47 protein-coding genes, 5 tRNA genes and 1 other RNA gene (1 of these 53 only partly in view) are annotated in these 54,328 nt (G+C 40.0%); 39 read left to right on the forward strand and 14 right to left on the reverse strand.

The features are described from left to right. From metH to B5G52_RS22075, 4 genes are all read left to right on the forward strand, one after another. Window positions 1-269, forward strand: partial view of a methionine synthase gene (gene metH, locus B5G52_RS12035; protein WP_087532897.1) — the end only. 2,362 nt of this gene lie to the left of the window's left edge; 269 of the gene's 2,631 nt are visible here — the last part of the coding sequence; the start codon falls outside the window, past its left edge; it ends in the stop codon at window positions 267-269. 215 nt (window positions 270-484) lie between these two features. Next, complete coding sequence (locus B5G52_RS12040) at window positions 485-1,234, forward strand: hypothetical protein (RefSeq protein WP_254911194.1); 750 nt, start codon at window positions 485-487, stop codon at window positions 1,232-1,234. Further along, window positions 1,227-3,062 (forward strand): GGDEF domain-containing protein, encoded by a 1,836-nt coding sequence (locus tag B5G52_RS12045; protein ID WP_087532899.1) that lies wholly within the window; start codon window positions 1,227-1,229, stop codon window positions 3,060-3,062. Before B5G52_RS12040 ends, B5G52_RS12045 begins: the two co-directional genes overlap by 8 nt. A gap of 40 nt (window positions 3,063-3,102) precedes the next feature. Then, window positions 3,103-3,273 (forward strand): hypothetical protein, encoded by a 171-nt coding sequence (locus tag B5G52_RS22075; RefSeq protein ID WP_176372542.1) that lies wholly within the window; start codon window positions 3,103-3,105, stop codon window positions 3,271-3,273. Between the two features lie 59 nt (window positions 3,274-3,332). Here the strand turns inward: B5G52_RS22075 and B5G52_RS12055 are convergent, their stop codons facing one another. Beyond that, window positions 3,333-3,530 carry a CsbD family protein gene (locus B5G52_RS12055; RefSeq protein ID WP_087532900.1) on the reverse strand — a complete coding sequence of 66 codons (198 nt, stop codon included), beginning with the start codon at window positions 3,528-3,530 and terminating at the stop codon, window positions 3,333-3,335. A 259-nt stretch (window positions 3,531-3,789) separates the two neighbouring features. Between B5G52_RS12055 and hrpB the strand changes: the two genes are divergently transcribed. From hrpB to B5G52_RS12085, 6 genes are all read left to right on the forward strand, one after another. Next, complete coding sequence (gene hrpB, locus B5G52_RS12060; RefSeq protein WP_087532901.1) at window positions 3,790-6,216, forward strand: ATP-dependent helicase HrpB; 2,427 nt, start codon at window positions 3,790-3,792, stop codon at window positions 6,214-6,216. 121 nt (window positions 6,217-6,337) lie between these two features. After that, window positions 6,338-6,736, forward strand: a complete 399-nt coding sequence (locus tag B5G52_RS12065) for a DUF4019 domain-containing protein (RefSeq protein WP_087532902.1) — start codon at window positions 6,338-6,340, stop codon at window positions 6,734-6,736. A 33-nt stretch (window positions 6,737-6,769) separates the two neighbouring features. Continuing rightward, window positions 6,770-7,207 (forward strand): acyltransferase, encoded by a 438-nt coding sequence (locus B5G52_RS12070; protein ID WP_087532903.1) that lies wholly within the window; start codon window positions 6,770-6,772, stop codon window positions 7,205-7,207. 118 nt (window positions 7,208-7,325) lie between these two features. Beyond that, entirely contained in the window at window positions 7,326-7,757 is a 432-nt protein-coding gene (locus B5G52_RS12075) for a nuclear transport factor 2 family protein (protein WP_087532942.1), read from the forward strand. A 32-nt stretch (window positions 7,758-7,789) separates the two neighbouring features. Then, complete coding sequence (locus B5G52_RS12080; protein ID WP_087532904.1) at window positions 7,790-8,134, forward strand: 5-carboxymethyl-2-hydroxymuconate Delta-isomerase; 345 nt, start codon at window positions 7,790-7,792, stop codon at window positions 8,132-8,134. A gap of 24 nt (window positions 8,135-8,158) precedes the next feature. Beyond that, complete coding sequence (locus tag B5G52_RS12085; protein WP_087532905.1) at window positions 8,159-8,653, forward strand: GNAT family N-acetyltransferase; 495 nt, start codon at window positions 8,159-8,161, stop codon at window positions 8,651-8,653. A gap of 51 nt (window positions 8,654-8,704) precedes the next feature. Here the strand turns inward: B5G52_RS12085 and B5G52_RS12090 are convergent, their stop codons facing one another. Further along, window positions 8,705-9,610, reverse strand: a complete 906-nt coding sequence (locus tag B5G52_RS12090) for a LysR substrate-binding domain-containing protein (RefSeq protein WP_087532906.1) — start codon at window positions 9,608-9,610, stop codon at window positions 8,705-8,707. Between the two features lie 147 nt (window positions 9,611-9,757). Here B5G52_RS12090 and B5G52_RS12095 point away from each other — a divergent pair, with 147 nt between their 5' ends. Beyond that, window positions 9,758-10,336 (forward strand): EamA family transporter, encoded by a 579-nt coding sequence (locus tag B5G52_RS12095; RefSeq protein ID WP_087532907.1) that lies wholly within the window; start codon window positions 9,758-9,760, stop codon window positions 10,334-10,336. 23 nt (window positions 10,337-10,359) lie between these two features. On the opposite strand, the gene ssrS is transcribed toward B5G52_RS12095, so the two are convergent. After that, window positions 10,360-10,543, reverse strand: a non-coding RNA gene (gene ssrS, locus B5G52_RS12100) — 6S RNA. Window positions 10,544-10,737: 194 nt separating this feature from the next. On the opposite strand from ssrS, the gene B5G52_RS12105 reads away from it, so the two are divergent. The 4 genes from B5G52_RS12105 to B5G52_RS12120 are packed head-to-tail and all read left to right on the forward strand — an operon-like array spanning window position 10,738 to window position 15,004. Then, the gene (locus B5G52_RS12105; protein WP_087532908.1) at window positions 10,738-11,298 is read left to right on the forward strand and encodes a UPF0149 family protein; all 561 of its coding nucleotides are present in this window, start codon (window positions 10,738-10,740) and stop codon (window positions 11,296-11,298) included. A gap of 22 nt (window positions 11,299-11,320) precedes the next feature. Next, entirely contained in the window at window positions 11,321-12,640 is a 1,320-nt protein-coding gene (gene pepP, locus B5G52_RS12110; protein ID WP_087532909.1) for a Xaa-Pro aminopeptidase, read from the forward strand. A gap of 16 nt (window positions 12,641-12,656) precedes the next feature. Next, window positions 12,657-13,841: a 2-octaprenyl-6-methoxyphenyl hydroxylase gene (ubiH, locus tag B5G52_RS12115; protein WP_087532910.1), complete on the forward strand. Its 1,185-nt coding sequence runs from the start codon at window positions 12,657-12,659 to the stop codon at window positions 13,839-13,841. Continuing rightward, window positions 13,838-15,004: an FAD-dependent monooxygenase gene (locus tag B5G52_RS12120; RefSeq protein ID WP_087532911.1), complete on the forward strand. Its 1,167-nt coding sequence runs from the start codon at window positions 13,838-13,840 to the stop codon at window positions 15,002-15,004. The genes ubiH and B5G52_RS12120 overlap by 4 nt, the downstream gene beginning before the upstream one ends. A 74-nt stretch (window positions 15,005-15,078) precedes the next feature. Here B5G52_RS12120 and B5G52_RS12125 read toward each other — a convergent pair whose 3' ends face one another. Then, a complete protein-coding gene (locus tag B5G52_RS12125; protein ID WP_087532912.1) occupies window positions 15,079-15,408 on the reverse strand; it encodes a BON domain-containing protein in 330 nt (109 codons plus the stop codon). A gap of 422 nt (window positions 15,409-15,830) precedes the next feature. Here B5G52_RS12125 and B5G52_RS12130 point away from each other — a divergent pair, with 422 nt between their 5' ends. Beyond that, a complete protein-coding gene (locus tag B5G52_RS12130; protein WP_087532913.1) occupies window positions 15,831-17,909 on the forward strand; it encodes a S8 family serine peptidase in 2,079 nt (692 codons plus the stop codon). A 54-nt stretch (window positions 17,910-17,963) separates the two neighbouring features. Here B5G52_RS12130 and srmB read toward each other — a convergent pair whose 3' ends face one another. Continuing rightward, window positions 17,964-19,196, reverse strand: coding sequence for an ATP-dependent RNA helicase SrmB (gene srmB / locus B5G52_RS12135; protein WP_087532914.1), 1,233 nt, complete (start codon window positions 19,194-19,196; stop codon window positions 17,964-17,966). A gap of 76 nt (window positions 19,197-19,272) precedes the next feature. Here srmB and B5G52_RS12140 point away from each other — a divergent pair, with 76 nt between their 5' ends. Together B5G52_RS12140 and B5G52_RS12145 are read left to right on the forward strand one after the other, a co-directional pair. Further along, window positions 19,273-19,971, forward strand: a complete 699-nt coding sequence (locus B5G52_RS12140; protein WP_087532915.1) for a tRNA1(Val) (adenine(37)-N6)-methyltransferase — start codon at window positions 19,273-19,275, stop codon at window positions 19,969-19,971. A 62-nt stretch (window positions 19,972-20,033) separates the two neighbouring features. Next, the gene (locus B5G52_RS12145) at window positions 20,034-21,761 is read left to right on the forward strand and encodes a DUF4153 domain-containing protein (protein ID WP_087532916.1); all 1,728 of its coding nucleotides are present in this window, start codon (window positions 20,034-20,036) and stop codon (window positions 21,759-21,761) included. A gap of 10 nt (window positions 21,762-21,771) precedes the next feature. Here B5G52_RS12145 and B5G52_RS12150 read toward each other — a convergent pair whose 3' ends face one another. Both B5G52_RS12150 and fldB read right to left on the reverse strand, forming a co-directional pair. Then, the gene (locus B5G52_RS12150) at window positions 21,772-22,425 is read right to left on the reverse strand and encodes a hypothetical protein (RefSeq protein ID WP_087532917.1); all 654 of its coding nucleotides are present in this window, start codon (window positions 22,423-22,425) and stop codon (window positions 21,772-21,774) included. A gap of 359 nt (window positions 22,426-22,784) precedes the next feature. Continuing rightward, the gene (gene fldB / locus B5G52_RS12155) at window positions 22,785-23,306 is read right to left on the reverse strand and encodes a flavodoxin FldB (RefSeq protein WP_087532918.1); all 522 of its coding nucleotides are present in this window, start codon (window positions 23,304-23,306) and stop codon (window positions 22,785-22,787) included. 151 nt (window positions 23,307-23,457) lie between these two features. Between fldB and xerD the strand changes: the two genes are divergently transcribed. The 19 genes from xerD to B5G52_RS12250 all read left to right on the forward strand — a co-directional run bounded on the left by xerD (window position 23,458) and on the right by B5G52_RS12250 (window position 41,447). Beyond that, window positions 23,458-24,339: a site-specific tyrosine recombinase XerD gene (gene xerD, locus B5G52_RS12160; RefSeq protein WP_087532943.1), complete on the forward strand. Its 882-nt coding sequence runs from the start codon at window positions 23,458-23,460 to the stop codon at window positions 24,337-24,339. Between the two features lie 64 nt (window positions 24,340-24,403). Continuing rightward, window positions 24,404-25,132, forward strand: coding sequence for a bifunctional protein-disulfide isomerase/oxidoreductase DsbC (gene dsbC / locus B5G52_RS12165; RefSeq protein ID WP_087532919.1), 729 nt, complete (start codon window positions 24,404-24,406; stop codon window positions 25,130-25,132). Window positions 25,133-25,209: 77 nt separating this feature from the next. After that, window positions 25,210-26,931, forward strand: a complete 1,722-nt coding sequence (gene recJ / locus B5G52_RS12170; protein ID WP_087532920.1) for a single-stranded-DNA-specific exonuclease RecJ — start codon at window positions 25,210-25,212, stop codon at window positions 26,929-26,931. 131 nt (window positions 26,932-27,062) lie between these two features. Beyond that, window positions 27,063-28,161, forward strand: a protein-coding gene (gene prfB / locus B5G52_RS12175; RefSeq protein WP_135473160.1) for a peptide chain release factor 2 whose coding sequence is annotated in 2 segments (ribosomal slippage) — window positions 27,063-27,137 and window positions 27,139-28,161 — 1,098 coding nt in all. Because the reading frame shifts where the segments join, the coding sequence is not laid out codon by codon here. A 26-nt stretch (window positions 28,162-28,187) separates the two neighbouring features. Further along, a complete protein-coding gene (gene lysS, locus B5G52_RS12180) occupies window positions 28,188-29,723 on the forward strand; it encodes a lysine--tRNA ligase (RefSeq protein WP_087532921.1) in 1,536 nt (511 codons plus the stop codon). Window positions 29,724-30,020: 297 nt separating this feature from the next. Continuing rightward, window positions 30,021-30,209, forward strand: a complete 189-nt coding sequence (locus B5G52_RS12185) for a hypothetical protein (RefSeq protein WP_087532944.1) — start codon at window positions 30,021-30,023, stop codon at window positions 30,207-30,209. Between the two features lie 129 nt (window positions 30,210-30,338). Then, a tRNA-Ser gene (locus tag B5G52_RS12190) sits at window positions 30,339-30,431 on the forward strand. A 37-nt stretch (window positions 30,432-30,468) separates the two neighbouring features. Then, a tRNA-Arg gene (locus tag B5G52_RS12195) sits at window positions 30,469-30,545 on the forward strand. Window positions 30,546-30,605: 60 nt separating this feature from the next. After that, a tRNA-Arg gene (locus B5G52_RS12200) sits at window positions 30,606-30,682 on the forward strand. A 70-nt stretch (window positions 30,683-30,752) separates the two neighbouring features. Next, window positions 30,753-30,829 (forward strand) — tRNA-Arg (locus B5G52_RS12205). Window positions 30,830-31,038: 209 nt separating this feature from the next. Continuing rightward, window positions 31,039-31,115, forward strand: a tRNA-Arg gene (locus tag B5G52_RS12210). Between the two features lie 1,805 nt (window positions 31,116-32,920). After that, window positions 32,921-34,297, forward strand: a complete 1,377-nt coding sequence (locus B5G52_RS12215) for an NlpC/P60 family protein (protein WP_087532922.1) — start codon at window positions 32,921-32,923, stop codon at window positions 34,295-34,297. A gap of 8 nt (window positions 34,298-34,305) precedes the next feature. Beyond that, window positions 34,306-35,418, forward strand: coding sequence for a mandelate racemase/muconate lactonizing enzyme family protein (locus B5G52_RS12220; RefSeq protein ID WP_087532923.1), 1,113 nt, complete (start codon window positions 34,306-34,308; stop codon window positions 35,416-35,418). Beyond that, the gene (locus tag B5G52_RS12225; RefSeq protein WP_217896186.1) at window positions 35,415-36,179 is read left to right on the forward strand and encodes a L,D-transpeptidase; all 765 of its coding nucleotides are present in this window, start codon (window positions 35,415-35,417) and stop codon (window positions 36,177-36,179) included. Before B5G52_RS12220 ends, B5G52_RS12225 begins: the two co-directional genes overlap by 4 nt. Window positions 36,180-36,284: 105 nt before the next feature. After that, entirely contained in the window at window positions 36,285-37,856 is a 1,572-nt protein-coding gene (locus B5G52_RS12230; RefSeq protein WP_087532924.1) for a sodium:solute symporter, read from the forward strand. Then, window positions 37,849-38,745 (forward strand): BadF/BadG/BcrA/BcrD ATPase family protein, encoded by an 897-nt coding sequence (locus B5G52_RS12235; protein ID WP_087532925.1) that lies wholly within the window; start codon window positions 37,849-37,851, stop codon window positions 38,743-38,745. Before B5G52_RS12230 ends, B5G52_RS12235 begins: the two co-directional genes overlap by 8 nt. A gap of 4 nt (window positions 38,746-38,749) precedes the next feature. Next, window positions 38,750-39,685, forward strand: a complete 936-nt coding sequence (gene murQ, locus B5G52_RS12240) for an N-acetylmuramic acid 6-phosphate etherase (protein ID WP_087532926.1) — start codon at window positions 38,750-38,752, stop codon at window positions 39,683-39,685. Next, complete coding sequence (locus B5G52_RS12245) at window positions 39,686-40,870, forward strand: exo-beta-N-acetylmuramidase NamZ domain-containing protein (protein ID WP_087532927.1); 1,185 nt, start codon at window positions 39,686-39,688, stop codon at window positions 40,868-40,870. Window positions 40,871-41,222: 352 nt separating this feature from the next. Further along, window positions 41,223-41,447: a hypothetical protein gene (locus B5G52_RS12250; RefSeq protein ID WP_087532928.1), complete on the forward strand. Its 225-nt coding sequence runs from the start codon at window positions 41,223-41,225 to the stop codon at window positions 41,445-41,447. Window positions 41,448-41,529: 82 nt separating this feature from the next. On the opposite strand, the gene B5G52_RS12255 is transcribed toward B5G52_RS12250, so the two are convergent. Together B5G52_RS12255 and B5G52_RS12260 are read right to left on the reverse strand one after the other, a co-directional pair. After that, window positions 41,530-44,559 (reverse strand): carboxypeptidase regulatory-like domain-containing protein, encoded by a 3,030-nt coding sequence (locus tag B5G52_RS12255; RefSeq protein ID WP_087532929.1) that lies wholly within the window; start codon window positions 44,557-44,559, stop codon window positions 41,530-41,532. A gap of 443 nt (window positions 44,560-45,002) precedes the next feature. Next, on the reverse strand, window positions 45,003-45,848 hold the full coding sequence (locus B5G52_RS12260) for a MurR/RpiR family transcriptional regulator (RefSeq protein ID WP_087532930.1): 846 nt from the start codon (window positions 45,846-45,848) through the stop codon (window positions 45,003-45,005). Between the two features lie 390 nt (window positions 45,849-46,238). On the opposite strand from B5G52_RS12260, the gene pbp4b reads away from it, so the two are divergent. Both pbp4b and B5G52_RS12270 read left to right on the forward strand, forming a co-directional pair. Next, a complete protein-coding gene (pbp4b, locus tag B5G52_RS12265) occupies window positions 46,239-48,683 on the forward strand; it encodes a penicillin binding protein PBP4B (protein ID WP_087532931.1) in 2,445 nt (814 codons plus the stop codon). A gap of 110 nt (window positions 48,684-48,793) precedes the next feature. Continuing rightward, window positions 48,794-50,170, forward strand: coding sequence for a Na+/H+ antiporter NhaC family protein (locus B5G52_RS12270; protein WP_087532932.1), 1,377 nt, complete (start codon window positions 48,794-48,796; stop codon window positions 50,168-50,170). Window positions 50,171-50,382: 212 nt separating this feature from the next. Here B5G52_RS12270 and B5G52_RS12275 read toward each other — a convergent pair whose 3' ends face one another. From B5G52_RS12275 to B5G52_RS12295, 5 genes are all read right to left on the reverse strand, one after another. Continuing rightward, entirely contained in the window at window positions 50,383-51,522 is a 1,140-nt protein-coding gene (locus B5G52_RS12275) for a PQQ-dependent sugar dehydrogenase (RefSeq protein ID WP_087532933.1), read from the reverse strand. A 924-nt stretch (window positions 51,523-52,446) separates the two neighbouring features. Next, window positions 52,447-52,659, reverse strand: a complete 213-nt coding sequence (locus B5G52_RS12280) for a hypothetical protein (RefSeq protein ID WP_087532934.1) — start codon at window positions 52,657-52,659, stop codon at window positions 52,447-52,449. Further along, window positions 52,656-53,300, reverse strand: coding sequence for a hypothetical protein (locus tag B5G52_RS12285; RefSeq protein ID WP_087532935.1), 645 nt, complete (start codon window positions 53,298-53,300; stop codon window positions 52,656-52,658). The genes B5G52_RS12280 and B5G52_RS12285 overlap by 4 nt, the downstream gene beginning before the upstream one ends. Then, complete coding sequence (locus tag B5G52_RS22540; RefSeq protein ID WP_369679927.1) at window positions 53,293-53,637, reverse strand: hypothetical protein; 345 nt, start codon at window positions 53,635-53,637, stop codon at window positions 53,293-53,295. Before B5G52_RS22540 ends, B5G52_RS12285 begins: the two co-directional genes overlap by 8 nt. Next, entirely contained in the window at window positions 53,628-54,272 is a 645-nt protein-coding gene (locus tag B5G52_RS12295; protein WP_087532937.1) for an MvdC/MvdD family ATP grasp protein, read from the reverse strand. The genes B5G52_RS22540 and B5G52_RS12295 overlap by 10 nt, the downstream gene beginning before the upstream one ends. Window positions 54,273-54,328: the final 56 nt, after the last annotated feature.

Genomic DNA, 54,328 nt, shown 5'->3' on the forward strand with positions numbered 1-54,328 from the left:
ACCCTGCGTGCCCTGAGCATACTGAGAAAAAGAAAATCTGGGAGCTACTTGATACCGAAAAGCGCATTGGCATGCAACTCACCAGCTCATACGCGATGTGGCCAGGTGCCGCGGTATCAGGTTGGTACTTCTCACACCCAGAGGCTAAGTACTACGCCGTAGCGGCAGTACAAAGAGATCAGGTGGAAGATTACGCCAAGCGAACCAACATGACGCTAGCAGAAGCCGAGCGTTGGTTATCGCCCAACTTGGGGTATGAGCCACAATAGAGCTATTTAACAGTTTTTAATCTATAATAAAAGCTACTAGTACGATTCGTTTTGGTGGCTTTTTTGTTTTTAAGGTATCGTTTATGAGGTGTTTTCTATGTTTGTTACTCTTGTGTTTTAATGGGGTAAAAGCTGAATCAGCATTCGCGATTGATGTTGTACATAGTGAAAATTTTGATAAGCGTTATCTCTCTTTTTTAAATGGGCGTGAGGTAATGGAAGTTGATAGCTTTTATCCTACAACTAACGGAACTCACCTAGAAATTATTGAAAGAATATTATTACAACAAGCACTCTACTTAGGGGGAGAAACTCGACCTGTAACATTTCGTTCTAAGCCCCAAGCGAGTGCGTCTGAGTTTGATGCAATAATTGATGGTAAAAGTTTAATGTTAGCGAGAACTGTTTGGCATGATGAATTACTTGATTTTAAAGGCTCACTTTATATTAGCGAACCAATAATCAATCTTGGAGAATATCAAGCGGGTTTATTTGTTTCAGTTAATAATAAAAAAGAAACTGATAATTTAAAATTGAGTGACTTAACGGTTGTTGTGAATCCGCGGTGGCGAGTGGACTGGTTAGCATTAAGTAATTCACCGATCACAATGATAAGCCATATTGGTAAGTGGGAAGATATGCTTGCTATGGTTGATGCGCATATAGTAGACGCAATGATGATTAATTTTAGCGTGGGTGAAGAGCTTGAATTGAATTATGAAGGTAAACATTTTACTCCTATTAAAAATGTTAAAGTTGTCCTGCCAGATACACGCCATTTTATTGTCAGTAAAACTCACCCAGAAGGTAAAAAAGTAATTGCTGCATTGGAGAAAGGATTGAAAATATTAAGACACCGAGGAGTAATTACTAAAGCTTTGAAGCAATCAGGTTTTATTAATGAAGCGACAAGTGGTTGGCAAATAATTAACCAGCAAATGATAGCTCCTAAAATTAATGATTAAAGTTTATTTATTTCTCATCATCGCAATGTCTTTCTTTAGTGGCTCTGTTTATTCACAAACTGAGCAAGAGTTAGGGTATGGCTCACAAGAAAAGCTGGAGTTTTATTATAAGAAACTCAAAAAGGATATTGCTGCTGATGATAACTTCTCTATCATGCAATATTTACCGCAGTTAAGAACTTTAGCTGTATCACAAAAATCCAATGATATAGAAATTGAAACCTACTTATTAGAAGCCAAAATAAAACGTCGCTATGGATCTTACGAACAAGGTCTTAAGTTAAACTACCAAGCTTTATCTTTAGCGAAATCATATAATAATGAAATTTATATAGCTTGGGCATATCTCCATTTGGCGAATTTACAGCTAGAGTTAGATAAATTTAGTTCAGCTTTAGAATATCTTCAAAACGCTATCGATTTCTATGAGAAAGAACAAAGTGACTACACTGCGCTTATGTATCTTTGGCAAAGTAAAATATATTTAGCTATGGGGAGTTATTATCAAGCATTAGAGTCGAGTAAGAAAGCATTAAACCTAGTTAACAGTAATGCCAAAATACACTTTGATGTTTCAGTTAATCATGCAACTATTTTATTAAAGTTAGGAAAAGACGTTGCAGCAGATACAGCATTGAAAAACGTAGATTCGTCTTTTATTGATAGCGCACCAGGGCAGATGAAACTTCAATATTACCTAGCGCTCGCAAATTTAAATCTGCAAAAAGGTAATTTTTTGCAGGCTACCAAAATAGCAGTAAAACAATTAAATCAAAACCCTAATACCCGTTTTCTAGAAGAGCGAGCACAACTACAGTACTTGGTTGCAATGGCGTATAGGCAACTCAAACAGTATAAACTTGCGTATGAATATCTAGCTCTTCATACATTCAGCAAAAAAACATTTAACCTTCAGCGCCGCAATAATAAGTTACTACAACTTGAAGCCCATTATAATTTTGATATTCAAAGCCAAAAATTACAAGTGTTGAGTAAAGATAATGCGTTAAAAGAGCAACGTTTGTTACAGCAAGAGCAGTTGTTTGAGAATCATAAACTAGAGCAACAAAAGTGGATTTTAGCTGTTGTTTTATTTTTTGGGGCAATGGGCTTTATCTATTGGCGTTGGCAGAATCAACGATACTTGGTGAAATTACAGAAGCGAGTTGATGAGCGAACGGCTGAACTTGCTAAAAGTAATGAACGTTTAAAAGCATTCAGTTTCACAGATAGCCTTACCAGATTAAATAACAGGCATTACCTATACAATGCTATAAATAGCGTACTAGAAAAGCAATCCAATCTAGTTTTTGCTCTTATTGATATCGATCACTTTAAAAAAATTAATGATACCTATGGGCATAATGTGGGTGATCAGGTATTAGAACAGTTTTCGTCGATCTTAAAAAAGTACCGTACTAGCGAAGACTTGTTAATACGTTGGGGTGGTGAAGAGTTTTTATTTATTAGCTCAAATAAATACCATGATTCGGCGAAAATGTTTGAACAAATTAGACAGGAAGTGTCTGCACATCCATTTGTTTCATTATCCGGAGAGAAACTTACCATAACTTGCTCGATAGGGTTTGCAAACTATCCGTTTGTAAAAGATTCACCGCAAGACTTTTCGTGGGAGCAAGTTGTTGAACTAGCGGATGGTGGGTTGTATTTAGCTAAAGAAAACCAACGCAACGCTTGGGTTGGATTATCGGCAAATGAAAACGTTTTAACTTGGGACAAAGACGCAATTAATAACTATCGAGAGTATATACAAAGGGGACATTTGATAGTGAAAACAAATATTAAAACTAATATTTCGATATTGTAATTATTTAATCCTATAGGGTGGTTTTTCGTTCAAATTTGATGTGAGTTTTCAGAGCTGTGGTGATAACCATAACTATACGTTTAAAAATGGCCGATACAGCTATGTACTGCAAGTAACAGTAATTGGCTGTGATACCTCACCTTCAGGTTGGCTTGAAGTATATAAAGACGATAAGCAGTTATTATTTGAAAACGTGGTGAGCAATAAATAAAAGTTATATGTAAAAATAAAAAACCGCCAAACGGCGGTTTTTTGCTAAGCGGTTATATATTAGTGACTTTTTTCAAAGTCGTTAACTTCGCGCTCGGCTTCTTCTTTAGATCTACCATATTTCTGCTGGATTTTACCAACCAGTTCAGTACGGCTACCTTCGATTTTGTCTAAGTCGTCATTAGTTAAGTCGCCCCATTTTTGTTGCGCTTTACCTTTAAGTTCTTTCCAATTACCTTCGATACGATCACTGTTCATAATTAGCTCCTTATAGTGGTTAATGAATTTACTTTCACTTCTAAAGGAGCAAGGCTTATACCAATCCTAAATAAAAATATTTAATCACGAATTATCAGTTGATTATGAATTCTTGTTACGGCTGAGTAGGTTTGGGAGTTATAAAGACTTTAAAAAATATACCTCATTTTTGTAATTTTTTCTGACTTGTAATTCACAGTAGAAACCGTTTGCTGTAGTTTTTGCTACAATGGCGCAAAGTCATTGAGAGAAAATTGTCGTGCTGCCGGTTCAAGATATATATCAACAACTCACTGCAATATTAAAAGCTAATCCTATTACTTTGCTGCAAGCTCCACCTGGTGCGGGTAAGTCAACTTGGTTGCCACTAAACTTAATGCGTGATGGGCACTATAAACGTATTGTAATGCTTGAACCACGACGTTTAGCTGCGCGTAATATTGCAAGTTATTTAGCTCGTTGCCAAGATGAACCTGTTGGGCAGAGTGTAGGGCTTCGGGTGCGAGGCGAAAGTAAAGTAAGCGCTAATACCCGCCTTGAGATTGTGACCGAGGGCATGCTCACGCGCATGCTACAAAATGATCCAGAGCTAAGTGATGTTGATTTACTGATATTTGATGAATTCCATGAACGCTCTATCGCAGCCGATACTTCCTTAGCTTTTGCACTTGAAACACAAGCTGCACTGCGTGAAGACTTAACTATTTTACTTATGTCGGCAACACTTGATACGCAGCGTTATGTGGCTTTTTTTGACTGCCCAGTAGTGCAATCACAAGGGCGCAGTTTTCCAATTGACGAAGTATATATTCCGATAAAAGATGAAAGCCGCTGGCTTGATGACATCTCGCAAATTATAAAACAGGCACTCAATGAGCAAATAGGTAGCGCGCTGGTGTTTTTACCAGGGCAACGTGAAATAGTGCGTGTGCAACAAGCGCTTAATGATTTACCGGCAGATTGTGAGGTGTTTACACTGTTTGGTGAGCAAGATAAAAACCAGCAACAAGCAGCCATAGCACCTGCAGATAAAGGGAAGCGTAAAGTAGTGCTCACCACCAATGTTGCTGAAACCAGCTTGACCATTGAAGGCATTCGCATTGTTGTGGATAGTGGTAAACGTCGTGCTGCGAGCTTTAATTTAAAAACAGGGGTAACAGAGCTCACTACTCAAAGTATTTCTCGCTCATCAGCAGTACAACGGGCAGGACGTGCAGGGCGTATTGAGCCCGGCGTGGTTTACAGGTTGGGCTCCAAGCAAACCTTTGAGCGGCGTAATAGCCACGATAACCCTGAAATTCTCACCTCAGATATAAGTCAGCTCATACTCGAGGCAAAGCTCTGGGGCGCTGATATCAGCGAGTTAACCTTGCTTGATAAACCAACTGAGCAGCAATGCAGCCAAGCGCTAAGTTTACTGCAAATGTTAGAAGCGGTTGATGATAAGGGAAAGCTGAGTGTTTTAGGCAGTAAAATGCTGACGTTTGGTGCTGATATTCGCTTGGCACACATGTTATTAAAAGCGCAGCAGCTTGAAACACAAAATGCGGGGATTTATCGTTTAGCCATTTATTTGGTCGCATTATTAGAAAGCCGCGTTAATTGCGCTGCCGAGCTTAATGTTGCTTTGCATAGTATGCAACAACGACCCCATCCAGTTTTTAAACAGCAGCTTAAATATTGGCAAAACCGTTTAAAGGTGAGCGATGATAAAAGCGAACTAAAGAGTGAATACCTTAGCGTGCTGGTGGCGCTGGCTTATCCTGATCGCATTGCAAAAAAACGAGGAAATGGTTACTTACTTGCTAATGGCGCTGGCGCTGAACTAAATAGTGATTATTGGCACAACGACGAATACCTAGCGATTGCAACGATGGGCGGCCATAAAGGTGGGCGGATATTTGCAGCAACAGCTTTGAGCCCATTTGAGCTTGAGGAGTATTTACCGCATTTATTTAGTGAGCAAACGCGTTGTGAATTTGACGAAAAAGCAGCACGTTTTATTCACCAAGATGAAGTTAAACTCGGTGCTATAACTCTTAGCAGTCAACCAAGTAAGCAAAAACTTGATAAAAATGAGCGTGCCAAAGCATGGCTTAACTTATTTAATAAACAGGGCTTTGCACTATTTAACGAGCAACCCGATGCCCAGCAATTACTTATTCGTATGTGCTTAGCTTATAAACTTTTACCCGAGCAATTTCCGTTCATAACAGAGCAGTCACTTATTGACCAAGCCGATACTTGGCTTGGCGTATACCTACAATATATCAAAACGCTTGAGCAGCTTAAAAAGTTAAACTACTTTGAAGCACTGCAAAATTGCTTTGATTGGCAACAGCAAACGGCTTTAAAGTCACTATTACCACTTAGATTAATCGTACCAAGCGGTTCAAATATTCGTATTGAATATCAATTCGATGGCCCTGCAAAACTCAGTGTGCGGATGCAAGAAGTATACGGCATGACAACCTCCCCGGTACTTGCTCAAGGTAAGCTCCCGTTACTAATGGAGTTATTATCGCCAGGTAAACGTTCGTTGCAGTTGACCCAAGATTTAGCTCACTTTTGGGCAACCAGTTACCGCGAAGTGCAAAAAGAAATGAAAGGTAGATACCCCAAGCACTTCTGGCCAGATGATCCAGCTAATAGTGTTGCCACCAATAAAGTAAAAAGTAGGATGTGAGTAGAATTAGCAAGAGCAAAGTTAGCAAGGATGAAGTTAGTAAGAGCAAAGTTCATAAATTATGCTTTTATAATTAACAGCTCTTTAGTAGGCTGGGACTGCTAATCTTTAACAAGGAGTTATGATGAAAAAGCACTGTATTTTATTCTGTTTTATGGTTTTTGCTATATTTAATCTACAAGCAAGTGAAGAGCAACCTGTCGCTAAGCAGTGGTTAGCTGTGGTAGATAGTGGCGATTACGCGTTGAGTTGGCAGCAAAGTGATGCGTTCTTTAAAGAAAATGTTAGCCAAGACCTATGGGTATCAAAACTAGGTGAAGTTCGTACCCCGCTGGGTGATGTAAAATCCCGTGAGCAAGTAAACCGTAAAACGTTTGACTCGTTGCCTCAGTTACCAAAAGGTGAGTATGTGTTACTGCAATTTAATACTGATTTTGCAAACAGGCCTGAGTCGACTGAAACAATTACTTTAAAAAAGTCAGCCGAGCAATGGCAAGTGATTGGCTATTTTATTCAATAGCCAATGTGCTACCTAATCAACCCAGGAGTCTATGTGTCTAATCATATTACGCTTGCTCAATATGTAAAAAAACGTACTGGCGTACCTTTAGGCGCTAGCGGTTCTATGAGTAACATGCTTAAACGCTCTTTTGGTGCGCCATCTTTTTATTTATTTTGGCGTTATTGGAACCCAATCTGGAGCTACTATTTGTCACGCTATGTGATGAAGCCTACATCATCATTTTTGCCTCATTGGTGTGCCGTGATCATCACGTTTGCAATCAGTGGGGCATTACATGATTTAGCCGTTATGCTAATAAAATTCAAGCTATTGTTCTTCTTCACACCTTGGTTTAGTTTAATGGCAGTGTGTGCGGTGTTAAGTCTCAAGCTGAGATTATCGTTTTTGCACTTTCCAATGTCTGTTAGAGCTTTCATTAATTTTCTTTATATTAGCGGTAGTTTTTACCTCACTGAACTATTTTTATAAATACAGCATTAAAATATAAAGCTATACATTTCATTTATTTGTTGTTTATATGGCGTATGTAATTTAAACAATGGAATACCTGATGAAAAAAATAACGGCTATATTTTCAGTGGTTTTAATGTGTATGTCACTCAGTGTTACGGCTGCCAATAAAGAACTCGAAACGCTCGCTCAACAATACTTTTCTACTATGATTGCTACTCAAGCGCCGAGTGCGACGCATAAAGAGTTAGAAGCGTTTTTGGCGTTATTAAGTGATGATGTAGGTAACCAACATATTCCATTCCAACCTGATGATACCCGCGCACCTGACGGTAAAGAAAATATGCGCAAAGGCATGACGTTTTATTTAGCTGCTCACACCGAGTATGAAGCCAAACTGCTTAACACATTTATTTTTAATAACTCAGGTTTTGCAATTCGTTATAGTCATCATGCTAAAGGCATTCATCCGCAAAACCAGCAGCCTATAGAATATAGCCAGACTATTATGGATGTTATTGAAGTAGAAGACGGAAAAATAGTGATGATACGTAAATACCACCAGTAGCTTTATTTTAAACAACCAAAAAGGAGCTTTTAATGCCACATTTTGTGATTGATTGTGCCAGTTCAATTCTAGAGCTATGCGATGAAGCAACTCTAAACGAAGCGATACACAAGGTTGCTCATAGCACCGACTTATTTGTTGAAAGTGATATAAAAGTAAGAGTTAACTCCTTTGATAGCTACTTAGTCGGAAATAAGCAAGAGCCATTTATTCATGTATTTACACACATAATGCAAGGGCGAACTACAGAACAAAAAGCGGCACTATCTAAAGCGGTCGTCACTAAATTAAATGAAATGTTTCCTGATATTAAAAATATAGCTATGAATATAAATGACTTTGAAAAAGCGACTTACTTCAATAAAACCCAACTTTAAGCTTTCACCTAAAAAAAGAATACCATGCTACGTTTAAGAGAGCTCAAATCAGACGATCAAACTTTACTCGTCAACTACTTAAATAACCCGGATGTAAAACGGTTTTTATCCCCTAAAATACCGTCACCATACACAATGGATGATGCATGCTGGTGGATTGAAATTGGCAGTAAGGCAGGCGGAATTTTTGCCATTGAAAAAGATGGCTTATTTATAGGTTGCGTAAGCGCTATAGCCGGTGAGCTCGAGTATTCTAAGTCGGCAGAGGTTGGCTATTGGCTTGCCAAGGATTATTGGGGGCAGGGGATTGTGACTAAAGCCTTAGCATTACTAATAGCGCAGGTTCAAGCAACAACGGATATTGTGCGCTTACACGCTGTTGTGTTTGAAGGGAATACAGGCTCAAGTAAAGTTTTACTAAAGTCTGGCTTTAAGCACGAAGCCTTGCTAGAAAAAGCCATTTATAAAGAGAATTGTTTTTACAATGCGAATTTATATGGTCAACTAATAAGCAAATAAATCAACTTAATAATTAATGTACAAAACAAATGCCCATAGTTAGAGTGTTGCTTAGTATTCATTGCCTTTCGTAAACTCTAGTTTTAACCACTCTTTTAACTGCAAAATATCATCTTGCTCGGCTTTTGCTTTCGTTGTGGCGAAATAAAACTGCTGATATGGGTTTAATACTGGCTCATCAATTTGTATCAACATACCATGTTTTATATCATCTCTTACGAACTGCTTGTGGGTGACTAAAATACCTAGCTGCCTCATTGCCGCTTGAGTAGCTTGTACTGAAATACTAAACGTTAAGTTCTTATGTTGCCTTGGCTTTTTAAGGTTCTTAGCATCACACCAGACTTGCCAATCATTGAGGCGACGTGGGTTTTCTACAAAAATAGCGGGATAAGTATTGAATATAGTCTGTATATCTTGGATTGTATCCTTAAGTAGTTGTGGGCTACATACTAATATTAGCTCATCATCACCAAGCTTCTCGCACTGGTATTTAGTCCAATCTTTAGCATGTCCATGGATTAATGCAGCATCAACACCTTGGCGCTCTAAATCAAATTCACCGACTAAATTCGATAAGCGAACGTCAATTTGTGGAGCCGCGGATTGAAATTGTGCCACTCGTGGGATCCACCAATGCAGTGCCATTGAATTTACCATATTCAACGTAATATACGGCTGAGGGAGCTGACTATGACTCGCTTCTTGACTGGCAGCAATGATCTCTTCAATCGCAGGTAATACTCGTTGATAATAACGTTTTCCTACTGAATTTAATGACACCGTGCGGCCATGGCGGGTAAACAATTGAGTATTCAGCTTTGCTTCTAATGATTTTATCGCTTGGCTAACAGCGGAGTGGCTAACGCTCAATTGCTCAGCGGCATGCACCATACTGCTAGACTCAGCAACAGCAATAAAGCTATAGAGTGATTTTAATGGTACGTTCTTAATCATATGTCATTACCAATGGTTAAGTTTTTCTTACATGTTAGTGCGGTATTATTCGCTTTTTTATTAATTAGATTCAAGTTAAATTACCGTCACCCTCATTATCTTGCTGAAAATACTGTTAAAAAGTATTTTCTATTCGGAATTTAATTTATGCCTCTTCACTTTAAGCCTAGCTTATTTATGTTGTTGTCCACATTTACTTTAATGGCTTTAGGTGTTGTTATTCAAAATATGACGACACAAGGTATCATTTGGCGCTGGGACTTATTACTCGGGTTGGCGGCCGGTTTCTTTAATGGCTGCTCGCAAGTTGCGTTGTTTCGAGCCAGTAAAGTGGACTTACCTGTTATGGTAATTAATGGTTGGAGTTTTGCATTTGCAGCTATGATTGTTATGCCAATGCTTACGATTACACAACCCAATTATACGGCAAGTTTAATACACATGAACGAGTTGAGTTGGGGAGTTGTAACTTTGCTGATTATGCTTGGTTTTAGCACTGCATCAACACAGTTTTACCGCTCTAAAGCGTATTGCTTAGTGGCATCAAATTCAGAGTTAGCACCGCTGATCTACACGAATCTCATTTTTGCTTTTTTGTTTCAAATATTATTTTACGATACCAATATGACTTGGCTTCAAGTTGTCGGCACAGGGTTGATAATTTTAGCCAGTTTATTGAACACCTTTGGACCGAGGTATTTGGATTATTGGAAATTAGGCGTTTAAATAGCTGAACAGTGAAGTAGGAAGTGTTCCCCAAGTATGTGGTACTCGGTATTAGTCCTGAAACCATAAGGTCTCAGGGCGGGGATCTGCGGTTTACCGTAGGCTTCTCGGTACATGCCGAGCTTGCACAATAGTAGACGAACAGAAACCCTAACATAAAATTTATCGGCTCAGGGACTTAACCAAGCTCCAACAACCTAGGGAACGCCTTTAGTATATAAGACATAAACCAAACCTTACACCCCAAATTGAAAAAACTTCTATCACTTGCTTGGTTTTTCAACGCTGGTAACTGGCTATTTACTTTTCGGATTGCTTTTTGACCTCAATCATACAATTAATTGGAGTTGCTATTTATCGAGTGGTAGCATTGAGTTAAATCCCACAGTGAAGATATTATCATGAGCGAATTACCAGATTACCAACAAGCCCAACTCCTATTGGAAAAAAACCAAATTTTTGTTTCCCCAGCAGAAGCCCACGGCGTGATCAGTGGTTTACTCGCATGTGGTTTGAACATTGAAGCCAAAGATTACTTAGCGTTATTAAGCGATGTGTTTAATGATGGCCAAGCATTCAGTAATGATCTAAAAACCTTTTTTGCCACTATTTATAAGCAGGTTGTTGAAAGCTTTAGTGGTGAAGAGTTTCAGTTTGACTTATTTTTACCAAGCGATGATGAAACTTTAATAGATCAAGCGAATGGTTTGGTGTCTTGGGTTGCCGGTTTTATGCTTGGTTTTGGTTTAAAACAAAAAGATTACGGTAAACTGTCGGCTGACGTGAAAGAAGTGATCAGTGATTTTAGTGAAATTACGCGTCTAGACACCATGTTTGATGAAACTGAAGAGGACGCTCAAGCGCTTCATGAAGTAATTGAGTACGTACGAGTTTCTGCATTGTTATGTTTTGCTGAGCTTGGCAAAGAGCAAACCACTGACACGAAAAAAACACTTCACTAAAAACAGCAAAGCAGGGTTAACTATGCCAACAGTGTGTATTGATAAAGCCGAATTTAAAGCGCGTCGAGAACACTTGCTTTCGCTTATGGGGCCAAATAGTGTTGCAATTATCCCTGCTGCTAGCGAAGTTACTCGCAGTCGAGATACTGACTATGCCTTTCGCCAAGATAGCGACTTTTATTACTTAACAGGGTTCAATGAACCAGACGCGGTATTAGTGTTATCTACCCTTAGTGATAAGCAAAGCACACTGTTTTGTTTAAACAAGGATAAACTTGCGGAGATATGGCATGGTCGCCGAATTGGTTTTGAAAAAGCGAAAAAAGATTACTTATTCGACCAAACATGTGCACTCAGTGAACTAACTGAACAATTATTGAATTTGGTGAACGGCCAGCAGATATTATTTTATGCACAAGGTAGTTATCCAAAGTTTGATGACAAAGTGTGGTCATTATTAGGCACACTGCGAAGTAACCGTACATTAAAAGCACCTACAACGATTAAAGATATTAGCGCTTTGATCCATGAAATGCGTTTATTTAAATCACCTGCAGAGGTGAATATTATGCGCAGTGCATGTGAAATTAGTGCCCAAGGGCATATTCGAGCGATGCAATTTGCTAAACCGGGCGCGACTGAGTATCAATTAGAGGCTGAGCTACATCATCACTATGCGATGAACGGTGCGCGTTATCCTGCTTATGGCACCATTGTTGGTGGAGGCGATAATGCTAATATTTTACACTATACCGATAATTGTGATGTGTTAAACGATGGTGATTTAGTGCTTATTGATTCGGGTTGTGAGCTACAAGGTTATGCTGCGGATATAACGCGTACCTTTCCTGTAAATGGTCAATTCAGTGAGCCTCAGGCTCAGCTCTATAATATCGTATTAGCTGCTCAAGAAGCTGCATTCATTGAAGTTAAACCTGGTGGTTGCCTTTCAAAAGCAAATAAACGCGCAATGATCGTACTTACTCAAGGCTTAATTGATTTAGGTATTCTGCAAGGTGAATTACACGAGCTTTTGGCTAGCCAAGCGTGTAAGGCGTTTTATATGCACGGCCTTGGTCATTGGCTTGGTTTAGATGTGCACGATGTTGGTGACTACAAGCAAGATGAAAAAGAACGCTCATTTGAAGCTGGCATGGTGCTTACCATTGAGCCTGGGCTTTATATTAGTCTTGATGCTAAAGCACCAGAGCAATTTAAAGGTATTGGCATTCGTATTGAAGATAACCTACTAGTTACAGAGCAAGGTTATGAAAACTTGACTCAAAGTGTGCCTAAAAGTATCCGTGAAATTGAAGCGCTTATGAGCCTAAAGGCTAACTAAACCCTAGGAGTAAAGCGTGGCAGAACAGTTTGATGTTGTAATAATCGGTGGCGGCTTAGCGGGGGCGAGTTGTGCGTTAAGCCTTGCCAGTGGCGCATCTGATTTATCTATCGCGGTTGTTGAAGCTAATCAACCCAGTGATGATTATCACCCGAGTTTTGATGATCGCAGTATTGCACTAGCCCAACAGTCGGTGCAATTTTTACAAACTGCCAATATATTTGACCCACAAGCTTCGTTTGCAGCTGTTATTAAACAAGTTAGCGTGTCAGATCGCGGTCATTTTGGTAAAACACATATTGATTGCAATGAATTTGCGCAAAGCGCTTTGGGTTATGTAGTTGAGGTTAATCCATTTGGCCGGTCTTTACATAATCAATTAATGAATACCGCGGTTAAAGTATTTTGTCCTGACACCATTGCAAGTTTGAATTACCAAGTAGATTCAGCACAGCTAACACTTGAGTCGGGGGCTGAGTTAAACGCAAAACTTGTGATCATTGCTGATGGCGCACAGTCCCCAACGCGACAATTAGTCAATATTAACTTTACAACCGAGCCTTATTCACAAGGCGCGATTATTGCGAACATTGAAGTGGCGGGTGGTCATCATGACCATGCATTTGAACGTTTCACAGAGCACGGGCCTATAGCACTACTACCTATGAGCAAGAACCGTTACTCATTAGTATGGTGTATGGAGCCTGAGCAAATCAAGCAGCATATGGCGCTTGATGATATGGCATTCATCATGGCACTACAAAATGCATTTGGTTATCGCGCCGGACAATTTGTTAAAGCAGGTGTACGCACCAGCTATCCACTCGTTTATGGCCGTGCGGACTCACTCTATAGCCATCGCACCTTATTAATAGGCAACTCAGGGCATGCTATTCACCCTATCGCAGGGCAGGGTTTTAATTTAGGTTTGCGTGATATACAAGTACTATGTGACTTAACAAAAGGGGAGCATGAGATTGGGAGTTATGCATTTTTGCGTCATTACGCTCAGCTGCGAAGCCAAGATATAAATACTGTTATGACGCTAACCGATGGCTTGGTTCGATTATTTTCAAACACCTCTCGTGTTTTAGCATTCGGCCGCAGCTGCGGTTTATTCACAATGGATTTATGTTCTTCATTTAAAGCTCCGTTAGCAAAACAATTGATGGGGCAAGTAAAGCAAGGTAAACGACTATGAAACAAGCACAAGTATGTGTAGTTGGTGGCGGGTGTGTGGGGCTCACACTTGCACTGGGTTTAGCAAAAGCTAACGTTAGTGTCATTGTCATTGATGCCGCTGCGAAACAGCAATTACCAGGTGATGATTATGGTTTGCGTGTCAGTGCATTAAGCCTTGCTAGCCAAGCGTTATTTGAATCAATTGGTGTGTGGCCACAAATTGTTGCTCAGCGCGCTCGCGCATACACCCATATGGATGTTCGAGATCAAGATAGCTTTGGTAAAATAGCATTTAATAGCGATGAGCTTGATTTACCTCAGTTAGGTCACATTGTAGAAAATGACATTATTCGCTATGCATTAATAAATGAGCTTGAAAAGCACAGTCAAGCGACCCTGATGTTTGAAACGCGGTATCAACAAATTCATCAAAGTGAAAATGATGTATTTGTTACTCTTGAATCAGGTGAACCAATTATTGCTAAGCTTTTGGTGGCAGCGGACGGTGCTAACTCTTCAATTCGAAAACAGTTTAACTTACCTATCACGTTTAAAGATTATGATCATAATGCGATTGTTGCGACGGTAAAAACCGCCGAGCCACATAATAATACTGCACGCCAGGTATTCTTACCTACTGGGCCATTAGCATTTTTACCTCTGACAGATAAACACACGCATTCAATTGTTTGGTCAACGAGCCCTGAGCATTGTCAGTCCCTATTAGCGATGGATGATGCTGATTTTAATAAAGCGGTTATGGCTGCACTGGATGGTCAGTGTGGTTTATGCGAGATACAAAGTCAGCGTGCTGCATTTCCACTTAAAATGCGTTACGCCCAGCAATGGGTTGCAGGTAAAGTGGTGCTCATCGGCGATGCTGCACATACAATTCACCCCCTCGCAGGGCTTGGGATGAATTTAGGCCTGAAAGATGCCAGTTATTTGATTGAATTACTCAGTGAGCAAAATACAGAGTTTGCCAGTGATCGCACCTTGCGTGATTACGAACGCACCCGCAAGCTCGATGCGCAAAAGCATATTGCTATGATGCAAGGTTTAAAAGAGTTATTTGCAGGTACTCACCCAGTTAAAAAGTTGATACGCGGTGTTGGTTTGAGCATGGTTGATAACCTAGGGCCGATAAAACATCTTTTTGCCAAACAAGCGATTGGTAAATAAAAGCAGCGGCGTGTATAAAAAAAAGAGCGCCAATGGCGCTCAACAAGGGGAGTGTAATTCTTTAAAATCGGTATTTATTGTTCTAGCTCAACGAGCATTTTATTTTCTATGATCTCTATACCTTGAGTGTTCTCGATAAATTTTTGCGCAAGGGCACGTTCAAAACCGTTGCTCGCGATGCCATTTAATTCAATTTTGTTACCTATCACGGTTAAGTTTAGCTGTGAGAGGTTTAAGTTTGGGTTGTTAAGTAACTTGTTAACTGTAAGCTGTTGTAAAGTGGGTTGAGTTGAAGCGCTACTGACCATAATACTGCTTGGCGCTGCACTCACTTGCGTTGCACAGGCAAGTAAAAAAACACAACTAAGCGATATAAGTGATACGGTTAATTTGAAGCGGTTCATGATTTCCCTCAAGCTTGCTTAATTAAAGATATATTCTTAATTACAAATACCATTCCAATAATTAACCTTATGAAAATACTAGGTATTTAATTTTATCATGTGAAAATTAAATCTAACTTGGGTATTTTTTACATTCGAATAAGTAAAAAACTCTTTGCCCAATAGAACGATGAGTTTGGCGGCTAAAAGTTAAAATATTTTATTTACACTTTGACTGAGCAACACCGCGAATTTGTTCCATAACATAAATAAGCGTATTTCCTGAGTCTTAAACTTGTACCAGCCAATAACTAAGTTTAATAGGGGAGGGAGTATTTTTGTATGAACTAAGTTGACAGCGTTGTCTTTGCATGTTTCTATAAGAGGGTTGTGAATTAAATGTTAATTTACAGCGCAAAATTTTTACATCCAAGGAATATAAAATGAGCGTGTCAAAGACCCCTAGATTCAAAATAACCGCATTAACAAGTGCTATTTTATTATCAGCTGCAGGCTCTGTGATGGCCGAGCAGGTTGAAGCAGAACGTTTTATTGTGCATTTATCTGAGCAAACAACTGCGATGCATACTACCTTCGCCCGTAGCCAAGCACAGGTTAATGATATGAAACGTAGTTTAATGAATAACATTGCCACACAGGTGAATATTGATGTTATTCAACCTTTGCCTGGGGTAAATGCTATGGCCGTTATGCTAACAGCAGAACAAAAACAACGGTTATTACAAAACTCTGAAGTGGCGACTATTGAAGTGGATCCTAAACGTTACTTAATGGCTGAAAGTACACCTTATGGCATTACTATGGTTCAGGCTCAACAGCTCTCTGATGATCTCACTGGTAACCAAAAAGTATGTATTATGGATACAGGCTATACCCTTAGCCACCCAGATTTGCCTAATACAGGCATAACAGGAAGTGATGGTTATGGAGCTAATAATACAGGGAATTGGTACAATGATGGTAATGGGCACGGCACCCATGTAGCTGGAACAATTGCAGCACTTGGTGGTAATGGCTTAGGTGTTGTTGGTGTTAATTCTTCAGGTCAATTAGGGCTACATATTGTAAAAGTATTTAATGACCAAGGTAATTGGGCATATGGCTCAGATCTCGTTGCTGCAATTGGCCAATGTCAATCGGCTGGTGCAAGCGTTACCAGTATGAGTTTAGGTGGTTCGCAATCATCAAATGCTGAACGTCAAGCTTTTGCTAATAGCTATGCGCAAGGTATGTTGCATATTGCAGCGGCGGGTAATGATGCCAATAGCGCGTTAAGCTACCCGGCATCTTATGATTCGGTAGTATCGGTGGCGGCGGTTGATCAATCTGGTAATAAAGCATCGTTCTCTCAATATAATGCTCAAGTTGAACTAGCGGCTCCAGGCGTAGGTACAAATTCGACTTGGAATAATGGTGGCTATAAAAGCATTAGTGGTACTTCAATGGCGACACCGCATGTATCGGGTGTGGCTGCGCTAGTATGGAGTCATTACCCTAATTGTAGTAACCAGCAAATTCGAGATGCGTTAAATGTGAGCGCAGAAGATAGAGGTACGCCAGGACGAGATACGTCATATGGCTTTGGAATTGTTAAAGCAAAAGCAGCTTACGATTATTTAGCACAATCAGAATGTGGTGGTGGCAGTGATGTTGATAATGCGCCTGTTGCAAGTTTCAGTGCAACCGTAAATGATAAACAGGTTACTTTTAATAATACCTCTACGGATGATAAAGGGATCAGCAGTTATAACTGGAGCTTTGGTGATGGTAATTCATCAACCGTTGAAAATCCAACGCACATATTTGCTGTTGATGGTAACTACAGCGTTACTTTAGAAGTAACAGATACAATTGGACAAACAAGCCGACGAAGTCAAACTGTGACAATTACATCATCAGAAGATGGTTGTGATGGTCTTGCAAGTTGGGATGCGACAAAAGCATACCGGATTGCAGATCAAGTTGAATTTGAACAAGCGAAATATAAAGCCACATGGTGGTCTACTGGAGCAAATCCGGCAATTTTCTCGAATGTATGGTCATATCAAGGTGATTGTCATAATTCTGGAGACGACAATCAAGCACCTAAGGCTAATTTTGATTATAGTGTAAATGGGTTGATTGTTAGCTTTAGTAATTTATCAACGGATGATGTGGCGGTAACTGCTTCTAATTGGAACTTTGGTGATGGTGTGACTGCTAATACAAAAACACCGAGCCATACTTATCAAGTTTCAGGTTTATATGATGTAACCTTAACGGTGAGTGATGCGCAGGGGTTTAGCCATAGTTTGGTTAAAACGGTTACAGTAACGGATGATAGTACACCTCCAGCTTGTAGTGGGTTGCCTATGTGGAGTGCAACCACAGCTTATACCGCAGGTAATGAGGTCGCATATAACGGTATTCGTTACCAAGCTAAATGGTGGACGCAAGGTGCTAATCCAGCAGATAATTCATCAGCATGGGCGGTATGGAAAGATTTAGGTGCGTGCCAATAACAGCCATAAAAGTAAAAAGCCGAGCTTGTAAGTGCTCGGCTTTTTTAATTGTGGTTATTTTTTCTTTTTAACTTTTGCCTTCGCCTTTTTACGGGCTTTAATTTTAGCTGGATCTTTTAGTTTCTTGACTGGCATTTTAGCTTCTTTATGCTGTGGCTCAATGCCTTTTATTACGCGGCGTTTAAGTTTTTGCTCAGTGTAACGCTCAACCTTAGCTAAAACGGCCACATCGTGCGCTTCCACTAATGAAATCGCGATGCCTTTTTTACCTGCGCGACCAGTACGACCAATACGATGTACATATACGTCGGCGGTACGTGGCATATCAAAGTTAATGACATGGCTAATGTCAGCTACATCAATACCGCGTGCGGCAACATCTGTTGCAACCAATATTTTGGTACGGCCACTGTGGAAGTTTTCCATTGCTTTCATGCGTTTGTCTTGTGGCATTTCGCCACGTAACCAGGCTGCTTTTACCCCGTTGTTGGTGAGTTCACCAATGAGGGTTTCAAGGCGCTCTCGAGTTTTAACAAACACAATTGCTTTGCTGACATCTGGGCCATTTAAGGTATTAACTAATAGCTCAAGCTTATGATGGTAGTCATCGGCTAAATGTACCCATTGATGGATCTTAGCTTTTTCTTTACGTGACGACTCTGCTTCAAGCAGTGCCGGATCATTTAAAATACGCTCTGCGAATTGCTCTACGCTGTCGCCTTCAAGTGTTGCTGAAAATAGAAAGCACTGACGACGGTTTTTAGCTTCATCACAAATGCGCAGCATTTCTTTACGAAAGCCCATATCTAACATACGGTCTGCTTCATCTAAAATAAGCATCTCAACATTTTCAGCATGAAAGTTTTCTGTTTCTAAGTATTCCATTAATCGCCCAGGGGTAGCGATTAAGATATCGTTATTTTTTTCAAAAATTTCTTTATGCGTGCCGTAATTAATACCGCCTGTAACCACACCTATTTTTAAATGTGTTTGTTTGGCAAGTAACTCACATTGTTCATGAATTTGATACGCAAGTTCACGGGTCGGGGTCATAATTAACACTCGCGCAAAGCCAGGCTCGCGGCGTGGGAAATCCAGTAAGTATTGAATTGCTGGAATTAAAAATGCAGCGGTTTTACCTGTGCCTGTAGGCGCTGATGCTAAAATATCACGCCCTTGCAGTGCTTCAGGAATAGCTTGTTGCTGAATGCTGGTTGGGGTCTCATAACCCATTTTAGCGACGGCGTTTAGTAACTTGTTATCGATATCAAAATCAGAAAATTGCATAGAGTGTCAAAAATAGAGGACAATTGACGTTAATTATACGCGCTATACTGCGGTTGGTGAACGAAAAGGTGAAAAAATGTCAGGTTTTGTGTTTAAACAATTTAAAGTCGAGCATGACCAATGCGCTATGAAGGTATCGACCGATGGCATTTTACTGGGAGCGTGGGCAAAATTAGTCAGCGGTCAAAGAGCGCTTGATATTGGCACTGGCACTGGTTTACTTGCATTAATGTGCAAACAGCGCGCTGCTAACTTGGTTATAACCGCTGTTGAAATAGACGAGCCTGCTTACATTCAAGCAAAACAAAATATCGCAAATAGCCCTTGGCCTGATATTGCACTTTTCCATCAAAGTATTCAAAATTTTGCAGCTGATGAACTATTTGACGTGGTGATCAGCAATCCTCCTTACTTTAATAATAGTTTAAAAGGGGATGATACCGCACGAAACGCGGCACGCCATACTGACGGCTTGAGTTTTAGCCAGTTGATTGCTGCATTTAAACGATTAACGCATCATGCTGCACTGTTTAACTTAATTTTACCAAGCAGCGAAGCTCAATTATTTATAGCACAAGCGTCTGCGCAAGGGCTTTATTTACAACATCTTTGTTTAGTGCAAACTAAAAAAACTAAGCCTGCAACGCGCAGCTTAATGTGTTTTGGCTATCAAGAGGTTGATTGCAATCCTCAGCATTTAATTATTCATAATGAAGACGGCCAATACAGTGATGATTTTGTTAAGCTGTGTAAGGACTTTTACTTAAAAATGTAAGCTTTATTGAATAGTAGGTACAAATAACGCACACTGACCAAAATGACTCGGAGTAAATAGATATGGATAATCAATTACCTAAATCACTCATGATACTGCTAGCAGTGTTACAAGGGATTGCTTTAACATTGTTATATCGCAGCCTTGAAGCCGCAACATGGCCCGCCGCCGACCCTATTTGGTTTACCTCTTTAGCTACATTTGTAATCAGTTTTCCTTTACTGACCTTACTCGCTGTGGAGCAAGGTAATATAAAAAAACTGCTTATTTATTTGCTTCCTTTTTGCTTATTGTTGTCACTATTGGGCGCATACATTGGATCTGAGCATTACCCGTTAGCGTTTATTGATAATGATTGGCTAACTGCTACGTTTGTAATGACCTCTTTGGTAGCAAGCTTTAAAGCTTTAATGTATATCCAGCAGTTTATAGATAAAGAGGCGATTCATTATGCTCAGTTGTTTAAACTTTCATGGCGTAATTTTCTTTTATTTATAGAGTGTTGGTTATTTGTATTAATTTTCTGGGGCATTTTAAATTTAGGCGCAGCCTTATTTGACGCGTTGGACATTGAATTTTTCACAACGCTATTAAGAAAAGAATGGTTTTGGATCCCTACAATTACCTTAGCGTTTGCTTTTGCGAGCATTGTATTTAGAAGCTTGTTAAATGCAGAGCAAAGCATAGCAACATTACTGCAAGTTCTAATCAAGTTTTTACTGCCTGTTTTAACTATTGTTTCTTTTGGCTTTTTAGCGACTTTACCCTTTGCTGGGCTTGAAAAATTATGGCAAACAGGCAGGGGGACTTCGTTAGTGTTGTGGCTGCAACTATTAACACTCTTTTTTATAAATACGGTTTATCAACAGGCGTCATTACAGCGCCCTTACAATGTTGTATTACATAGATTGATTATTATAGGTGTTGGTTTATTACCTATTTATAGCTTAATTGCGGCTTATGGGTTGTGGTTACGTGTTGATCAATATGGCTTAAGTGTTGCTAGATGCTGGGCCATTTTAATGTGCTTTCTACTGGCGTGTTTTTCGTTTGGCTATTTAGTTGGGATTATCAAAAAGCGTGATGCGTGGCTTGAGGTTCAAAACAAGGTCAATATTGGCATGGGGCTCATTGTGCTGGTAAGTATGCTGCTGGTAAATTCACCTTTGTTAAATTTTCAACGTATCGCGAGTGATAGCCAGATTGCGCGCTTAAATGATGGTAAAGTCACGCTTGAAGAGTTTGATTATAATTACTTTGCATCAAATCTGGGACGGCAAGGTTATCTTGCAATGCAAGATTTGAAAGCGCAAATAAAAAACTCGCACCCAGAGCAAGTGACAATTATTGAGCGAATGTATGTAAACACTGATTTTAAAACCGCAGAAAAGTCTACAACCCTCTCTGAATTTATTGCCCACAGTGTATTTTGGCCAGAACAAGAGGTGTTTTCTGATGAATTGATTGAGGCTGTATTCAATAGCATGCATTTTAGCAACTGGGCGCCTTTGCATAGTTATTCATTTTATTTTGTCGCTATTGATTTAAATAACGATGAGCAGTTAGATTATGTTTTCATTGATGAAACAAATGATTTCACCAATGCTAAATTATGGTCTCATAATGGTAGTAAATGGCAGCAATACTACATGACTACGGATAACCCAGACCAAATCAAGTGGTTAAAAAGTCTAATAAACGCCAATGATATAAGCGTAGAGCAGCCTCAATATAACCACTTAAGAGTCGGTGATGCAGTATTTAAAGTCACAAATGAAATAGAAAATTAAAATTACTCGTTCACTCTGTGATCGTTGCTTTGATCCCTGATTTGTCTAGAACAAGAGTATATGAATTATCGTATGATGTATGACAAATAGACAAAGGTTCATTATTAAATTTAATATCTGAATTACAGTCATCAACATAATACCAATTACTTATTTCACCTTGCTCGAGATTAAAGGTTTTACTATTAATTGTAATTGGCATATCTGTTGACGCTAAAAATCGGATAGCGAAAAAGCTACTTTTATTTTTACTTTGATTTTGAATGATGCTTAAGTTGAGTCGTTCATTATTTTGCCAAGCAATAAAGTGATAATCTTGTTCGTTTTTCACTTTGTATGTTTTTTTTACTCGTTTAGTCTTGTGAGTATGATCTTGAATATAAAAGGTGATTTCTCGATTAGTGTTGTGTTCATGAGTGACTGATTTGGGCTCTGAGTCAGTTGAAAGTGTATCTATATAATACTTGTTTTTCTCTACATCACGGGGATCTCCATCTAGCTGTGTATTAGCTATATGATAATCAATCTCTAGATCTGTAGCATTTACTAATGTGTAGTCATTTTTGTAAAAGCTAGAACCAAAATTTGCGGTTTCTAAGTCTTCAGAATTACAGCCAGTAAAAGCTATAGGAAATAATAACAAGCTAATTGTTTTTTTGAACATAGGTAAATCCTTTTAATTTATTTGAACGCATAAATCATAATTCATCACTTAGTATTAATGTGTATAAAAATGTAATTTTTTGTATTAAACAAGGTAAAAGGAGTGATGGGAATATGTCTACACAAACCACCTCAAGATGCAGAATTCAGCGCTTCACAGAGGCTTAATATCAAGGCGTTAGAAGCGATTTATACTTAGCCCTCGAGGTTACAAACCTCGCGCCGTGATTAAACCGCCCCTAGTTTGAATAAGCTTTAATCCGCAAAGGTCAATAGACCCTAAACAAAAGAGAGTTGTTTGATAACCAACTTAAATCGCTTTTAATTTTGAGGACACAGCAAGGAACAACCTTTTGTTAATTAAAGGCTTTCACTGTACTCGGTCATTACTTGCTCAACCCAACTAGCTATGCGCTCATCGCTCTGCTCATATTGGCTGTCTTCGTCAAGAGCAAGGCCGACAAAATGTTTACCATCGGTGGTGAGTGCTTTTGATGCTTCAAATTCGTAGCTAGCATCGTTAGGCCATAAGCCTAATTGAGTAAACTCTTGACTGCTAATTTCATCATGTAGCATACCTAGCGCATCTTGAAACCATTGGCCGTAACCCTGCTGGTCGCCCATGCCAAATAAGGCGATGGTTTTTCCGGTTAGGTTAACGTCTTTAATGTCATCCCAGATTGATTCCCAATCCTCTTGTAACTCACCAAAGTCCCACGTTGAAATACCAAAGATGATAAAGTCGTAATTCTCTGCATTTTTTAGAGGCTCATCTTTGATGTTATGTAAACTGACAATGTCTTGCCCAATAATATCGCGGATTTTTTCTGCTGCTATTTCGGTATAGCATGTTGTAGAGCCGTAAAATAAACCAATTTGCATCGTATTTATCACTGTGTGTTTGCCTGATATGATAGGCTCAAGTTTACCGTAAGGTATTACTAATTGATACCTTGATTAAAATGGAACAACTGTGACTAAGTTTGCAAAAAATGAATCATTAAGCCCACTTACAGAGCACCAAGATGAGCTTATTAACAATAGCGACTATCTTGAGTCGTTTTTAGATAATCTTTATCTTGAGCAGCATGTTAGTGATAACACGTTATCTGCATATCGAAGTGACCTAGATAAGTTCTGTTTATTTTTAGAGGGGCAAGATTTACTCACGGTATCGGCCTTAGACATTGAAAGTTATTTAGCGCATCGGGTTGATTTAGGTTTAAAGCCACGCAGCACAGCGCGTAGCATTAGTGCGTTAAAACGCTTTTATCAATATTTAGTACGCGAGAAGTACATGAGTGAATCGCCGATGGTGAATATCGCTCAGCCAAAAGCGGGCCAGACACTACCTAAAACGCTTTCTGAAAATGAAGTTGAAGCATTACTTGCAGCCCCCAATGTTGATGAACCCATGGGGCTGCGCGATAAAGCCATGTTAGAGCTCTTATATGCTACGGGCTTGCGGGTCAGTGAGCTTGTTGGTTTACGCATGGAGCAAATAAACATGCGCCAGTCTGTTGTGTTTGTTAAAGGCAAAGGCAATAAAGAGCGTTTGGTGCCACTTGGCGAAGAAGCCATGTATTGGCTTGAGCAGTTTTTAAAATTAGGGCGCGGGCAAATGATCAAGCATGCCACCGATTTTGTGTTTCCCTCTAAACGCGGAGTAGGCATGACGAGACAAACTTTTTGGCATCGGATCAAACACTATGCTATTTTGGCATCGGTTGAGTCGCCTTTATCGCCCCATACGCTGCGTCATGCTTTTGCAACGCATTTACTTAATCATGGTGCAGACCTTAGAGTTGTGCAAATGATGTTAGGGCATAGCGATTTATCGACGACACAAATTTATACCCATGTTGCGAATGAACGATTAAAATCGGTACATCAGCAACATCACCCGCGTGCTTAGTGAAATTTTTTTAGTACACTAGCGGTCATAGTAAAGATGAATTATCAGGATATAAGAGAACAATATGAAAAAGTTAGTATTAGCCGGTGCAATGTTAGGCACCAGTTTAAGTGCGTTTGCAAATGGTGTATTAGCCGTACCTGATGCCAATGACCCAATTGTGACTAAGTTTGCTGAGCTAGGCGTTACTGTAAAGCATATTAATCCAAGCCCTGTGGCTGGATTGAAAGAGTTAATTACCGATAAAGGTGTATTGTACGCAAGTGCAGATGGCCAATATTTAATGCAGGGCACCTTAATTGACTTAAACAATCGTAGTAATTTAACCGAACAGGCTCTTAACGGTGTTCGTAAAGAGGGGTTATCTGAATACGAAAACTCAATGATTGTTTACAAAGCGCCAAATGAAAAACACAGTATTACTGTTTTTACAGATATCAGCTGTGGTTATTGCCGTAAATTACACCGTGAGCTTGACGATTTACTCGAGGCGGGTATTACTGTTAAATATTTAGCGTTCCCACGTGGCGGTTTACAAGGTTCTGGTTATGCTGATTTAATGAATGTTTGGTGTGCCAAAGATCAACAAGAAGCACTCACTGAGGCAAAAGCAGGCGCTGACACTAAAGTGATACAAGGTTGTGCTGCACCAGTTGCTGAACACTATCAGTTAGGTCAGAGTTTTGGTATTAGTGGCACACCAGCTATTATTTTAGAAGATGGTACCATGATCCCAGGTTACCAACCTGCGGCAGCGCTTAGTGCTGCACTTGAAGCGAACAAGTCTTCATAATTAAATAAAACGTTTAAAAAAGGCCGTTTTAGGCCTTTTTTTGTTAGCTCTCCTAGCTTAAAAGTATCGCCTGCTGCATGAAAAAAATAATTCAAGCTCGACAATGTGTTGATGACTCACACCTACCCAATAATTTACACCCAGTTATTAAGCAAATTTACGCCAATCGCCAAGTAAGCCATGCCGATGAACTAAATAATAGCGCAGCCACATTGCATGATTTTAGGTTGTTTAAAGATATTGATAAAGCTACTGAGCTATTAATCTGGGCGTTGCAAACACAAAGTAAAATTCTTATTGTGGGTGATTTTGATGCTGATGGTGCTACCAGTACCGCAACATTAATGCACGGCCTGAGCATGTTTGGTTTTGCCCATTTAGATTACCTTATTCCTGACCGATTTAGCCTCGGGTATGGACTAAGCCCAGCGCTTGCTGAGCAAATAGTCACAATAGCGCCAGATTTAGTGATCACTGTTGATAATGGTATTTCATGTATTGCAGGTATTGAGATTGTTAAAGCCGCAGGAATTAAAGTCCTAGTAACTGACCACCACTTGCAAGGTGAGCAATTACCAAATGCCGATGCTATAGTTAACCCAAACCGTCACGACTGCGATTTTCCATCTAAATCAATTGCAGGTGTTGGGGTCGCGTTTTATCTACTGATAGCACTGAGGAGTGCATTACGTGATTTAGGCCACTTTGAACAGCAACAACCACCCAATTTAGCTGAATTACTTGATATCGTTGCGCTTGGTACAGTGGCGGATGTGGTCGCGCTGGATGCGAATAATCGCACTTTAGTGCATCAGGGGTTAGCACGAATTCGCAGTGGCAATACCCGCCCAGGGATTATCGCATTAATTGAAGTTGCAAATCGCAATGCTGCACGCTTAAGTGCCAGTGACTTTGGTTTTTCATTAGCACCACGCTTAAACGCAGCAGGGCGCTTAGATGATATGAGCTTAGGGATAGCGTGTTTGTTATCAGCGGATTTAAATCAAGCAAGGCGTATTGCTGGCGAGCTCGACAGCTTAAATCATGAGCGCCGCGAAATAGAGCAAGGCATGCAAGCTGAGGCACAAGCGGTACTCGACCGCCTAGCATTTAGTAGTGATACCGTACCAGATGCCATTTGTTTATATCAGCAAGATTGGCATCAAGGTGTAATTGGTATTTTAGCGGGACGCTTAAAAGAAAAGTATCACAGGCCCACCGTTATATTCGCTGGTGGTGATAATGGCGAAATCAAAGGCTCTTGCCGTTCGATTGAAGGGCTGCACATGCGTGACCTACTCGAGCGTTTGAATACCTTACACCCACATTTAATTAGTAAGTTTGGTGGTCATGCCATGGCTGCGGGACTGAGTATTAATGAACAACACTTTAGTGAGTTTAAACAGGCTTTTGAGCAAGCAGTTACCGCGCAATTAAGCGAAGAGTATAAGCAGTGCGTTATTCTTACTGACGGTGAGTTACCCGCTGATTGCTTTAACATGGATTTTGCGCAGCTAATTAAACAAGCAGGGCCATGGGGGCAGCAATTTCCTGAGCCAGTGTTTGAGCACACCTTTGAAGTTGTACAGCAGCGTATTGTTGGTGAAAAACATTTAAAACTAGTGCTTAAACATCAATCTGGTCATTTGGTAGATGCGATTGCATTTGGCGTTGACGTTAAAGCGTGGCCTGACACTGAAGTGCGTTTTGTTGATGTTGCTTATCAGCTGGATATAAATGAGTTTAGAGGTAAATATACGCTGCAATTAATTGTCCGTGAGCTACAAAAGAGCCCTTAAAAAATATCGCACTAGGGCGTATAAAGTACTAATAAAACGCGCGGTTTTTTGTTAAAATCGGGCGTTTTTATTATTTAAAGAAATTTATAGGGCAAATTGCCGTGTAAATCAGCCATTTTGGAGTAACGTAGATGTTTGAAGTGAATCCTGTGATTAATCAAATCAAGGAAATTCGCGAACGTACCGAGCTGCTTCGGGGGTACCTTTGACTACGCTCATAAACAAGAGCGCCTAGAAGAGGTTAACGCCGAACTTGAAGACTCAGCGGTATGGAATGAGCCTGAACGTGCGCAAGCACTTGGCCGTGAAAAATCAGCACTAGAGGCTGTTGTCGAAACGATTGACAACCTTGTTGCTGGTGCCGACGATGTTGAAGGTTTACTTGAACTTGCCATTGAAGCTGAAGACGAAGAGACTTTTAACGAGGCGCAAAGCGAGCTAGATGACTTAAACGAGCAGCTCGAAGGTTTAGAGTTCCGTCGTATGTTCTCAGGCCCCCACGATTCAAACGATGCTTACTTAGATTTACAATCTGGCTCAGGCGGCACCGAAGCACAAGACTGGTGTAACATGCTGCTGCGTATGTACTTACGTTGGGGTGAAGCGAAAGGCTTTAAAGTTGAATTAGTTGAAGCCACTGACGGTGATGTTGCGGGTATCAAAGGCGCCACAGTACGCTTTGTTGGTGAATACGCTTATGGCTGGTTGCGCACAGAAACAGGTGTTCATCGTCTTGTGCGTAAGAGTCCATTTGATTCAAGTGGCCGTCGTCACACATCTTTTGCTTCAGCATTTGTATACCCTGAGATAGACGATAATATCGAAATTGATATTAACCCGTCTGATTTACGAATTGACGTATACCGCGCATCAGGTGCGGGTGGTCAGCACGTAAATACCACAGAATCTGCGGTACGTATTACCCACGTGCCAACAAATACGGTTGTACAGTGTCAAAACGAGCGTTCTCAGCATAAAAATAAAGCGCAAGCGATGAAGCAGTTAAAAGCAAAATTATTTGAGCTCGAACTGCAACAACAAAATGCTGAAAAACAAAGCCAAGAAGACGCCAAATCGGATATCGGTTGGGGTAGTCAAATTCGTTCATATGTACTTGATGACGCCCGTATTAAAGATTTGCGTACTGGCGTTGAAAACCGTAATACCCAATCGGTACTTGACGGTAACTTAGACAAATTTATTGAAGCCAGCCTAAAATCTGGTTTATAACCACCAAGCTAAAAAAGAGCTAAAAAATGACTGATCAAATCCAAGACGAAAATAAGTTAATCGCTGAGCGTCGTGGCAAATTAGACGCTATTCGCGAAAATTGCCCAGCCAACGGTCATCCAAACCAATTCCGTCGTGAGCATTACACGGCAGATTTGCAGGCTGAGTTTGGTGATAAATCGAAAGAAGAGTTAGTAGGGCTTCAGCATGTAGTTTCAATTGCTGGACGTATCCTTGCTAAGCGTGGTCCTTTCCTTGCAATTCAAGACATGAAAGGTCGCGTACAAGCGTATGCATCTAAAGATGTACAAAAAGACTTAAAAGCAAAATATGGTCAACTAGATATCGGCGATATCATCGGTGTTAAAGGTGCACTTAATAAATCAGGTAAAGGCGATTTATACGTAGAAATGACTGAGTATCAATTGCTTACTAAGTCATTACGCCCACTTCCTGAAAAATTCCATGGTCTATCGGATCAAGAAACTAAGTATCGCCAACGTTATGTTGATTTGATCACTAACGAAGCAACTCGTGAGACGTTCCGTATTCGCTCACAAGTAGTTGAAGGTATTCGTCGTTTCTTAGCTGACCGTGACTTCATGGAAGTAGAAACACCGATGCTACAGGTTATTCCTGGTGGCGCAACGGCGCGTCCATTTGTGACTCACCACAATGCTCTTGATATCGACATGTACTTACGTATTGCACCAGAGCTTTACTTAAAGCGCTTGGTGGTAGGTGGTTTTGACCGCGTATTTGAAATTAACCGTAACTTTCGTAACGAAGGGTTATCAACACGTCACAACCCAGAATTCACTATGATTGAGTTCTACCAAGCATACGCTGATTACATCGACTTAATGAACATCACCGAAGATATGCTTCGTACAGTGGCAACAAACGTACTTGGCAGCCCAATTGTTGTTAATACAACAAAAGACGAAAACGGTGAAGTGATTGACTCAGTAGAGTATGACTTTGGTCAACCGTTTACCCGTTTAAGCATGGCGGATGCAATCTTAAAATATAACCCAGACTTTGATGCTGCGGTATTTAACGACCCAGAAAATCATTTTGAAGAATTAAAAGCGTATGCTAAACAAGTGCACGTTAAAATTCCTGAAAACTGTGTGTGGGGCCCTGGTAAGTTCTTATGTGAGATATTTGAAGAAACGGCCGAGCACATGCTTATCCAACCTACATTTATCACAGGCTATCCGTGGGAAGTATCACCACTTGCACGTCGTAACGATGAAAACCCATTTGTTACTGACCGTTTTGAGTTCTTTGTTGGCGGCCGCGAGCTTGCTAATGGTTTCTCTGAGCTTAACGATGCACAAGATCAAGCAGAGCGTTTCACGCGTCAAGTTGAAGAAAAAGACGCGGGCGATGATGAAGCAATGCATTACGACGAAGATTACATTCGCGCACTTGAATATGGCCTACCGCCAACAGCAGGTGAGGGCATTGGTATTGACCGTTTAGTTATGTTGTTTACTGATTCACCTACAATCAAAGACGTTATCTTGTTCCCGCATATGCGTCCACAAGCTGACTAATACTATTTTTATTAAATAGTAGAAAAACGCCGCTTAAATGCGGCGTTTTTGTGTACGATATATCTGCAAGGTGCGTACGCTATTTCGTAGTATTAAATCTAACATAGTCGATAATCAGCTTTTTGCTGATGTAATTAACTGATTTTTATTAAATTAGATAATTATTTAGATGTAATCTTATTAAAAAGTACAAAGATATAAATATCGGGTAGATTATTAAGTGTAAATACAGCGTAAAGTATGTACTCGGATTTAGAAATTAACCCTAAAGTGTTTTATAGATAAATGGATTTAGATATGAAAGATAAGAAACAGCCAAAGCTAAGCTCTTTGGATAGCTTCACAGATGAACAGCAAAGACAAAACTACTATCGTGCGTGTATTGCCGAATTTCAACAATTAGGTTATCAAGATCAGTATTTAGAACAGCTAGGTGATGAGCTTGTTCCATTGTTGGGTGTTGAGGCTGATATTAAAAAATCCTAAGTTGCTTAATCATCAAGCTTAAAACGCTCTTTTTTTACACTAATGTGTATTCTCTAACCGAACAGCTACTTTTAACAAGAAAAGTGTTTGACATATTTTCTGAAATCTTTATTATACGCCCCACAAGACGGAGAGGTGGCCGAGTGGCCGAAGGCGCTCCCCTGCTAAGGGAGTATAGGGTTTGTAGCTCTATCGAGGGTTCGAATCCCTCCTTCTCCGCCATTTATTTTTATAAATTGTCTCTTGTAATGTAAAGAATGGGCGCATAGCTCAGCTGGATAGAGTACCTGGCTACGAACCAGGCGGTCGGAGGTTCGAATCCTCCTGCGCCCACCATCCTTTACTTGCTTGTTAAAAGCGCACTCTACTTAGAGTATAAATAAGAAATCAAAAAGTGGGCGCATAGCTCAGCTGGATAGAGTACCTGGCTACGAACCAGGCGGTCGGAGGTTCGAATCCTCCTGCGCCCACCACTTTTGAATACAGTTAGTTTAGCAACTGATTAAAGCCGTCAGATAAGACCTTAAAATCGAAATAGAATGTGGGCGCATAGCTCAGCTGGATAGAGTACCTGGCTACGAACCAGGCGGTCGGAGGTTCGAATCCTCCTGCGCCCACCACTTTTAACTCATGCTTCAGAGTATAAAAAAGTAAAGTGTTGGTTTAACAACCAAGCGGTCGGAGGTTCACTTTTTGAAGATACGTCCTACGTCCACCACTTTCTATTACTATTTAAGTTAATAGAAAATAGCCGACACAAGTCGGTTTTTTTATGTCCTTAAATAGAGTGTATGAGTCAGATAAGACCTTAAAATCAAAAATAGAATGTGGGCGCATAGCTCAGCTGGATAGAGTACCTGGCTACGAACCAGGCGGTCGGAGGTTCGAATCCTCCTGCGCCCACCACTTTCTATAATTTTTATAGAAAAAGTAACCGACGAGAGTCGGTTTTTTTATGTCTGAAATTTGCAATAAGCTCTGGTTTATCCCGCGCTTTTTAAAGATTAAACCACCAACTGAGCGGTCTCAGGTTCACTCTTACAAGATACGTCCTGCGCCCACCACTTTCTATAATTTTTATAGAAAAAGTAACCGACGAGAGTCGGTTTTTTTATGTATGAAATTTGCAATAAGCTCTGGTTTATCCCGCGCTTTTTAAAGATTAAACCACCAACCGAGCGGTCTCAGGTTCACTCTTACAAGATACGTCCTGCGCCCACCACTTTCTATAATTTTTATAGAAAAAGTAACCGACGAGAGTCGGTTTTTTTATGTATGAAATTTGCAATAAGCTCTGGTTTATCCCGCGCTTTTTAAAGATTAAACCACCAACCGAGCGGTCTCAGGTTCACTCTTACAAGATACGTCCTGCGCCCACCACTTTCTATAATTTTTATAGAAAAAGTAACCGACGAGAGTCGGTTTTTTTATGTATGAAATTTGCAATAAGCTCTGGTTTATCCCGCGCTTTTTAAAGATTAAACCACCAACCGAGCGGTCTCAGGTTCACTCTTACAAGATACGTCCTGCGCCCACCACTTTCTATAATTTTTATAGAAAAAGTAACCGACGAGAGTCGGTTTTTTTATGTCTGAAATTTGCAATAAGCTCTGGTTTATCCCGTGCTTTTTAAAGATTAAACCACCAACTGAGCGGTCTCAGGTTCACTCTTACAAGATACGTCCTGCGCCCACCACTTTCTATTACTATTTAAGTTAATAGAAAACAGCCGACGATAGTCGGTTTTTTTATGTCTGAAATTTGCAATAAGCTCTGGTTTATCCCGTGCTTTTTAAAGATTAAACCACCAACTGAGCGGTCTCAGGTTCACTCTTACAAGATACGTCCTGCGCCCACCACTTTCTATTACTATTTAAGTTAATAGAAAACAGCCGACGATAGTCGGTTTTTTTATGTCTGAAATTTGCAATAAGCTCTGGTTTATCCCGTGCTTTTTAAAGATTAAACCACCAACTGAGCGGTCTCAGGTTCACTCTTACAAGATACGTCCTGCGCCCACCACTTTCTATTACTATTTAAGTTAATAGAAAACAGCCGACGATAGTCGGTTTTTTTATGTCTGAAATTTGCAATAAGCTCTGGTTTATCCCGTGCTTTTTAAAGATTAAACCACCAACTGAGCGGTCTCAGGTTCACTCTTACAAGATACGTCCTGCGCCCACCACTTTCTATTACTATTTAAGCATTTCGTTATTTCACCTTCTTTTTTCTTTGTGTAATAGGTTTTAAGTCAATTATTAACAATGAGCTTAAGAGGCATTTCGCTTTAAGAACTAGGAGGAAAGTTTTTAATTGATATCAGAATCAAATCTGGCGTGGGCTTGCATTGCTTTAAATGTAGCTGAGATTAATATATTTTTGTTTTGACAATTAAGTATAAACCTACTTCATAAGCGATTACATGAGTAATTTGGGTGGCGCTAAATCCTAAATAGTTAAAATCAGCCAAGTAGATAAATTTGCTTAGCCGTAAATTTGTGTTAGATTTAATAAAATATTCCTTTAATGTCGTTTTATTTAGAATTTAATTTTCATTATTTGTTCGAGCTATCTACATTGTTTAAACCTCAACTTGTTGCCATGTAGATAGGAGATAAATAGACTAGCGAATAAAAAATAACAACAATGGTAAAAACGAAACTAACAGATCAACTCATTTGTTAGTGATTCAACAAATTCTAGGGGGACATATGCGTCGTTCAATTATCGCCATTTCTATAGCTCTAAGTTGTGCTCTTTGTAGTCCTGTACAGGCTCAAGGTTGGCAATCTGATGTAATTGGCGTTACTCAGTCACAGCTGAGTGCGCAGCATTGGCTTAAACAAAATGTATCAGCCAAAGTGTTAATGCAGCCAGAGCAGATCCAAGCATTTAACCAAAAGCTAATTAGCGATAACGATTACATTGTAGACCCGCTTGATTATAAAAAAACACTCAGTAAAGACGATTTAGAAGCGGCTATTTTAAAAGCGAGTTCAGTGCCTAAAAGTCCGCGTTTTTATACTGATGGTCGTCAGCTGAGTGCCAAGCATTTTGCTAAATATACCAATAATTTAAATCTAAATGCAGTAAAAAATACTAATAAAGTGCGTTTTGGTATGGTGGTAAAGCGCACCGCATTACGTACTTTTCCAACATGGGATCGTGTTTTAAATAGTGGTTTAGATAAAGATCTCGATCGTTTTCAAGAAAGTGGCATGTTCCCTGGTGAAAGTGTAGCTGTACTGCACCAAAGTACAGATAAAAAGTGGCTTTTAGTTCGCGCTTATAATTATTTGGCTTGGACGCCAGCTGAAGATATTGCTTTTGGTGATGCGAATACTATTCGAGAGTACAAAAACCAAGTTGACTTTTTATTAGTAACGGGTGCCAAAGTGAGGACTGCATATGTGCCAGATGATAACTCTCGCTCAGAAGTACAGCTCGATATGGGGGTGCGCTTACCTTTAATGGCAGCAAAAGATGTTCCGCATTTACTAAATGGTCAAAATACCTATGCAAGTCATGTTGTGCAGTTACCGACACGAAACGAGCAAGGGCTATTAGAAATAAAACCTGCAATGATCAGTAAATCTGCGGATGTAAATATGGGGTATTTACCCTACACTGAAGCTAATTTGATCAAACAAGGTTTTAAATTTTTAGGTGAACGTTATGGTTGGGGCCATGACTACAATGGCCGGGATTGCACCGGTTTTGTTGGTGAAATTTATAAAAGTTTTGGTTTATTAATGCCTCGTAATTCAGGGCAACAAGGTAGTAGTGAGTACGGCACTAATAACCGTTTTGATAAACAAAGCACCGAGCAACAAAAGCTTGGTGTAACACAGCAAATGAAAATAGGTGATCTTATTTATATCCCTGGCCATGTAATGATGTACCTGGGTGAACAAAACGGCCAGCCATACGTGATCCACGACGTAAAAGGGTTAGGTTACAACAATGCTGATGGCAGTTTTTACTCAGGGTCACTTAACGGTGTATCGGTAACACCGTTGCTGCCTTTACGTTTATCCCAAAAGGTGAGCTATTTAGACCGAGTTTATAATATTAAGCGTATTCGTTAGGAGCCAATATGAAAATAAAAACAATACGTTTTGCCAAACTTAAAGTGCCGCTAGTTACCCCTTTTAAAACAGCGTTACGAGAAGTCAGTTTTATTGAAGACTTAGTGATTATTATTGAGACAAACTGCGGCCAACTAGGTTACGGTAGTGCAGCATCAACACCTGTTATTACGGGTGATACCCACCAAGGTATGATGAGTGTAATTAGTCAATTTATTGCCCCAAAATTGATTGATAGAGAGATAGAAAATATTAATCAGATTTGCCAGATTATTCAATCAACAGTGGTAGGCAATTACAGCGCAAAAGCAGCTTTAGAACTGGCTGTTTATGACCTGTGGGGTAAGTTGTATCAAGCACCGCTTTATAAGTTACTTGGTGGTGGCAGCAAAGATCTTAGAACCGACATAACCATTAGTGTTGATGCGATTGATAAAATGCTTGCTGATTGCCAACTTGCAGTGCAACAAGGCTTTGATATTTTAAAAGTAAAAATAGGCAACGACCTACAGCAAGACATTGCTCGCATTAATGCTATCTACCAAGATTATGGCCAACAAGCGCAAATACGCTTAGATGTAAATCAAGGCTGGTCAGCGAAGCAAACGGTGTTTGCGTTACAACAGCTTGAAAATAACAATGTACAATTAGAGCTTGTCGAACAACCCGTTAAAAGTGATGATTTTAAAGGATTAAAATACATAACAGAGCGTGTTAATACACCCATAATGGCTGATGAAAGTGCGTTCTCGCCGCAGCAGGTTATTCAGTTGCTAGAACAAAACGCAGTAGATATTATCAATATTAAAGTGATGAAGACTGGCGGCCTTAGTCGCGCGATAGAAATCGCCAATATTACCGCACAATATCAAGCACAATGCATGATTGGTTGTATGCTTGAAGGAAGTATCGCAGTAGCAGGCGCAGCTCATTTGGCATCAGCAAAAGCGCAGCAAATCACTAAAATTGATTTAGACGGCCCTGCACTTGGCCAGTACGATCCAGTACAAGGTGGGGTTGAGTTTAAAGGGCCTGCAATCACGTTAGGTGATGCGCCAGGTTTAGGGATAATTAAAATAGATGGGTTACAAGATATAACCGATGGAGTCTGGCCAATATGAAAAAATATATAAAAATAACCACTGCGGCACTTATATTGAGTAGTTCTGTGGGGTGTGCGCAGCAACATGTTAGTGCTCAAAACACGGTTATACCAGAGCAAACAAAACAATTGGTAGTCGTAATTGCTGATGATTGGCAAACCACACAAGCGCAATTGTATCGTTTTGAACAAAGTGAGAGTGGGTGGCAACAAGTCGGTGATGATTATTCTGTGGTATTAGGGCGCACAGGTTTAGCATGGGGAATAGGCTTACATCCAGAGCAAGGGGGCCTGCAAAAGCAAGAAGGTGATGGTAAAGCGCCTGCAGGTATTTTTGAGCTAGGTACCGCATTTGGTTATTTAGACTCATTACAAACTAACATGACCTATCAAGGTATGACAGCTAACGACTATTGCATAGATGTAAAAGGCTCGCCATTTTATAATCAATTAGTTGATAAGTCAGTCGTGGGTGATACGGCGGTTAAAGGGTCGTCCGAATGGATGCGCCGTGATATCTATAGTCAAGACAATCTGTATAAAAAAGGCATTGTTGTAAAGCATAATAGTGAAAATATCGATGGTGCTGGTAGTTGTATTTTTATGCATTTATGGCGAGCCCAAGATAAGCCAACCGCTGGCTGTACAGCTATGACTGAGCAAAATATGGATAGTTTATTAGCATGGTTAGATAAAAAAAATGCCCCATTAATGGTGAGCTTACCAAAGCAGCAATATGCACAAAAGCAAGTAGTGTGGAACCTGCCTAGTATTAAATAGCAGATTTTAAAGCAGAGTTGAGCAAATGAAATAATAAAATCATTTGCTTTTAATTTATTTGATGGAATAATATATTCCTTAAGTTGTTTTTTGTTGGGATAATAAATGAGTGCACAATACACCTTGTTAGATTGGCTCGTGTTTGCAAGCTACGGTGCAATTTTATTGCTTAGTGGCTGGTGGTTTAATCGTAAGCGTGCCAATTCAAGCCAAGATTTCTTTTTAGGCGGCAATAGTATGCCAACATGGATGGTGGCAATTTCGGTATTAGCAACATCGCAATCAGCCGCTACGTTTATTGGTGGGCCAGATCAAGGCTATCAAGGGGATTTGTCTTATTTAGCAACTAATATTGGTGCTTTCATAGCTGCCTTTATAGTATCTGTATTTTTGATCCCTAAGTTTTACCAGCAAAAAGTTTATACCGTATATGAGCTGCTTGAAAAACGCATTGGCCCAAAAGCTAAGCGTCGTAGTGGATTAATGTATTTATTTGGTCGCGTGTTTGCCAGTGGTGCACGTTTATATATGGCGGCTATAGCGGTAGCTATGATTTTGTATGGCAATATAGAAGCGCAAAGTGTGATCATAGCCACTTTATTGTTGGCTTTAGCTGGTTTGTTATACACCGTGTTTGGTGGCATTCGAAGTGTAATTTATTCAGATGTGCTGCAAAGCATTGTTTATGTAAGTGCCGCAATTGCCGTTATTTGGTGTTTGTTATTGTTAATACCGGCGGATTTTTCGACCATTATGGCAACTTTAAATGAGCCTGCTCCTGGTGCTGACTCTAAATTAGCCATTTTTAAGTTTGATCTCGATTTTGGCCCCAGTGGTGTGTTCAATATCGCCTCGGTATTAACCGGATTTGTACTATTAAATATTGCAGCGTTTGGCTTAGATCAAGACATGACACAGCGGTTGTTAACCTGCAAAAGCGAGAAAGAAGGTAGTAAAGCCTTAGTACTTTCGATTGTGATGGTTATTCCAGTCATGTTGGTTTTTATCTTTATCGGCCTATTGCTTTATGTGGTTTATCAACAACCCTTATTGATGAACAGTGATGGTGCTCAAGTAGTGCAAGAGTTTAATGGTGAGAAGATTACTATTTTCATGTACTACGTACTCAATGAAGCCCCTGCCGGGGTAAAAGGACTTGTCAGCGTAGGTATTATAGCGGCGGCAATTTCTACACTAAATTCCGGTTTAAGTTCAATGTCTTCAGTTATAGTACAAGATTTGTATCGCCCATATTTAGAAGCTAAAAACAAGCAGGTCGCTGACAGTCATTTTGTTAAGGCAGGACGCGTGGGAATGGCGTTTGTGAGTCTTTCTTTAGCCGTTATGGCCATCCTTTGTTATTTTTGGCAGCAGTACTCTGATATGCCACTGTTAAAGTTTGCGCTAAGTGTCATGGTATTTTCGTATAGTGGTTTGTTAGGTGTGTATTTTACTACTTTGTTCACCAAACGTGGCAGTGAAAGTTCAGTGCTTGCAGCTTTGATTATAGGCTTTTTAGTCACTTTATTAATGCAGCCATACATGATTGACTGGTTATTACCGCAGGAGCAACGTTTTTACTTAGGCTTTACTTGGCAGCTTTGTATCGGCACTGCATTAGCCACAATAGTGTGTTGTTTAGGGAAGCCTGTATTAAGGAAGTCGGCGGATGAGTAAAATAAATTATTTACTCGCACTTGATGGCGGTGGAACTAAAATTACTGCACATATTATTCACTTAAACAGTGATACCACCTATGTGGCGCATGGCGGCGAAGCATCATTAAGTAATAACTTTCAAACGGCATTAAACAACATTGAAGCCATGATCTACAACTTGCTTGAGCAAAGTAACGCAAAACTAGACGAAGTTATTGCGGTCATGGGTGTGGCCGGAGGTGGCTCAAAAGAGCTGTCGGAACGGTTAACTGCAGCCCTTGAGCTTGGTTGTGACATTAAGTTTGCTCAATTACATATATACAGTGATGCAATAAGCTCTTTGTATGGTGCAAATGAAGGCAAGCCCGTTGCCATGGTAGCCTTAGGTACAGGCGCGGTTGGAGCAAGACTAACCGAAGATGGTAACACTCACCTTATTGGTGGCTGGGGCTTTATGGCTGATGATTTTGGTGGCGGCGCACATTTAGGTTTGAGCGCAGTTCAAGCGCTTCTTAACGATATAGATTGTTTTGGTGCGCCAAACAGTAAGGTAACTAAACAAATAGCTAATCTCATTGGTTGCCAACGGGCTCAGCTTAGTACCTGGTTACATGCAGCTAAAGCCATTGACTATGCTCGTTTTACATACCTTATTTTTGAACTGCAAGACGACTGCGAAGTCGCACACACATTACTAAAAAATCATGCTCGACAAGTTGAGTATTTAATTAAAAAAACACGCGCAAACAGCGAATTACCTGTTATGTTAACAGGTGGCTTAGCTGATGTTACGATAGCGCTATTAAATCAGCAAATGCAGCAATTGATTACCCCTAGGTTGGGAGATTCATTGCGTGGTGCCACCTTATTGGCACACCAGCATTTGCAAAATGACTATATAGGATAAACCGATGAGTTCTGAATACGCATTTGAACAACAACGTACACTTTTAGAGGAACTAAATGGTATCGTCTCAGAAGGGCAGAACCCAGATACTCTAGATATTGACTTGCTTGATAGCATGCAAATCTTGACCAAAATAAATCAAGAAGATCAGAAGGTTGCCCAAGCTGTTAAATTGGTTATTCCACAAATTAGTGAAGCGGTTGACTATATTGAAACAGCGTTTAAACAAGGTGGCCGACTGATCTATATAGGTGCAGGCACAAGCGGGCGCTTAGGGATTTTAGATGCCGTAGAATGCGCACCAACATATAGCGTTAATGATCAACAAGTGATGGGGATTATTGCCGGCGGCGAAACAGCGTTTAAAAAAGCCGTTGAAGGAGCTGAAGATAGCCTTACTTTAGGTGTTGAGGATTTAAAAGCGATTAATTTACAAGCCAAAGATGTTGTAGTGGGGATTGCCGCCAGTGGCCGTACTCCTTATGTACGTGCTGCAATTGAATACGCTAAATCTGTGGGTTGTAAAACGGTTGGTGTTACCTGTAATCCTAATTCGTTAGTGATGAAGTTACCTGATATTGGTATTTGCCCAGTTGTTGGTGCAGAGGCGGTAACAGGTTCAACTCGGATGAAGTCTGGCACAGCGCAAAAGCTCGTTTTAAATATGCTTAGTACTGCCAGTATGATCCGCACAGGTAAGGTATATAAAAACCTCATGGTGGATGTAAATGCTAGCAATGAAAAGCTTCATGCCCGTGCTATTCGTATTGTTATGCAAGCAACCGACTGCTCACATCAGCGAGCTGTTGATGCACTCGCACAGGCAAAACAAAGCGCGAAGTTAGCTATCTTAATTGTGCTAACAGGTAAAGATGCAGCGCAAGCAGAGCAAATGCTCACTCAAGCTGATGGCTTTTTACGTAAAGCAGTGGAGTTATAGATGTTTTTAAGAGCGCTTGTGTTATTAGCTTGCTTAGTGTTAGTGGCTTGTAACAATTCACCGCACGCTGAAGTCACTCAACCTGTGAGTCTAAAACTACAGGTAGCTGCAGCGCAATTTGAGCATTATTTACCTGAGCTACAAGGTAAGCGAGTTGGCTTAGTTGTTAATCAAACATCGCAAGTCGATGGTGTGCACCTTGTTGATGTGTTACGCGCTGAAGGAGTAAACATCGTTAAAATCTTTGCTCCTGAGCATGGTTTTCGTGGCGATCATGATGCAGGTGCTCATGTAAAAAGTGCTGTAGATGCTAAAACAGGCATTGATGTAGTGTCGATTTACGGCAGTAATAAAAAGCCCGATGCCGAAGTACTGAGTGAACTTGATGTGATCATTTTTGATATTCAAGATGTGGGTGTGCGCTTTTACACTTATATCAGCTCGATGCATTATATGATGGAAGCCGCGGCGCAAAACAACGTAAAATTTATGGTACTTGATAGACCAAACCCAAACATTGCTTATGTTGACGGGCCAATTTTAGAGTCTGAGTTTCGCTCTTTTGTTGGGATGCACCCCATTCCAGTGTTACATGGTATGACTGTGGGTGAACTAGCCAAAATGATCAAAGGTGAGAATTGGATAGATAGCGCTAACGAACTTGATTTGAGCGTATTTCCTGTAGCCAATTATACTCGCAATACCTCATACCAAGTGCCCGTAAAGCCAAGCCCTAATTTACCTAATGCACAATCAATTACCTTGTATCCGTCATTATGTTTTTTCGAAGCAACACCCATCACGATAGGGCGTGGTACTGACTTTCCCTTTCAAGTTGTTGGGTATTCGCCTGTAGCTCTAGGAGAGTTTAGCTTTACACCTCGTGCGATTAAAGGCGCGTCTATGAACCCTAAATTTAAAGATGTGACGGTGCAAGGCGTAGATTTACGTGACAGTATGATAAAGGGACTCGATTTAAGCTTATTTATTAGTGCTTATAAAAAACTCACCGTTAATGAACAGGTGTTTTTCGAACGTGCAAGTTTTATGGATAAGCTGGCCGGCACCGATAAACTGCGCTTAGCAATTGAAGCAGGGCAAACCGAACACCAAATTAAACAGAGTTGGCAGCAAGGTTTAGAGCGCTTTAAACAACAGCGAAAGCCGTATTTGCTGTATCAGTAAAAGCATAAAAGCAGTACAGTATTAACTTGATAAACGCAGACTAGTCTGCGTTTTTATTGCGCTTAAAAAAGGCGTGTAGCTAAATTTAATGGAATAGAAATAATGAACCTGTAAGAAAGTGGTCTGATTTTTTAGTTAATTCGAGTCTTGTCCAATCTCACATGAGTACCCGTATTTTACCAAGCCAAGCAAATGTACATGCAGTTACATTAAAAGATAAAGATTACTTAACCTGAACTCTGGTTAAGAGATGTACTAATGTATTGACATTAAATCACAAATATATTTATTAGTCTCCAGCCGGAGACTTTTAGCGATAACAAGGCGAATTTACGCGTCAATAGCTGGCCTATTGCAAGTAAATTCAACGCAGTTAGCGTTGAAAGTAGTCGCTGGAGATAGATTTATTATCCAGAGTTCAGGTTACTTAAGCAAAGCGCTTGAAATGGATGGACAAGTTCTAATTGAGCTTTGTTATTGCTCTATCTATGAACAATGCTGGGTAGTCGACAGAAACAACCAACCCAAAGAGGTTGCTCAATGTGAAATTGCTACTGATCAGCGCTTTGTGCAATAAGTTCTGTATTTAAGGTATAAAAAAGGCCACTGATGTGGCCTTACCCTGGATTGGGGGAAATTAGTGCTTGGTTGTCTAACCCTTAAAATTCAAAGTTGAATGAAAGTTGTAACGTACGGGGGTTGTAGTAGTTACGGTATTCCCCAAATGTTTCTGAACTCATATATGGGTTATTGTTGTAACCTGTTTGGCGATTAAATACGTTAAACAAGTCAGCTCTAAATTGCATCTCGAAATCACCTGCAACTTTAAAGTCTTGCGTATAGTTTAGATCAAGTTGCCAGTGGCTCGCACTGCGACGGCTACCTGCAGGCTCTCCATAGCGGCTTGTGTCGCTTGAATAACCATAGATTGAACCATCCCATGCTTCCCATGGTTTACCTGATTGAAATACAAAGTAAGCGCCCACATTCGCTTCCCAAGGAACCGTGTAGTAACCATAAACTTTTAACAAGTGTGGTTTATCACCTGATAATGTGCCGGAGCGGTTATCCCATGGATAGCGACCACGACCATCACCATAGTAAGACGACCCAATAAAGTTATTCGCATCATTAGTCGCGGTGGTATTATCTTGGTCAAAGTTACCGTAGTAATGACTCCATACGTATGATGCATTTACATAGCTGTTTTCACCCATGTACTCAGCTTCAATGCTGGCTTCCCAGTATTTGGTTTCGCCGCCATCAACTTCAGCAATAACATAAGAAGAACCACCAATCTCATCACGAATCGCATCTAGATTATCGACATATAACCCTTGTGCAGCAATATCAGCTGGTACACCTGATGCTTCAACCTCTGAATAATCAGTTAAGCGTCCAGTATTCGGCATATCTTCCCAAAAGTGATTACCTTTACGATGACGTACGTGAGCACGAAGTACTAAATCAGAACCGACATACTTAGTCGTACCAATTGTAAATTCGGTTACACGTCGTGGTTTCATGTCATCGGCAAATACTTTACCTGATGAACCTTGGCGAGGCTCTGCATAGATAACATTACCTGCATCATCAAATTCTACTTCGACTTCAGCACGAGTATTACGGTCCCATGATGCTGCACGTGCTAGTGAACTTGCTTCAGGGTTATAGATTGAGAAGTTAGCAAATACTGAATCTTCATCAGAGTAGGTCCAAGTTGCACCTAATCGCGGCTGCAGCATGTCAGTCCAATCTGTTTGGTACATTTCATATTTATTACCCGGAGCAACTTCGTAACCTGATAGTGTGCCAGATGCTTCGCGTAAACCTTGACCATACCAAGTGTCTTGGCTTACTAGTAAGCCAAGGTTGTAAGTCCAGTCACCCACTTCAATCGTGTCATTAATTTCAAAGTTAAGACTACGTGTTTCAGATTTTATTCCTGAAACGGGTGTGCTGCCATCAGTTGCAAGGCTCATTTGTTGAACATATGCACGATAAACAACTGGCGCAGTACTGCCTTCTTCTAAGCTTTCATCAAGCCCACCTACGTAAGAAACTCGGCCCCATCCATTTGATAAACGAGTAAGCTCTTCAACGCCTTTCTCCCACTTAGCACCAAAGTGAAGTGTGTGGTATGTATCACCCCAATCAAATTCGTGTTCAAGGTTTACTTCAAAGCTATCGCGAGAAAAGTCCTGGTTATCATATTGATAATAAGCACCTACGCCACCGCCACCAAGCATTTGACCATCTTCAGTATAACCATATTGGTTAATAAGTGGCGTTGCACCGTTATTAAAGGCATCAATCTGTGCTTGGGTATAACTCCCTTCTGGGTCGTAATCACGAATACTAGGGACTGAGAAGTAACCCATTTGTTCTAGGTTACTGATATCGAGCTGACTAGATAGCGACGGAGTTACAGATAACACGTTATCTGGCTGTGAGCCTGTATCTAGGTCAAATTTACTATATTGAAATGAGAGCGTAGTTGCTGAACCTAAAATCCAAGAACCATCTAACGTAAAGATATCTTGCGATGCTTTATCACCAACAGATACTGAGTCAGTTTCATAAGCACCAACAGAACGACCATTGATCTCTTTATCTGAAGTACGTTGTGAAATGTTTAACAGGAGATCATCAGTAGGGGCCCAAGTTAATTTACCAAAGTACTCATCACGTACGCTTTCGTAGTCTTTTACTTCACCGTAGGCGGTATCTTTATTCGAACGTGTTTCTTCTGGGCGGTAGTAAGAGGTATAAAAATACAATTCATCTTCAATCAGCGGGCCGCCTAAACTAGCTGTTAACCAGCTTTTATCAAGTTCATAGCTTTCTGAACCAACAGGTGTTGCAACAAAGCTTTTAGGTTGCACTTTATATTCAACGTTGCCGTGAAATTCATCAGTACCAGACTTTGATACAGTATTGATTGAAAAACCACCCGAGCGATTAAATCCAACGGCTTTTGCACCACCTCTGTCCATAGTAACAAACTCAACATCGTGAGTAGACGGTTCAGACGCTAAGTTACCATACATAGGCAATGATACATTTACGCCATCAAAGCCATATGAATTATCAACCCCTGAACCACCAGCAGATGGGCCAAGGGTTGAGTTTTGTGAAAGCTCAACACCGGGTACTAGTTTTAATAAATCGCGATAGTCTTGACCTACAGGTACGCTTTCAATCGCTTTTTTACCAAGCGAGTTACTTAATGACGAATTACCTTGGCGGAATAACTTACTGCCTGTTACCGTAATTACTTCAACGCTTTCTTTATTAGCACTTAGTACTACATTTGCACTCGAAGTTTGCTCAAGCAGTACATCAACGGTCATCGTTTGGGTAATACCGTTGTTGTCTTCAAACGTTAGCTCGTAAGTACCTGGTTTTAGTTGCGGTAAATCATAACTACCATCTTCACGCGTTACAACAGTACGTGCTTTTGGCATGACGTTACTGCGAGCTGTGATCGTTATTCCTGCGAGTGATTGGTTTGCTTGTTCTGTTACTACTTTACCTTTAATTGCACCGTTTAAGTTGGCGAGTGCTGGAGCACTACTCAGAGCTGCGGCTATCAGCGCACCTGTTATTGCAGTTTTTGGTACTCGCAAAGCGCGGTGTGTTGCTTGCGCTAAAGAGCTTATATTGAAGGTTGGTGCATGTTTTTTCATCGTTTCCCCGTCCTTATTATAAGTTTGTTTATTGCTCTGAACTGTGTTGATTTCCCGAATAGAGTCATAAACTTTTATTATTTGTTGCCATTCTATTAAACATGTGTTGCCAGTACTGGTCAAGAATAATTTCTTCTGAAACTGTTGTTTGATAGAAATAATATATATTAAAAGTATGGTGGTTATAATTTTTCACAATATGACTAAAGATAAATTTTAATAAAGTTGAATTAAAGTAATGAGTTACCTTGAGTCCCTCTTTGGAAAATATTTTCTTAAGTAAATAGCAAACGGGGTTGATTTGTAATTTAATAGTATCTTTTAAAATTAAATAATTATTTATGGAGGTAGCGTTGAAATATTTTATAGAGAAAAAGGATGTTGTTGGATTCAATTGAAAATAAAAAGGCCGCGAATGCGGCCTGTTCTATAGTGATATGTATTTAGTGGTTTCTAAACTCGCCAACTACATCATTAGAGTGCTCTAACAACTTGCGGCCTTGGCGACTAGACTGGGTTAATGCAATAAATAGGATGTCGATTACAAAATCTTGCGCGGTGCGAGCAAGAATAGATGATAAGCGCACGGATTCTTCTTCTGCAACAGAGTACAGTTTCACATTTGCTGCATCCGCCACGGGACTATTGCCAAACTTAGTAACAGAAATTACATGGCTATTGTTATGCTTTGCTTGTTTTACCACTTCAGCAATTTCACGAGTTACCCCTGATTCACTAATCGCGATCACTAAATCACCCTTACCAAACGTTGATACATAAGAAAGTTGTGCATGACCATCGGGTTCTGCGATAGCGGGCATACCAAGCTTTTGTAGTTTATAAGAGAAATCTTTTGCTACGAGCGCTGAGCCGCCTAAGCCACAAATTAAAATACGTTTAGCGGATTTAAGCAAACTAACAGCTTGTTCAAAAGAGGGGGCATCGTTAAGGTTTTTAGTTTCACTTAGTACGGCTAGCTTGCTACTTAATAATTTTTCGGCAATTTGTTCTAATGAATCACTTAATGTGATTTTACCGTGTAATTTCGGCTCGCTGGTTTCATCATTCAATGCATCGATAACCGCTAATTTAAAGGCAGGGAACCCTTTATAGCCCAGTTTCTGTGAAAATTTAACGACACTTGATTGGCTAACACCAACAACCTTGGCTAACTCAACAGAAGAAAGATTACGTATAGCATTAGCTGAATTCAATGTGAAGTCTGCTAGTTTTGCTTCACTGCTTGACAAAGACTGACGCAATGCTTTGATTTTAACAAATGTAGACATAGTGCTCGCTTATTAAAGTATTTAGTGTATTTATAGCATTAAATGAAATTAGCTTGTACTTATTTTGGGTTCACCTGTTGCTATAATTTATATATTAAATTTATAAGTAAATATAATATTCCAATTAGTTGTAAGTTTTTATTTGGAATAATACTTAAGAATAATAGGAATAATATAGTTTGACAACCAAATTAAGAAAAACTCTAATTAAAGCAATCGTAGAATCATTTTAGATATAAAATATCTTTCGCTATCTGTTTTTTGTAAATAAATTATTTACAACTTGTTCATCTGTGGTAGTGTTTAGCATAGGGAAAAGGTGAGATTGGTACTTGATAGTTTAAGCCTCACTATTTATGTTTATTATGATTTTTCAGTAATGAGAGAACTATGACGTTTGTATCTTGGTTTAAAAAGCTTGGCTTATTGACGACGGCAACCTTACTTGTAAGTTGTGCTTCTACGCCTTATGAATTTACTCAGTCAGCTAATTATAGCCATCGCGTTAAATTTTTAGTGATGCATTACACAGCCATTGATTATGAAAAATCGATGCGCGTATTGGTCGAAGAAGGCGGCCTAAGTGCTCATTACTTATTACCTGAATCAAACGATGCGAGCTACCCCGAAGACGAACTTAAAATTATTCAGTTAGTGGATGAGCACGATAGAGCATGGCATGCCGGACGCAGCTTTTGGCAAGGCCGAGAAGATTTAAACGACCAGTCCATTGGTATTGAAATAGTCAATGTGCCCACTTGCCATTACCCTGAGGTGCCCGCTGATGTACACATGGAAAATGATGCATCAAAACTGTGTATCTTTCCTGATTATGATGCCAAGCAAATGGAATTATTGATTGAATTAAGTAAAGGTATTTTAGCGCGTAATCCAGATATTGGGCCTACTCAAGTGGTCGGTCATTCCGATATTGCACCGAGCCGTAAAAACGATCCGGGCCCACGATTTCCCTGGTATCAACTTTATAAAGCTGGCATTGGCGCGTGGTACGAAAGTGAAACCGTTGATAAGTATTGGCAACAATTTAGTTTAGTTAAACCGTCGATAGCGTTAATGCAAAAAGCATTACGTGGCTATGGTTATGACGTTCAAGCAACAAACCAACTTGACCCACAAACACTTGATACCTTAAGCGCATTTCAAATGCACTTTTTACCTTGGCATGTAAGTGGTAATGCCGATGCCCGTAGTGCATCTGTACTGTTTGCTTTGATGGAAAAGTACTTTCCTAAAAAATTAACTAAGTTAATGGCACAATATGAAAAAGAACAAACAGTAGATGTCGCCAAACCAATCATCTTAAGTAATGCACAAGTTGTTGCACGGATCCCTGATAACAACCCAAGTAGCCGATTATTAGTAAATGACAGAGGGACTTTTAAAGCATATAAAGGCCGTGGCGAGCTTATTATTGAAAACACTAATGCAACCAGTGCGGATATTTTTATCAATGGTGAAAAAATCAACATTGCAAACCCATTAACCCCTCAACAACATTATAAATATAGCCTTTCTAAGCGCACTCATAATGGCACTAATACCTTCAAAGTAGATAACGTTATGCCTGAAGGTGCAAGTTTAACTTTACGATTTTCCTACCCAACACTTGCCAATAAAACCGCAAAAAAAGTGAGTTTTAAAGAAGTAGATACACTTATCAACGAAGAAGTAAACCAAGGTTTCCCCGGTGCTGTTCTTGCCGTGGTAAAAGATGGTCAGCTGATTAAGTTAAGCCACTATGGGGATGCAAAAAAATACTCTGCAGATGGAAGTTTACTAGCCCATCCGCAAAAAATGCACGCTGATACCCTATTTGATATTGCATCCAACACAAAAATGTTTGCCACTAACTTTGCGTTAATGAAGCTGGCTAGTGAAGGTCAACTGGATGTTGAAAAGCCACTATTTTATTACCTACCAGAATTTAGAGGTGCAGGGCGCGAGCAGCGCTTAGTGAAAGATTTATTGACCCATAGCGCAGGTTACCCTGCGGTGGTGGACTTTCACCGTAAAGATAATAAATTTGGCGAACGATTTTTCTCGCAAAATAGCTTGCGCACTAAAAACTTGTTACTAACAGGCATCCCCTTTGTGGCTGGGCGTAATGTAAGGCACCTCTATTCAGATATTGACTACATGTTACTTGGCGTATTAGTTGAGCGTATTACAGGGCAATCACTCGATAGTTACGTAGAAGGGCAAATTTACCAACCCTTGGGCTTAACTCAAACTGTTTATAATCCACTGCAAAAAGGCTTTAGCAAAAATAAAATCGCCGCGACTGAGCTGCAAGGTAATACCCGAGGTGGACGTTTAGAATTTGAAAATGTACGTACAACGGTATTGCAAGGCCAAGTGCACGATGAAAAAGCATTTTATGCACTTGGCGGTGTTGCAGGCCATGCCGGTTTGTTTAGCACCGGGCATGATCTGAGCATAATGATGCAGCTGCTATTAAATGGCGGTGGCTATGGCAACAAACAATTATTTACTCCACAAGTAATTGAGCAATTTACTAACGCACAAGCGAGCAACGAAACTTATGGTTTAGGCTGGCGAAGAGCCGGTCATGGGGCGCAAAAATGGCATTTTGGCCCTTATGCAAGCGCGCAAGCATATGGTCATACAGGGTGGACTGGCACAGTAACGGTTATCGACCCTGTGTATGACTTAGCAATCGTATTATTAACAAATGCCCGCCATACACCCATTGAAGGCAGTGACACTCACTATGAGTTTATCGGTAAAAAGTTTGAAACAGGCAAGTATGGCTCAGTGATTTCGCTTGTTTATGAAGCTCTTTTAAATCATTAGTCGAATTATGTTGAGTTTATTACGCAACATATTAAGCTAGTGGGCTTATTTTGGCCTCAGGCTGATAATAATTATAACAGCGGCATAGTCGCAACTTAAAAGGTTTTTGTATGTCTTGGTATTCCATTTTACCGCCGTTGATAGCGATACTAATCGTATTTTGGCGCAAAGAAGTGATTATGGCACTGCTTGTTGCCGTTGCTTCATCAGAGTTTTTATTAGCCTTACAAGGCGACGGTAACACGCTGTTTAATACTTTTATCAACACCATTGAACGTGTCGTAAGTGTGGCAAGCTCACCGGGTAATAGCCGCATACTCATATTTAGTATTTTGATAGGTGCATTGCTTGCTTATATTCGTGAGTCTGGCGGTGTGGCTGCCACTGTTAATATGTTGATGAACAAAGGCGTGGCCAAAAGCAAACGCCAAGTTGGCTTTTTAACTATGTTCTCAGGGATTGCAGTATTTATTGAATCTAACCTAAGTGTACTTACTGCGGGTATTTTGTCGCGTGGTTTATTCGATAAATTCAAAATGAGCCGCGCCCGTTTAGCTTATGTGATTGACAGCACCAGTGCGCCAGTGTGTATTTTAATATTACTCAATGGTTGGGGCGCATACGTACTTGGCTTATTGGGTAACTATGAAATGGACGAATCGGCTGTATCGGTTTTATGGGGCAGCATAGGCTATAACTTCTATGCAATCATTACCTTGTTGATAGTGTTTTACACCATTTCATTTGATAAAGTTCACGGTCCACTTAAAAAAGCAGAAGAACAATTAGAACATCAACAAACAGAACTACAAGAAGAAGTAAAAGGTACAAAAGCACGTTACATGCTAGTGCCGCTAATTACCTTAATTGGTAGTATGGTTGGCTTTATGTATTGGTCAGGTAATGGTGATATTGCCAGCGGTAGTGGTTCTAAATCAGTACTGTATGCCACTATTTTAGCCTGCGTAGTTGCTTACTTTTTAATGGTGTCATCACGTGAGTTTACTCACCATAAATTAGTTGATATTGGCTTTAAAGGCATGGGCGAGCTACTGCCTTTAGTTGCTATTGTTTTGCTATCACTTACTTTAGGTGCCAGCTTAAAAGACTTAGGCACGGGCGTATTTGTGGCAGGGCTGGTGGGTGATTACTTACCTATATACTTAGTGGTGCCAGTACTGTTTGTAACCGGTGCGGTTATCTCGTTCACCACGGGTACGTCTTGGGGCACGTTTGCAATACTTATCCCCATTGGTGTGCCACTGATCCAAGCGCTAGGTTTACCGCCTTCATTAGTGATTGCGGCAATCTTAGGTGGCGGCGTATTTGGCGATCATTGCTCGCCAATATCCGACACCAGTGCAGTTTCAGCAATTGCATCAGGTTGTGACTTACTCACTCACGTTAAAACCCAAATGCCGTATGCGCTATTCGCTGGTGGCTTAACATTTGTGGCTTACCTCATTACAAGCATTATAGTGTTGTAGAGAGTTAGCGAGAGTAAAGTTAACGAGAAAGCCTGCAAATTTGCAGGCTTTTTATTTTTGGGTAAATTTATTTCACAAAGAGAAAGGAATGAGAAGGAAATGAGTGATTCAATAATACTCCTCCTCAGCGCAGCGGCTCATAACGTCTTTGTGAACCTTTAATGGTAAAAGTAATTTGCTAATATAAATACAATATTGCGAAGCGCGAACCGCTATACTTTCGGTACTATTCGGTAAATTCCCATACCATCAATGCCCAGATATAAATCACCACTTGGGTGAGTTGAAATACTGCGTACGCGGCCAGCGCCTTCAAACAGCTTACTGTGACCCGTTACTTTATTGCCATCAAGCTCAACTAATACTAAGTGAGCAAACTTCATTGCACCAACGAGTACGTGACCTTGCCATTGTGGGTACTTATTACTGGTAACAAATTCCATACCAGAGGGCGCAATAGACGGTACCCAAACCCAGTCTGGTTGCTCCATTCCTTCACGGCTTGTTTCATCGGTAATTTTAGTACCAATATAATTAATGCCGTGGGTTATTTCTGGCCAGCCATAGTTAGCGCCTGCTTTAATAATATTGATTTCATCACCGCCACGAGGGCCATGTTCATGACTCCAAATTGCGCCCGTTTGCGGGTGTTTTGCCATGCCTTGAGGGTTACGGTGGCCATACGAATAGATACTCTTATGCGCATTTGGCTGACTTACAAATGGGTTTGACTCAGGAATTGAGCCATCGCTGTTAATGCGGTGAATTTTACCTGCATCGTACTCAAGGCTTTGCGGGTGAACATCACGCTTACCGCGATCACCGATAGAAAAATATAAATAACCGTCGTTATCAAACTCAATACGCGAACCATAATGTTTGGTTGCCGTGGTATTTGGCGCACCATCAAACAGTAGTTGAGTATTAACGAGCGCCATGTCTTTTAGTTGTGCGCGCATGATTGACGTATTATAGCCTTCGCCATCACCTTCATAACCAGAATATGAAAAGTAAATCCAGCCGTTGTCGTTAAAATTAGGATCAAGTTCAATATCTAATAAGCCGCCTTGTCCTTGAGCATGTACTTTAGGCACGCCAGTGATTTTTTGATCTAGCAATTTGCCATCACGAATAAGCCTAAGTTCGCCAGCGCGGTCAGTCACTAATAAATCTTGTTCGTTAAGCCACGCCATTCCCCAAGGGATTTGAATGCCTTTAGCGATTAATTCAAGCTCATATTTATCAGCGCTTTTAGCGACAGGAATTTCTTGCTCGGTTTGCTGTGCACATGCCTGTAAGCTTGTTAAACCAATGAGGCTGATGATTAAGCTAGTACAAAAAGACTTTTTCATAATGACTCCAATTTTTAAACATGATGCTATTAGCCTAGCGCGTTATGAGTGAGATTGTTATTAACTTTCACGAAAGTACGACTATTTACGTAAATATCAGATAAATGACGGAGTCGCCGCGCGGATGTTGTAGGTTGGTTAGAGTGCAACGAAACCCAACGAGCTTAAATTGTAGAATGTCATTTAGGACGAAAAAGTGAATTTCACCACAGAGGCGCTTCGCTGCACCGAGGTTAAATATTTGATGTGGGAGTTGGCTTTAGCCTCGAAGGGTTTAACACCATAGGCTCTGAGCTTGCTGGGCTTTTATCCCAAAAAGTTGCATCATCTTGGCTGAAGGTTTTTTCTGCTAACTTGCTAACTTGCTAACTTGCTAACTTGCTAACTTGCTAACTTGCTAACTTGCTAACTTGCTAACTTGCTAACTTGCTAACTTTTGTCGGGATAAATCCGCGACCTACATTAGAAACCTTATTCAAGGTTTTTTGCCAGATTGCTGGCAGCAACCAAGGTGCGCTCGGTTTTCAAATTGATTCTGCTGCAAGTAATTTATCCCTGAAGCTGGGTTCCTGTCAGCATCCATGCTTCCACTTCCTCGCGCTGCGAAACTTCGTTTCGGTCACTCGTCACCCAGCGCCCCCGAGCATCACGCTTAATCCTTCAATGCGTAATTGATGTGAACGTAAACGGCGAAGATAGGCCAACTTTCACATCCATGTACGCTCCCCAGTTCGGCCATCCATGGCCTCTCGTTCAAAGCTACGCTTTTCACCCATGGCCTAGTTCCGCCTTAACGCGCATCCATGCGCGATATTACTCATCAATTGCTTCTTTTCAGGGCGTGATGACGGGGGAAAGGGTGTTAAACGTGAGATTAGTTTTTAGTCTTGGTAAGATGCAAGACCTGACCTTGTGTATTTTTTTCTAAAAGCAAAGTTCAGCTTGATAGTCTGGATCATCATCTCCAGGAGCCGAATGTGTTTTAGATTGTGTTTGCATTTCTGCACTAAGTGAGACTGGTAGTCCTGTTTTTGAAAATACATTTAAATTTAATTCTTCATCATAGTGGTATTTTTGTTCGTTAGAGTTTTTTAATTCTAATGCAAACCCTAACAGAAAAGACTTGTTTTTCTTCATTTCTGATCCTTTTTATAAACCCAAACCCCATTATTTTCTATTACTTTATCCCCAATAATCCAGTATATCAATGCAATAGCAGACAGAGTGCTAACTATGCATAATTTTAAGCTTTCTAAAATTAAATCATTGAATGATGTAGTAGCGCCTAAAGTTAATAGAATCCCAATAAATGTTATTAATGCTCTTTGCGCTCTTTGGATATAAAATAAACGTTCACTATTAGGCTGGATTACTTGTTCATATTCCCAGATTTTACCTATAAGAATCTCTTTTCTCGCTTCTATTTCACACTTATCTTGAATTGAAAAGATATTATGGTGAGTAAACTGTTTTCTGCTCTGAGTTTTAAAGCTTTTGTTTGCATACCAAACCGCTCTTGCTAACCACAATGCAGCAAAAATATATATGGCTGTAATTAAGGGATCTGACTCATTACTTTGTAATGTATTTCTAGCAAAAAAAACCAGTATTGCAGAGCAAGCGCCTAGAGTACCTATTATTAATCCTGCTCTTTTCTCAGCCGATTCGCCTCTTTTATATTCTGAATCAATTTTTTCATCTAAAAATTTCTCACTAATTTTTAAGACTTCTATGTCAGAAGAAGTTACTTTTTGTTGAAGCTCACTTTCATTAAGCATTTTTTATCTCGTTCTTGATTAATTCTGAGGTGATAGCTTTCCTAATTCCTTGTTTTGTAATCTGTTCAATCCAAGCCCACTGCCCGTTAGGGTTCATCTCAAGGAAGTAAAACGTCTTATCCAAGGAATAGATTAAATCGATTGCAGAAAATTTCAAATTAAAATGTCTTGTTATTTTTATACATGCGGCTTCGATATCAACAGGTAGGTTTATTATCTTATGTTCTAAATTAATTTCGTAATAGTCAGAGAGTCGCCAATCTGTTGAGGTTTCTTGAAATTCCTGAGAGCTTATTTCTGTAGCAAATACTCTATCTCCAACGACAGTTACCCGTATGTCACTGTTTTTTCTATGAACTCCTGAAAAATCATAGGTACTTTTGCAAAATTTTTAATGGTAGAGAGCTGTTTAGAATTAAGTTTTTGTGTTGCTACTACTTTAGCTTTATAGCCATCATACTGAAAACCGTGCTTAACCGCTTTAGCTATAATCTGTTGATTATTACTTTGGTAGAAACTATAAATTTTCTCAATGTTTGATGTAATACAAGTATTCGGAATATTAAATCCAACAGACTTTGCTATTTGAAGTTGTTCAGGTTTATTGCTCGCTCTTAAAATATTATGTGGGGCGTTTAGCCATATTTTTTCAGGTATAACTCTCCATAAACTTTTTAGTGTTTCACCAACTTCCCTCATACCAAACTCTTTATCAGAGTTACTTAAGTTTAGATCAGGAAGCTGTGGCTGACGGATGTAAGCTCCATAAATCATAGTTGTTGATAATTTATAATTATCTGAATACCTATGAATAATAACTTCACTACCTTTAGAACTGATATCAAAGTTAACTTCCCACTTTAACTGAAAGTCTTCCGTATTTAATCGGACATATTTTATTTTTTTCTCAGATAAATAATGAACAAGGTAGTCAGTCGCCAAATCTGTTTTATTAGAAATAATTAATATCAATTTTTAGATTTCCATTTTTTTAAAACTTCTTGAATTCAAGTATTAAGTGCAATCAT

The sequence above is a fragment of the Pseudoalteromonas sp. A601 genome (assembly GCF_002165575.1).
GTDB lineage: Bacteria > Pseudomonadota > Gammaproteobacteria > Enterobacterales > Alteromonadaceae > Pseudoalteromonas.

What these genes read in the sequence shown, in the direction of transcription:
- B5G52_RS12040 (WP_254911194.1), top strand. Translation starts at nt 485, where the DNA reads ATGGAAGTTGATAGCTTTTATCCTACAACTAACGGAACTCACCTAGAA.
- B5G52_RS12045 (WP_087532899.1), top strand. Translation starts at nt 1,227, where the DNA reads ATGATTAAAGTTTATTTATTTCTCATCATCGCAATGTCTTTCTTTAGT.
- B5G52_RS12055 (WP_087532900.1), bottom strand. Translation starts at nt 3,530, where the DNA reads ATGAACAGTGATCGTATCGAAGGTAATTGGAAAGAACTTAAAGGTAAA.
- B5G52_RS12065 (WP_087532902.1), top strand. Translation starts at nt 6,338, where the DNA reads ATGATGAAAAAGCACTGTATTTTATTCTGTTTTATGGTTTTTGCTATA.
- B5G52_RS12075 (WP_087532942.1), top strand. Translation starts at nt 7,326, where the DNA reads ATGTGTATGTCACTCAGTGTTACGGCTGCCAATAAAGAACTCGAAACG.
- B5G52_RS12080 (WP_087532904.1), top strand. Translation starts at nt 7,790, where the DNA reads ATGCCACATTTTGTGATTGATTGTGCCAGTTCAATTCTAGAGCTATGC.
- B5G52_RS12085 (WP_087532905.1), top strand. Translation starts at nt 8,159, where the DNA reads ATGCTACGTTTAAGAGAGCTCAAATCAGACGATCAAACTTTACTCGTC.
- B5G52_RS12090 (WP_087532906.1), bottom strand. Translation starts at nt 9,610, where the DNA reads ATGATTAAGAACGTACCATTAAAATCACTCTATAGCTTTATTGCTGTT.
- B5G52_RS12095 (WP_087532907.1), top strand. Translation starts at nt 9,758, where the DNA reads ATGCCTCTTCACTTTAAGCCTAGCTTATTTATGTTGTTGTCCACATTT.
- B5G52_RS12105 (WP_087532908.1), top strand. Translation starts at nt 10,738, where the DNA reads ATGAGCGAATTACCAGATTACCAACAAGCCCAACTCCTATTGGAAAAA.
- pepP (WP_087532909.1), top strand. Translation starts at nt 11,321, where the DNA reads ATGCCAACAGTGTGTATTGATAAAGCCGAATTTAAAGCGCGTCGAGAA.
- B5G52_RS12120 (WP_087532911.1), top strand. Translation starts at nt 13,838, where the DNA reads ATGAAACAAGCACAAGTATGTGTAGTTGGTGGCGGGTGTGTGGGGCTC.
- B5G52_RS12125 (WP_087532912.1), bottom strand. Translation starts at nt 15,408, where the DNA reads ATGAACCGCTTCAAATTAACCGTATCACTTATATCGCTTAGTTGTGTT.
- B5G52_RS12130 (WP_087532913.1), top strand. Translation starts at nt 15,831, where the DNA reads ATGAGCGTGTCAAAGACCCCTAGATTCAAAATAACCGCATTAACAAGT.
- srmB (WP_087532914.1), bottom strand. Translation starts at nt 19,196, where the DNA reads ATGCAATTTTCTGATTTTGATATCGATAACAAGTTACTAAACGCCGTC.
- B5G52_RS12140 (WP_087532915.1), top strand. Translation starts at nt 19,273, where the DNA reads ATGTCAGGTTTTGTGTTTAAACAATTTAAAGTCGAGCATGACCAATGC.
- B5G52_RS12145 (WP_087532916.1), top strand. Translation starts at nt 20,034, where the DNA reads ATGGATAATCAATTACCTAAATCACTCATGATACTGCTAGCAGTGTTA.
- B5G52_RS12150 (WP_087532917.1), bottom strand. Translation starts at nt 22,425, where the DNA reads ATGTTCAAAAAAACAATTAGCTTGTTATTATTTCCTATAGCTTTTACT.
- fldB (WP_087532918.1), bottom strand. Translation starts at nt 23,306, where the DNA reads ATGCAAATTGGTTTATTTTACGGCTCTACAACATGCTATACCGAAATA.
- dsbC (WP_087532919.1), top strand. Translation starts at nt 24,404, where the DNA reads ATGAAAAAGTTAGTATTAGCCGGTGCAATGTTAGGCACCAGTTTAAGT.
- recJ (WP_087532920.1), top strand. Translation starts at nt 25,210, where the DNA reads ATGAAAAAAATAATTCAAGCTCGACAATGTGTTGATGACTCACACCTA.
- lysS (WP_087532921.1), top strand. Translation starts at nt 28,188, where the DNA reads ATGACTGATCAAATCCAAGACGAAAATAAGTTAATCGCTGAGCGTCGT.
- B5G52_RS12185 (WP_087532944.1), top strand. Translation starts at nt 30,021, where the DNA reads ATGAAAGATAAGAAACAGCCAAAGCTAAGCTCTTTGGATAGCTTCACA.
- B5G52_RS12215 (WP_087532922.1), top strand. Translation starts at nt 32,921, where the DNA reads ATGCGTCGTTCAATTATCGCCATTTCTATAGCTCTAAGTTGTGCTCTT.
- B5G52_RS12220 (WP_087532923.1), top strand. Translation starts at nt 34,306, where the DNA reads ATGAAAATAAAAACAATACGTTTTGCCAAACTTAAAGTGCCGCTAGTT.
- B5G52_RS12225 (WP_217896186.1), top strand. Translation starts at nt 35,415, where the DNA reads ATGAAAAAATATATAAAAATAACCACTGCGGCACTTATATTGAGTAGT.
- B5G52_RS12230 (WP_087532924.1), top strand. Translation starts at nt 36,285, where the DNA reads ATGAGTGCACAATACACCTTGTTAGATTGGCTCGTGTTTGCAAGCTAC.
- B5G52_RS12235 (WP_087532925.1), top strand. Translation starts at nt 37,849, where the DNA reads ATGAGTAAAATAAATTATTTACTCGCACTTGATGGCGGTGGAACTAAA.
- murQ (WP_087532926.1), top strand. Translation starts at nt 38,750, where the DNA reads ATGAGTTCTGAATACGCATTTGAACAACAACGTACACTTTTAGAGGAA.
- B5G52_RS12245 (WP_087532927.1), top strand. Translation starts at nt 39,686, where the DNA reads ATGTTTTTAAGAGCGCTTGTGTTATTAGCTTGCTTAGTGTTAGTGGCT.
- B5G52_RS12255 (WP_087532929.1), bottom strand. Translation starts at nt 44,559, where the DNA reads ATGAAAAAACATGCACCAACCTTCAATATAAGCTCTTTAGCGCAAGCA.
- B5G52_RS12260 (WP_087532930.1), bottom strand. Translation starts at nt 45,848, where the DNA reads ATGTCTACATTTGTTAAAATCAAAGCATTGCGTCAGTCTTTGTCAAGC.
- pbp4b (WP_087532931.1), top strand. Translation starts at nt 46,239, where the DNA reads ATGACGTTTGTATCTTGGTTTAAAAAGCTTGGCTTATTGACGACGGCA.
- B5G52_RS12270 (WP_087532932.1), top strand. Translation starts at nt 48,794, where the DNA reads ATGTCTTGGTATTCCATTTTACCGCCGTTGATAGCGATACTAATCGTA.
- B5G52_RS12275 (WP_087532933.1), bottom strand. Translation starts at nt 51,522, where the DNA reads ATGAAAAAGTCTTTTTGTACTAGCTTAATCATCAGCCTCATTGGTTTA.
- B5G52_RS12280 (WP_087532934.1), bottom strand. Translation starts at nt 52,659, where the DNA reads ATGAAGAAAAACAAGTCTTTTCTGTTAGGGTTTGCATTAGAATTAAAA.
- B5G52_RS12285 (WP_087532935.1), bottom strand. Translation starts at nt 53,300, where the DNA reads ATGCTTAATGAAAGTGAGCTTCAACAAAAAGTAACTTCTTCTGACATA.